This window comes from Pseudosporangium ferrugineum, assembly GCF_003002065.1.
Classification (GTDB): domain Bacteria; phylum Actinomycetota; class Actinomycetes; order Mycobacteriales; family Micromonosporaceae; genus Actinoplanes; species Actinoplanes ferrugineus_A.
The window spans coordinates 1-55,525 of the sequence record NZ_PVZG01000023.1 but is presented as its reverse complement, the minus strand read 5'-3'; the positions used below and the strand labels follow the sequence as shown (position 1 = coordinate 55,525).

Below are 55,525 nucleotides of genomic sequence, written 5' to 3'. Positions count from 1 at the left end.
GACCGGGTACTTCTCGTCCATCCCCATCGAACTGGAGGAGGCGGCGCTGGTCGACGGCTGCACCCGGGTCCAGGCGTTCGGCCGGGTGGTGCTGCCACTCGCCAAGCCGGGACTGCTGGCGGTGGCGCTGTTCACCCTGACGAACGCCTGGAACGAGTTCCTCTTCGCCTTCGTGTTCATCACCAAGGACGAGTACAAGACGCTCCCGGTCGGCATGCAGTCGATGATCGCCGGGGACGTCGTGCCGCAGGGTCAGCTGGCGGCGGCGTCACTGCTGGTCAGCATCCCCGTGGTGATCATGTACGCCTTCGGCCAGCGCTTCCTGACCGAGGGGCTCACCGCAGGCGCGGTGAAAGGCTGAGCCGCAGGTCGCGGCGCGGCATGGTGAACGCGGCCGTACCGGCCCGGTGGCAGCCGGTACGGCGCGTGCGGACGAGGTCCCGCACGGGAGTGGTCTCCCGGTGCGGGGCGCGGTCAGGATGCGGAGCAGGCGGCGTTCAGGGCCTTGACGGCGTCGTTCAACTTCTTTCTGCTCGGCTTGGCGCCGGCCGATTCGTTGTACTTGTCGCCGAGACTCCTCATCTCCTTCCGCACCTTCTCGGCGGCGGTGCCGACCGCCTCGTCGGCGCCGATGGAGTGGGCGGTGACCGCGGCCGCGCCGGCGGCCCACTGGGCGCTCACCGCGATGTGCCCGGCCGGCGGACCGATCTTCTCCGCCTTGGCGATCTTGTCGGCGTTGTCGTCGATGTCCTTGCGGAGATCCTTGCAGGCCTTCACGGTGGCCGCATCGTCGGCGGGACCGCTGTCCGCGCCGGCGGTCGGTGCGGCGCCGGCGGGCGCGGAGGCCGGCGGGGTGGTGGACGCCGTCGTCTTCGGCGCCGGGTCACAGGCGGCCAGCGCCATCGCCGCCGCGACGGCCGGAAGGGTGAGCACGAGCCGGATCGAACGCATTGATGTTTCCCCCATGATCGTCATATCGCGGCCGGACGTTACCAGCCGGGCTCAAGGACTTCGATCCCATAAAAGCCGGGGGTGGGAAGATCGGCACCATGGTGGTCTTCGCCGGCGACGGCCGGCATCGCGTGGCCGTCCTGGCCCGGGACGGGGTGCTGCTGTTCGAGCTCAGCATCGTCCACCGGCTGTTCGGCCAGGCCCGCACGCCGGACGGCGACGCGCTCTACACGGTGGTGACCTGCGCGCTCGTTCCCGGCGACGTCCGCACGGACGCCGATTTCACGATCACCGTCGAGCACGGTCCCGAGGCGCTCGCCGAGGCCGACACCGTCCTCGTCCCCGGCTCGGCTGCCGACCACGAACCCCGCGCCGGCTATCTCGACCCGGCGCTCGCCGCCGCACTGGCGGGCCTGCGGCCGCGGACCAGGATCGCCGCCATCTGTACGGGCTCCTTCGTGCTGGCCGCGGCGGGACTGCTCACGGGCCGGCGCGCCGCCACGCACTGGCGCTCGTCCGCCGCGGCCCGGGAGCGTTTCCCGGACGTCGACTTCGACCTCGGGGTCCTCTACGCCGAGGACGGCGGCGTGCTCACCTCGGCGGGCGCGGCGGCGGGCATCGACCTGTGCCTGCACATGATCCGGAGCGACCACGGCGCCGCGGTGGCGAACGAGGTGGCCCGCGGCACCGTCGTCCCGCCGCACCGGGAGGGCGGGCAGGCGCAGTATCTCGACCGGCCCCTGCCGGACCCCCGGATCTCCTCGACCGGGCGGGCGCGGGAGTGGGCGCTCGCGAACCTGCACCGGCCCGTCGCGCTCCGCGAGATGGCCGCGCAGGAGTCGACGAGCACGCGGACGTTCACCAGGCGGTTCCGGGAGGAGATCGGCACGTCGCCGGGGCGATGGCTGGTGCAGCAGCGCGTACAGCGGGCCCGCGCCCTGCTGGAACGCACCGACCTGCCCATCGACGAGGTCGCCGTGTCCGCGGGGTTCGGCACCGCCGGATCGATGCGGCTGCATCTCCAGGCCGAGCTCGGGGTCTCACCGAGTGCCTATCGCAGCACGTTCCGTGGACGCGAGCGGGCGTCCCGCTGACCGCATCGCCGCTGGCCGTGACGGTGCGACTACGTCGCAGGTGCGCACTGGAGATGTGGCGCCGCGGTGAGCAGAGTGCTGAGGATGCTGACCAGACATGCCGGCCCGAGCACGGTCGGCGAGACCCAGCGGCCACCCATGGAGATCATGCTGCGGAGCCTTCCGGCGGAGCACCGGGAGGTCATCGTCGCGACGTACTTCCGAGGGCGGACGACCCGCGAGGCGGCGCAGGTGCTCGGGCTCGCCCCGGCCACCGTGAACGCCCTGCTCTACCAGGCCATGCGGGGACTGAACCGGATGGTCGCCACCTACCGCCGGCCGGTGTGAGACCGGCTCACGCGCGCTGAGGGATCAGGGCTCGCGCAGGAAGGCGAGCACCGCCAGGACGCGCCGGTGGCCCTCCTCGGTGGGTGGCAGGTCCAGCTTGAGGAACACGTTGCCGATGTGCTTGGCGACCGCGGCGTCGGTGATCGTCAGCCGCCGGGTGATCTCGGTGTTGGAGCGGCCCTCCGCCATGAGGGCGAGCACCTCCCGCTCCCGGGTGGTGAGGCGGTGCAGCGGGTTGCGGCGGCGGTCGAGCATCTGGCGGACGACCTCGGGGTCCACCACCGTGCCGCCGGCGGCCACCCGGGCCACCGCGTCGGTGAACTCGGCGATCCTGCCCACCCGGTCCTTCAGCAGGTATCCGAGGCCCTCGGCGTCCGAGCCGAAGAGCTCCGCCGCGTACGTCTGCTGCACGTACTGGCTGAGCACCAGGACCGGCAGACCGGGCCGGAGCCGCCGCAGGGCGATCGCGGCCCGCAGGCCCTCGTCGCTGAAGGCCGGCGGCATCCGTACGTCGCTGATCACCAGATCGGGGTCGCTGTCCTCGACGCCGCGCAGGAGTTGCTCCGCGTCCCCGGCGGTGACCACGACGGAGTGGCCGAAGCGTTGCAGCAGTGCCACCAGACCCTCGCGCAGCAGCACGGAGTCCTCGGCGAGGGCTATGCGGAGCGGACGGTCTGCGTGCACGGTATCTCCACTCGGACGACGGTCGGCCCGCCCGGAGGGCTGGACAGCAGGAGCCTCCCGTCGAGCACGGCGACCCGGTCGAGGAGCCCGGACAGACCCGACCCGCGGCCGGGATCGGCGCCGCCGTGCCCGTCATCGGACACCTCGACGACGAGAAGGTCGTTCTCCAGGCCGATCCGCACCGCCGCCGACGTCGCGCCCGCGTGCCGGGACGCGTTGGCCAGCGTCTCGCAGACGACGAAGTAGGCGGTGGCCTCGACCGAGGCGGTGAGCCGGCGGGGCAGCCGCACGTCGATCTCGACCGGCAGCGCGGAGCGCCCGGCGACGTCCTCGACCGCGGCCGGCAACCCGCGGCCGGTGAGCACCTCGGGGTGCACCCCGCGGATGAGCTCCTGCAACTCGGTCAGGGCCTCGGTGGCCTGGCGGTGAGCCGTGTCGAGCTGGGCGGCGAGCGGTGAGTCGTCGGCGACGTCGAGGCGGGCGAGCCCGAGCGTCATGGTCAGCGCGACGAGCCGCTGCTGGGCGCCGTCGTGCAGGTCGCGCTCGATGCGGCGGCGCTCCACCTCGAAGGCGTCGACGAGCCGTACCCGCGACTGCGACAGGGCGATGAGCTGCTCGCCCAGCTCGGCGTCGCGCGGGGCGAGCACCGCGCGGGTGATGGCGGCGCGGACGCCGGCCCATCCGGTGACCACGTACGCATAGACCGGCAGGAGCAGGACGATCACCAGCGCGCCGGCGGCGGCGAGGGCGAGGACCGGCAGGACGATCAGGTACGCGCCGAGCGCGATCAGCGCGCCGTCCACCAGGCACAGGGCGAGCGAGCACACCGCCGCGAAGCCGACCTCCCGCCAGGTCGCCGGCTCCCGCAGGAGGGCACGCAGGCGCGCGGCCGGGTTGGCGGCGGGCGCCGGCCGGTGCGGGGCAGGGAGGGGTTCTCGGTCGACAAGCCGCAGCCGCCGGCGTTCGGCGCGGGCCACGGCCGGCCCGGCGAGCCCCAGCAGCAGCACGCCGGCCGTGACCGAGGCCGCCGGGTGGACGCCGTTGAGGTTGCCCAGCAGGACGGGCGCGAGGATGACCGCGAGCACGCCGGCCTCGAGCACGATCGCGGAGAGCAGGTAGGCCAGCGAGCGCCACGGCCAGGAGGAGCGCAGGAACGTCAGCGGGCGCTGGGCGAGCGCCTCCTGGGCGGTCCTGACCTTCACGCCTCGACGGTATCGCCCCGGGCGGGCCGCGTCGGTAGAGCGCGGTCTACCACGAAGACTCGACCGCGCTCGACTGTGCCCGGACCGGGTTGCCGATTGCATGGACGCATGACAGTTACCGAACGACCGGCCCACGCAACCGAGGCCGTCCAGCTGCGGCAGGTCAGCCGCGTCTACGGGACGGGCGACCGGGCGGTCACCGCGCTCGACGCCGTGACGCTGGGGTTCCGCAGCGGCACCGGCACCGCGGTGATGGGTCCCTCCGGCTCCGGAAAGTCCACCCTGCTGCACTGCGCCGCGGGCCTGGACCGGCCGACCGGGGGCAAGGTCGTGGTGGCCGGCACCGACCTCGGCCCGCTGACCGAGACCGCGCGGACGAGGCTGCGCCGCGCCGCCATCGGCTTCGTCTTCCAGTCGTTCAACCTGATGCCCGCGCTGACGGCCGAGCAGAACGTCGCGTTGCCGCTGCTGCTGGCCGGCGCGAAGCCGCCCCGGGACGCGGTGCGCGCCGCCCTCGCCGAGGTGGGCCTCGCCGACCGGGCCCGGCACCGCCCGAGCGAGCTCTCCGGGGGCCAGCAGCAGCGCGTCGCCATCGCCCGCGCCCTGATCACCCGGCCGGCGGTGGTCTTCGCCGACGAACCCACCGGAGCCCTGGACACCGGCTCCTCCCGGGAGGTGCTCGGCCTGCTGCGGCGCCTCATCGACCAGCACGGCCTCACCGTGGTGATGGTGACCCACGACCCGGTCGCCGCGGCGTACGCGGACCGGGTCGTCTTCCTCGCCGACGGCCGGGTCGCCGACGAACTGACCGCGGCCGGCGGGCCGCCCGCCGCCGCCGAGATCGCCACCCGGATGGCGCGGCTGGAGTCGGCATGCTGAGCCTCGCGACGCTGCGCAGCCGGTGGCACGCGTTCCTCGGCACCTTCGCCGCCCTGGCCGCCGGGGTCGCCCTGCTCGGCGCCACCGGCCTCGTGCTGCTCGCGACCGAACCCCGGGTGCCGGCCCGCCTGGCGCGCGCGGACCTCCTCGTGCAGGCGCCGGCGAACCCGGCCGTCGCCGGCGCGTGGCAGCTGCGGCGGCCCTGGTCGCAGGCGGAGGCGGCGGAGCTCGCGGGGCGCCTCGGCGCGCTCGACGGCGTGTCCGCGGCCGTACCGGACGTGGCCTTCTACGCCCAGGCGCTCGTCGGCGGAGCGGCCGCGGGCGACGCCGAGGACGAGCCGCAGGGCCACGGCTGGTCGTCCGCCGGGCTCGCCTCGTTCGGGCTGACCGCCGGCCGGGCGCCCGCCGCGGCCGGTGAGGTGGTGCTGGACGAGACGATCGGTGCGGCGCCCGGCGACCGGGTCACGCTGCTGACGGCGGCGGGGCCGCGCCCGTACACGGTCAGCGGAACGGTCGACGGGCCCGGGGAATACCCGGCCGGCTACTACGTCACCGACGCGGAGGCCGCCCGGCTGGGGGCCGGCGTCACGCAGATCGGCGTCCGCGCCGACGCTCAGGCCGCCGACCGGGTGCGGGCCCTGCTCGGCGACACGGCCGAGGTCCTGGTGGGCGACGCCATGACCGCCGCGGAGCCGGTACGCGAGATCCGCCTGCGCGAGCTGGCCGGGCTCGCCCTCGGCATGATCACCGGGCTCGGCACGTTCACGTCGATCTTCGTCGTCGCCTCGACGTTCGCGTTCGGCACCCATCAGCGCCGGCGCGAGTTCGCCCTGCTCCGCCTCGTGGGGGCGGTGCCCCGCCAGGTACGGCACACCGTGTACGCGGAAGCCGTCATGGTCTCGCTGGCCGCGGGGGCCGCCGGCAGCGTCCTGGCCGCGGCCTCGGCGCAGTGGTTCGCCGACGTCCTCGCCGGGGCGAAGATCGTCCGGCCGGACCTGGACGTGACCCTCACGTGGTGGCCCCTGGCGGCGGCCGCGGCCGCGGGAACGGCCGTCGCCGTGCTGGGCGTCGGATCGGCGTGCCGCCGGGCGGCGAAGGTGGCACCGCTGGAGGCGCTGCGGACCGCCGCGGTCGAGACCCGGCCGATGACCCGGGCCCGCTGGGCCGGCGGGCTGCTGTCCGCCCTGCTCGCCGCCGTCATGGCGGCCACCCTCACCGGCGCCGGCGCGGAGTCGGCCGTGCGGAACGCGACGGTGGGGGCCGCCGCGGCGGTCCTGTCCATGGCGTTGCTCGGGCCCGCCCTGCTGCCGCCCCTGCTCCGGGTGGCGTGCCGGCCCCTGACCCGCCTGCCGGGCGCCGCGGGCCTGATCGTCCGGGAGAGCTCCCTGACCGGTGTACGCCGCATCGCGTCGGCGACCGCACCGGTGATGCTCACCGTCAGCTTCGCGGTCCTCCTCGTCGGCAGCCTCACCACCTCGCAGGAGGCCACCGCGAACGAGGAGGCGACGCGGGTCGGAGCGGGGGTGGCGGTCACGGCGGTGCCGCACGGCGCCGGGCTGTCCCGGGAGGTGGCCGCGGCCGTACCGGGCGACGCCGTGTACGCGGTGCAGTCGACCGTGTACTACCGCGACGAGAAGGGTCACTGGTCGCAGCGCAGCATCAGCGGTGTGTCACCGAAGGCGCTGGCCGCCGTGACCCGCGGCCACCTGAAGCTGGTGGCGGGCGACCTGACCCGCCTCACCGGCGGCGCCTTCGCCACCCGGCCCGACCTGGCCGAGGCGAACGGCTGGCGGCTCGGCGACGCGGTCACCGTACGGGCCGCGAACGGTGCCGACTGGCGCATGCGGCTGGTGGCGCTGGTGGACGGCGACAACCTTCCGGGCGGCGGCGAGGCCCTGGTCGCCGAGGACGCCGTCTACGCCCACGACCCGACGGCACTGATCCCGGTCGTGTTCACCGACGCCCCCCGCGCCGAGGTCACCGCCGCGCTGGCCGCCCCCGGCGCGACCGTGCGGGACATGGTCACCTGGGCCCGCGACGACGGCGGCTTCTCCACCCTGATCTGGACGTTCGTGATGATCCTGGTGACCATCTCGGCCGGCTTCGGCGCCCTGTCCATCGCCAACACCCTCCTCATGGCCGTCCGCGACCGCCACCCGGAATTCCGCCTCCTGCGCCTGGCCGGAGCGACCCCCCGCCAGGTGGCCGGCGTGATCGCCACCGAATCCACCCTGATCGTCGCCCTGGGCACGGCCCTCGGCGGCGTGGTCTCGGGCGGCGCCCTCCTGGTGATGCGCTCGGCCCTGGCCGACATGATCGGCCACCCCGTGCCTCTGACCCTCCCGTGGGGCGTCATCACCGGCATCGTGGCGACCTGCCTGGCGATAGCCCTCGCCGCCTCGGTGATCCCCGCCTACCGCGCGTCCCGGCACTCCCTGGCCACATCCTGACAGCCCATGGTTCTCCACAGTGGACGGCTGGTCAATGACCGGGACACGGAGTCCTGCGGGCAAGCCTGCCGGGCGGATCACCGACGATGACCGCGTGTGCTCCTGCCCGGGACGCCACCACGGCGGAGCCGAGTTCCGGCGGCGAAGTCCCGAGGTGGGAGAAACCCGGGGTCGCGCCCCTGAGACAGCGGCGGGGGATCGGGAGTCACGATCGCGCGGCCCCCGGAGGCCGGGCAGCGGGCCGCGGTGGTGACCGGCATGCTCGCCCGGGTCCGGACGCCGCCTCGGGCCGTCGGGGAGCGCTGATCCGGGCCGGGTGACAGGGGGATCTAGGATCGGCCGATCATGCGGGTTCTGGTGGTCGAGGACGATCGTGAGCTCGGCCCCGCCATCACGGCGGGGCTGCGTACCGTCGGGTTCGCGGTTGATTACGCATGGTGCCGGGCCGATGCGGATCTCAAGGTTTCCGTGAACAGTTACGACTGTGTGGTCGCGGACCGGGGGTTGCCCGACGGCGATGTGCTCGGGCTGATCAAGGTGTGGCGCGGGGCCGGGCGGAGCGTGCCGGTGCTGGTGCTGACGGCGTTGGGCGCGGTGGACGACCGGGTGTCCGGGTTCGAGCACGGCGCCGATGACTATCTGGTCAAGCCGTTCGCCATGGCCGAGTTGGTGGCTCGGGTGCGGGCGCTGTGCCGGCGGGGCCAGCCTCCGCGGCTGCCGGTGCTGACGGCCGGCGACCTGACGCTCGACGTGCCGACCCATCGGGTGCGGCGGGCCGGAGTGCTGCTCACGGTCACCGCCAAGGAGTTCGCCGTGCTGGAGGCGCTGATGGTGCGGGCCGGCGAGGCTGTCACGCGTACGGAACTGCTCGAGAGCTGTTGGGACGAGATGAGCGACCCGGCGTCGAACGTGGTCGATGCGGTGATTGTGAATCTGCGCCGCAAGCTGGGGCCGCCCGACCTCATCGAGTCGCTCCGGGGTGTCGGCTACCGGCTCCGCGGACCGGCCTGATGGCGGCCCACCGGGCGGGCGCGACCAGGGCGGCGGGGCCGGGAGCCGGCCGTCGTGCCGGCGCCGCGAGGACGGTGGGGACGAGGGGTCGCCGGCCCGCCGCCGCGCGGCTGCGGCGGATGCGCTGGGCGCTGACCCTGCTGTACGCGGCCACCAGCGCCGTGTCCCTCGTCGCGCTGGTCGTCATCGCCGCCTCCATCGACGCGAAGTCGGGTTCGCGGGACCTCGACTCGGAGATCAGGGGGCGGGCGCAGGCACTGTCGCGGGCCATCTGGATGGACAAGGGCACCCTGCATCTCGAGCCGCTCTCCGAGGACGAGCTGGCGACGGCGTCCGACGTGACCGCGGTCCTGCAACGGCCGGAGGGGGCCGGCGCGCAGGCCCGGTGGTTGCGGCCGAAGGGGGACGGCGTGCTGCCCGCCGGCAGCCGGCTGGACGAGCTGTGGGAGACCACCGTCCGGGACCAGGGGCCGGTGCTGGCGACGATCGGGGCGCCCGACGGGCGGAGGCTGCGGTGGGCCACCGCGCCGGTGTGGGACACCGACGAGATCGGGGCCGTCGTGCTCATCGCCGTCGATCTGGCGCCGCAGGAACGCGGTCACACCGAGCTGGTCCTGTGGCTCGCCGCCGGGTGTGTCGTCCTGGTGCTGGTCTCGGCCGTCGCCGGTCACGTGCTGTCGGGCAAGAGCATCGGGCCGTCCATCCGTACGCTGGACCAGCAGGAGCAGTTCCTCGCCGAGGCGGCCCACGAGTTGCGTACGCCGCTCGCCACGCTCCGCCTGGCCGTGGCGGGCGGGGACGCGGTGCGGCTCGTCGATCACCTGGACCGGCTGGTGACCGGGCTGCTCAGCAGGGCCCGCATCGACACCGGCAGCCGGCCGCTGGAGCTGACGCCGCTGCGCCTGGATCTGCTGGTCGAGCAGGTGGTGGAGGAGTTGCCGCGGCGCGGGGCGCACGTGTCGGTGCTGACCGAGCCGACCGTCGTGCGCGGCGACCCGGACCTGCTGGCCCAGGCGGTGCGCAACCTGGTCGAGAACGCCCTGCGGCACGGCGTACCGGCGGGGGAGCCCACGTTCGTGGAGGTGTCCGTCGCCGCGGGCAAGGTGTCCGTGCGCGACCACGGCCCGGGGATCGCCGAGCGGGACCGGGAGCGGATCTTCGGTGACCGGGTCACCGGCGGGCGCGGCGGGATCGGCGTGGGCCTGGCCATCGTGCGGTGGGTCGCCGAACTGCACGGCGGAAGGGCGTACGTCGCTTCCGCGCCGGGCGAAGGGGCAATGGTGGAGCTCGCGCTGCCGCGCTTCATCGTCCGCTCATGATGCGGTTGCCACCCTTCCCGCATGACCATTGACAAGGAACACCGACCCGCCAGGTCCCGTCGCGCCGTACGGGGCGTCGCGGTGGGAATGTTCCTGGCCGCGGCTGCCGCGGTCACGGTGACTCAGACCAACGCGTTCGCCTCCAGCGACGAGCGGGCCCGCAAGGCCCCGCCCGCGAAGGCGGCGCCGGCCCCCGCGGCGAAGGCCCGGGCGCCGCGCGCGGTGCCCCTGGTGCCTGCCCAGGGCGCGCTGCTCGGGCACTACTACGGCAACGGTACGGTCGCGCAGACCGACCAGCGGATCGGGCGCAAGCCCACCGTCCACCTGACGTACTACGACTTCAAGAACGACGACTGGATCAAGTCGTCGGTCAACACCAGGGACTTCGCCGAGGGGCGGATCCCGCTGGTGAACGTTGAGCCCAACAACGTCAACTTCACCGACATCATCAACGGCCGGTACGACTCGATGCTCAAGCGGCGGGCCGACGACGCCAAGGCGCTCGGCAAGCAGTTCTTCATCGACTTCGCCGCGGAGATGAACGGCGACGAGGGCTGGGGCAACCACAACCCGGCCAACTACATCGCCGCGTGGCGCCACATCCACGACATCTTCGTCGCGCGCGGGGCCACCAACGTGGTGTGGGCGTGGTGCCCGAACAACGAGGACTCCGAGGATTCCCCGCCGGCCATGAACTACTACCCCGGCGACCAGTACGTCGACTGGACCGGCATCGACGGCTACAACTGGGGCACCTCGGACCCGGACTTCGAGTGGCAGACGTTCCGGCAGGTCTTCGCGCGGCTCTACCCCCAGCTCGCCGCGAAGAACAAGCCGATCATCATCGCCGAGATGGCCTCGGACGAGGCGGGCGGCAGCAAGGCGACCTGGATCAACGAGATCATCCCGACGCTGAAGAACACCTATCCGCTGATCAAGGCGGTCGTGTGGTTCGACGTCGACAAGGAACGCCACTGGCAGATCAACTCGTCCTCGTCGGCGCTGTCGGCGTACCAGAAGATGGCGAAGGACCCGTTCATGAACCCGTGACGCGCCCCCGGTGCTGCCCGGAGGGGATGCCGGGCAGCACCGGTTCCGGTCAGCCGCGCCATTCCGGCGCGGCCATCGTCACGACGGTCCTCCCGTCGTGGCGGGGCGGGCGCACGGTGACGAGGAACCGGCGGCGGTGGCCGTCCTGCTCGCGGAAGACGAACATCCACCGGCCGTTGGTGGTGTGGTATTCGCACGACATCGCGGCGAAGTCCGGCACGGGAACCTCGATCTCCGCGCAGTGATCGTGGATCGCCACGCAGGCGGCGTCGAAGGCCTCCCGCGCGGTGTGCCGCCCGGCCGAGGGCTCGGGGGCCGGGGCGTCGTGCGCGGCTTCGCCCCGGGCGGCGACGCGCTGCCACAGTCCGGAGACGGCCGCGCTCAGCGCGGAGTAGGCGGCGTTGCCGAGAACCCCGGACCCGATCGCCAGCGCTACCCAGGTCAGGGCCTCCTCCGGTACGCCGGTGAGCGCGCCGTACCGCATCTTCCACAGGTGGCGGTAGAGCTCCCGGGCGTCGGTGAGCTCCGCCAGCCGGCGCTGGTCGTTGCCGAAGGCGTACTGCGGCACGGTGGCGCGCAGCACCGGCAGGGCCTCCTCGTCCAGGCCGTGGCGCAGCAGGGCCTCCGCGAGCGCCCAGTCCTCGTGCACGTCCGACGCGTGCGGGTCGCGATCGTCGGTGGCGTGCGCGAGCGCGGTGAGCAGGCTCCTGTCGCCGAGCCGGTCCAGCAGCGGGATCAGGGCGCCGCGGGCGGTGCGGCTGCCGAGATACACGAGGTCCAGCAGGGTCCGGTGGTCGGCAGCCTCGGCGGCGGGCCGCACGAGCAGTTCGCGGGCCGCGCTCACCCGGCGCATCGCCAGCCGGCGGACGGCCTCCCGGTCGCCGCGTTCCCACAGCAGCCGGGCCAGCACGTTGCCGGCCGCCGACGAGCGGTGCTTCTCGTACGCCTCCCGCAGCGCGTCCAGGTCGCCCCGGTCGCCGTGGAGGTCCGCGAGCAGTTCCTCCCCGCGCAGGGTGAGCCGCAGGTCGCCGGCCGCGGTCGTCTCCCGCGCGATCGCCAGCGCCCGCTCGACGTGGCCCGTACGGGCGAGCGCCCGCGCGAAGCTGATCCGCGGCGGGCTCCGCCACTCGTGCACCGGCAGCGCCTCGATCTCCGCCTCGGCGGCCTCGACGCCCCGCGCGGCGATGAGCAGCTCGGCCAGCCGGACCACCGCGAGGTCGCTGCGGGCCGCCAGGCGCCGCAGCATCTCCTCGTCCCGCAGCAGGAACGCGAGCTCGGGAGCGCGGTCGTCCCAGCCGGCCCGGTGGTCGACATGTGAGCGCAGCATGGCCGCCGCCTCGTCGTGCTCGCCGACCCGAGCCAGCACCAGCGCCTCGTCGAGGTAGTCCCGCCGCCACGAATCCATGGTGCAGATTGTCGCCGAGCCGGCGACGGCGGGTGAGCCTAGAGGGTGGAGATCTCCTCGCCCGCCGGTGCGGGCTCGGTCATCCGGTGCAGCCAGGCGTTGACCACGGCGAGTTCCTCGGCGGTGAAGCCCGCGGACAGCCGGGCCTCGACCGCCTGCACGGACGGCAGCGCCTCGGTCAGGCGTTGCCGGCCGGCGTCGGTGAGGAAGACCTGCTGGGAGCGGCGGTCCGAGGGGTGCGGCCGGCGTTCGACCAGGCCGGCGGTCTCCAGCCCGGCGAGCATCTCGTTGGCGGACTGCCGGGCGGTGGAGACCTCGCGCGCCACGTCCGCGACGGTCAGGCCGGGCTTCTCCTCGAGCATGAGCAGGGAGGCGAACTGCGCGACCGACAGGTCGTGGCGGGTGAGCTCCTCGGACACGGCCCCGCGCAGCGACAGCCAGGCGTGCCGGACGAGGAAGGTCGAGCAGGGGCCGAGGTTGGTCACTTCACCATTGTGCACGCGGCCACGATTGACAGGAACCTGTCATTTGACGGATAGTGGGCCGCATGACCGTCAGGGACCTGTCAACCAGGGTACGGCAGCGCCGCGTGCTGTCCGTGCTCGTCTTCGCCGCCGTCCTCATCTGGATCGACACGACGATCCTGGGCATCGCCCTCGAACGCCTCGCCGATCCGGTCGGCGGCCTCAACGCCACCCCGGGCGAACTCCAGTGGGCCGTGGGCGCCTACTCGCTGCTGTTCGCCACCGCGCTCTTCGCCGCGGGCGCCCTCGGCGACCGGTACGGCCACCGCACGATCCTCGTGATCGGCATCCTCTGCTTCGGCGCCGCCTCGATCTGGGCCGCCTGGGCCGGCAACGCCACCAGCCTGATCTTCGCCCGGGGCCTCATGGGCCTGGGCGGCGCGCTGATGATGCCGACCTCGATGGCGATCATCGGCGTCACCTTCACGCCCGAGCGCCGGGCCGGGGCGATCGCCGCCTGGTCCGCCTCCAGCGGCGTCGGGGTCGCCCTCGGCCCGCTGATCGGCGGGGTCCTGGTCGACCACTTCTGGTGGGGCTCGGTGTTCCTCGTCAACCTGCCGGTGGTCGCCCTCGCGCTGATCGGGATCGCCCTGTTCGTACCGAATCCGCGGCAGGAGCAGCGCCGCCGGCCCGACCCCGCCGGGCTGGTGCTCTCCACCGCCGGGCTGGCCGCGCTCACGTACGGGCTGATCGAGGCCGGCCAGGACAACGGCTGGGGCACCCCGCGCGTCTGGGGACCCGTGCTCGCCGGCCTGGCGCTGCTGGCCGGGTTCATCGTCATGGAGTGGCGTTCGCGCAACCCGTCGTTCGACCCGCGGCTGTTCCGTAACCGCCGGTTCAGCGCCGGGAACGCCGCCATGGCCGCGCTCTTCTTCGGCATGACCGGCCAGATGTTCTTCGGCAACTTCTATCTGCAGGGCGCCCGCGGCATGACCGCGCTCGAGACCGGCCTGACCTTCCTGCCCGGCGCGGTGGGGGTGGCGTTCGGCTCGGGGCTCGGCGCCGGCCTGGCCCGGCGCTACGGCGTGGGGCCGGTCAGCGGGATCGGCCTGCTCGTGGTGGCGGCGACGTTCCTCAGCAACCTCACCTTCGGTCTGCACACCTCGCTGCTGATCTTCTGCGCGATCGGCCTGGTCAACGGCGTGGCGATGGGCTGCTCCATCGCGCCGGCCGTGACCGCCGTCATCGCCGTGCTGCCGCCGGACCGGATGGGCGCGGGCTCGGCCATCAACAACACCGTCCGCCAGGTCGGCAGTGTGCTCGGCATCGCCCTGCTCGGCACGGTGCTCACCTCGGCGTACCGGGACGGGATCGCGCCGGCGCTCGCCTCGTTCCCGGAGGCCGCGCGCGACGCCGCGTCCCCGTCGGCCGAGCACACCCGGGCGGTGGCGGACGCCCTGCGCCGCCCGGACCTCGCGGACGCCGCCAACGACGCCTTCATCTCGGCGATGCACGAGACGGCGTTCTGGGCCGCCGTCGCGGTCCTCCTCGGCGGCATCCTGATCCTGGTGGCCTTCCGCAAGCCGCGGGCCGCCGTACCGGAGCCGGAGTCCGCCCTCGTCGGAAGCTGACGCCCGGCCGCGGCCCGGTGCCCACCCCACCGATCGGCGGAGTGGGCACCGGGGTTTCCCATGTCGTCCCTTGTGGACATTCAAGGTCGGCCCACTGCACAGAAATCATTGAACTTCAATGGGTTCTCCTACTGCCGCGCGGCGATCGTCGCCGATACGCTTGCTCCCCGTGACGATCTGGTACGCCTCCGCACGGGCCCGATGGACGCTGATCGGTGCCGCCCTCGGCAGCGTCGTGCTGCTCGCCGCCACCGCGATGGCGTTGCAGCCGGACGAGCCTGAGCAGGTGCTGGCCTATCCCGTGCCCTGGGAGCCGCCGTCGGCCGCCGCACCGCCGATCTTCCCGTCGGTGCCGGGCGGGCCGGGCATCGTGCCGATCCTGCCGACGAGCACGCCCCCGGCCGGCGACGCCCCCACGGGCAGCGCCCCGGGCGGCGCCGGGCCGACGGGACCCGCCAGCACGAGCGTGGCTGTCACCCGGCTGCCCGCGACGCACCGGCCCACCACGCCCCCGCCGTACGTGCCTCCGCCTTACGTGCCCCCGACGTACACGCCCCCGCCGCCGTCCGGGCCCAACCTCAGCCTGCGCTACGACGGGGGAGCGGACGGGTCGAGCAAGGCGTACGGCCGCAGCTTCAAGGACGTGCGGGACGGGAACATGGGCACCTTCTGGTCCCCGATCGGCACGACCGGCGAGATCTCGGTCAAGTGGACCTCGCCGGTGACCCTGTCGCGGATCCGCATCCGCGAGGCCCCCGGCGGCGGCCGCATCGGCTCCTGGCGGCTCCGGAACCACGACAACGGCGCGATCCTCGCCTCCGGCAACGGCGCGGGAACCATCACGTTCGGGCGGGTCACCCTCCGGAAGATCACCTTCATCGTCCTGGACGCGGCCGGCACGCCCCGGGTCGGCGAGTACGAGACGTACGCCCACTGACGGTTCAGCGGGTCCGCCAGCTCTTCGTGGCGCTGATCCACTGCAGGATCGGGCCGTCGCCCTGGCGGAAGTTCGCCTCGTAGAACCAGAACGGCGCGCCCGCGTCGGTGACGACCAGGTGCCGGGCCCGCCCGTTGACGGTGAGGTCGACCTCCACCTGGAAGCCGGTCCGGAAGGTGGGGCCACCCGCCGACAGCACGTAGACGGGGATGGTGGCGGTCGTGCCGGCCCGCAGGTCGAACGTTCCCTCGCCGACCGGCTTGTCCATCACGATCGGCGCCACCGACGGCGCCGACTGGTCGGCGAGCCGCACCACCGGCGTGCTGTAGGTCAGCTCGCCGGTCCCGAACGGGAAGGGCTCGTTGAAGGTGGGCTCCCAGGGAGCCGGGCCGTCCGGCGTGGCGCAGGAGGCCACGGCCGAGAGGGGGGTGTGCTCCCGGCGTACGGTGACGATCGAGACCTTGTCGACGCTCAGCTGGACGGTCCGGGCGGCCCGGAACGCCACGGCCAGCCGGCCGACGATCGCGGGAACGCCGCCGAGGCCGCGCATCGCGGCCATGGCGGACCGGCAGGAGTCGGCGGGCGGCGCCGCCGACGGATCCAGCTTCCCCGGAAAGACCACGATCTGGTACGGCTCGAGCGCGGCGGTCAGCGTCACGGGCTCCTCGGGGCGGGATGCGGACGGCTGCGGCGCGGTCCCGGCGGGCGCCGAGCGCCGGGCCGCCACGACGCCGACCACCACCGACGGCACGAGAAGAATCGCGGCGGCCAGCGCCACCCGCCGCAGGACCGCCGGGCTCATCGCGGCGTCTCGGCGAACGGCTGACGCCGGCAGTCGGTGGGGCAGACCTTCTTGAGCGGCTCCCGGGTCAGTCCTGCCGCATCCCAGATGAACGCCTCCCGATACGAGGCGCTGGCGCCCGTGACGCGCATGGGCCGGCGCTTCGGATCCAGGTCGAGGGTGCGGGCCTTGCCGTTGACCACGTAACCGACCTTCACCAGCCACTCGACGGAGTCCTTCGCCGCGTGACCCACCAGGTTGAACCGCAGCTTCTCGCCGGCGGCCAGCTCCACGCCGTGCGCGTCGAGGAATTTCCCGGCCGGCTTGCCCCGCTTGTCGAGCGTACGGGCGTCGAGGTCCACGCCGTCGAGGTCGAAGTGCAGCTCGATCGGGCCCTCGGCGAGACCGCCGGACGGTCCCATGACGACCAGGGCCGCCGAGGGCGCCGGCGTACGCTTGCGCACCTCGGCCCGGATCGAGGTGATCAGCGCGGTCTCCTTGCGGGCGTTCTCGATCGTGATCGCGGTCGCGCCGCGCGCCACCCGGACGGCGCCCTCGCGGATCAGCCGGCCGGACACGGCGCCCGAGCCGGAGGGCCCGCTGAGCACGGCCGCCGGCAGCACGTGATCGAACGCGAACGCGGTGCCGTCCAACGTCTCCGGGTCGCCGGCGTCGTCGTACACGACCAGTGGGCTCGCCCCGACCACGTCCTTGGCCTGGTCGGCGATCGGATCGAACCCTCGGGTGACCACCAGCCCGGTGACGGTGGCCAGCAACCCGCTCGCCCCGACCAGCGCGGCCACCCCGGGCAGGAAGCGACGGCGCTGTCCGGCCGCGGGCTCGACCGCCGCACGCTGCTTCTTCCGGAGTCTGGGCATGCGCCATTATGGACGGAAAGGCTCCTCCGCGCTGCCCCGCTCCGGCTGTTCACGGACGTAGCGGGGGTAGGTGGTCTTGGCCGTCCGGGCCACGGTCAGGTCCGCGTCCACCGTGACGAACGGCTCGTCCGGCCCCGTCGTCGCCAGCACCGTGCCGTCGGGGTCGATCACCCAGCCGAGCCCGCCGCAGTCGAGCCCCGAACCGCCCGGCGACCACTGGTTGGACGAGACCGAATACGCCCCCGAGCAGACGGCCGCCGTGCGCCCGCCGGCCAGCCACTTGTCGAGCGACTCGTAGGGGGTGGCACGGGGCAGGCACAGCACCTCCGCTCCTTCGCGCCCGTAGTGCCGGGCCCATTCCAGGAACCAGAGCTCGGTGCACAGCTGTACGCCGGCCCGCGCCTCCCCGGCGTGGCAGAGGTCGAAGGACAGGTCGCCGGGGTCGTACCAGGTCGCCTCCCAGAAGCCGGGTTCGTCGGGCAGATAGTGCTTCTCGCGGATGCCGGTCGCGCCCGCCGCCGGAGTCCACACGAAGGCCTGGTTCCGGCGGCTGCCGGTGCTCCCGACGATCGGCCGGGACGCGATCACCGCGGCGGCGCCCAGGCGGCCCAGGCGCTCGACCGCGGCGTCGTGCTCCTCGACGCTGCTCTGCCAGCGCGCCGGGTCGACGGCGGCGTCGGCGGCCAGCCAGTCGGAGAAGGGCAGCTCGGGCAGGACGACGAGCTCGGAGCCGGCGCCGGCGACGTGATCGGCGAGCGCCGCCAGGGCGTCGTCGCGGTGCCCGGGGCGGTTGTCGAGCTGGCAGACGGTGATTCTCATGGGATGAGCCTGGCGGCGGTCGCGGCCGGGAAGAATGTCCGTACGGACGGAAAACCCTCGGATCGGGACATCGGGAGGTGGCGCCGGTGCACCGGGTGGGGCTGCTGGCGTACGACGGGATGACGCTGCTCGACGCGGCCGGCCCGGTCGAGGTGCTGCACGAGGCCGACGCCGGCCGGGGGCGGTACGCGATCACGGTCGTGGGGCCGGAACGGGGCTGGGTGCGTACGTCCAGCGGGGTGAGAATGGCCGTCGACGAGGCCGCCGCCGGGCAACGCTTCGACACCCTCCTCGTGCCCGGCGCCGACGGACCTCCCCTCCTCGACCCGGCCCTGATCGCCACCGTGGCCCGGCTCGGCGCGGCGGCGGGACGGACGGCCGCCATCTGCACCGGAAGCTTCCTGCTGGCCGGGGCGGGCCTGCTCGACGGCCGCGCGGCGACGACCCACTGGCGCTACGCCGAGGTGCTGCGGCGCCGGCATCCGGCGGTCTCGGTCACCCCGGACGCCCTCTTCGTCCGGGCCGGCACGGTGTTCACCTCGGCCGGCGTCAGCGCCGGCATCGACCTCGCGCTCGCCCTGGTGGAACTCGACCACGGCCCGCACCTCGCCCGCGACGTGGCCCGCACCCTCGTCGTCTTCATGCAGCGCCCCGGCGGTCAATCACAGTTCTCCACCCGCCTCGACGTACCGCCGGCGCGGGCCGGCACCCTGCGCACCGTCCTCGACGCCGTCACCCGCGACCCGGCGGGCGACCACACGCTGACCTCGATGGCCCGCGCGGCCGGGGTGTCGCCGCGCCACCTCACCCGGCTGTTCCGCACCGAACTCGGCATGACCGCCACCGGCTTCGTGGAACTCACCCGCATCGAGGCCGCCCAACGCCTCCTGGTCGACGGCGCCTCCGTCACGGCCGCGGCCCGGGCCAGCGGCTTCGGCAGCGACGAAACCCTGCGCCGGGCATTCTTCCGCCGGCTCGGCGTGCCCCCGACCACCTACCGCAAACGCTTCGGCACGACCGGCCCCTGATCGTTCGCGAGCATACGGCCGACCATTCCGGTCGCCTGCCCGATGGCGTCACCATCGGAGTTGACGAGCGCCTCGTGGTGATTCCACGGCGGCTGCTGATCGCCGCTAAGCCCGATATCCCGAGTTCCTGCGGTTCTTCGTTCGGCGGGGAATGCACGCTTCCGTTCGTCAGTGGCCGGGGGCTTCCTCGAATTCGACGCGGAAGGCCGGGTAGCGGTCCGCGATCGCCGCGAAGGCGGTGACCGGGGCGTGCCGGTCGACGGGGACGTGGGGGCGGGCGCCCGGGACCTGCGTCACGAATTCTTTCAGGATGGGGGCGCGGTCGGGCTCGGGGATCTCGATGAGGCGGCAGGGGCGGGCGCGGCGGTGGCGGATGACGGCTTTTCCGTTGGCGGCGCGTACGTTGCGGACCCAGTTGCATGAGCCGCCGAGCATCGGTACCAGGTACCAGTTTCCCTGCCAGGCGGTCATGCCGAGGGGGAAGCGGGTGGTGTTGCCGGTGGTGCGGCCGGGGACCTCGAGGGTGATCCAGCGCCGGGAGGTCAGTCCGGCGCCGAAGACCGCTGCCCACAGGCGGGCGAAGCGGCGGGCGGTGGCGTCGGCCTTGCCGCCGGCGTACATGGCTCGCAGTCTGTCGTCGCTGATGAACACACCTTGGACGGTAGGGGGCCGGGGCGGCGGTCCGTAGGTGCGAAAGGCCCGTATCTATCCCGCGGTCAGCCGCTCCGAGACCGTCCACAGGCGCCGGGCGACCGTCTCGTCGCGGGCGGCCCGGGAGCGTCCGACGAGTTTCGGCGCGCCGCGGCCCTGGAGGAATCCGCCCGGCCCCGCGTAGCCGCCGCCCGGCATGTCCGCCACCGCCGCGTACAGGATCGGCAGGGCGCCGTCGTCCTCGCTCTGGGCGAAGCGGGTGAGCAGGGACGGTTCCCGGTGTCCGAGCAGGTTCGTGGCGGCCATCCCGGGATGCGCGGCGGTGGCGAGCACCGGCGACCCGGCCGCGGTCAGGCGTCGCTGCAGTTCGGCGGTGAAGAGCAGATTCGCCAACTTCGACTGCGCGTACGCCGGGAACGCGCGATAGGGCTTCCGCTCCCAGCTCAGGTCGTCGAAGTCGATGGTGCCGGCCCGGTGCCCGGACGACGACACGGTCACCACCCGGCCCCGGATCCGCGGCAGCAGCAGGTTGGTGAGCGCGAAATGCCCGAGGTGGTTGGTGCCGAACTGCATTTCGAACCCGTCCACCGTACGCCCGAACGGCGGCACCATCAGGCCGGCGTTGTTGATGAGCAGGTCGACCGGTTCGGTGAGGTCGCGCGCGAATCGGCGTACCGACGAAAGGTCGGCGAGGTCGAGCCGCCGCACCTCGGTCTCGCCGGTCATGGTCGCGGCCGCGGCCCGGCCCTTGTCGAGGCTGCGGACGGCGAGCACGACGCGGGCGCCTCTGGCGGCGAGCTCGCGCGCGGTGACCCGGCCGAGGCCGCTGTTCGCCCCGGTGACGACCGCGGTGCGTCCGGTCAGGTCGGGAATCTGCGCGGCGCTGAATGTTGTCATGGTCAACAATGTATGCGGTGACAACAATGGTGTCAACGGCAACATGGTCGACTAGGATCGGCGGGTGCCCTCGTACCATCACGGAAACCTCCGGGCGGCCCTGCTCGCCGCCGCCGAACGCGGCCTCCGCGAACACGGCGCCGACCAGCTGTCGCTGCGCGAACTCGCCCGCGAGGCCGGCGTCAGCCACGCCGCCCCGCGCCGCCACTTCGCGGATCGCCAGGCCCTCCTCGACGCCCTCGGCGAAGCCGGCTTCGCCCGCCTGGACGACGAACTCCGCGCGGCCCTCACCGGCGCGGGCCCCGGCTTCGTCCCCCGCCTGCACGCGGTGGCGGCGGCCTACCTCCGCTTCGCGACCGAGGACGCGGCCCTGCTCGAGCTGATGTACGCCCGCAAGCACACCGAGGGCGCCGACCGCCTGGTCGCGGCGGCCGCCGCCCCCTTCGGCCTGATGAACGACCTGATCATCCAGGGCCAGACGGAGAACATCCTCGAACCGGGCGACCCCCAACGCGTCGGCATCGTCTTCTTCGCGACCCTCCAGGGCATCGCCACCCTGATCAACGGCAACCTGGTCGCCCCCGACCTCCTGACCGGCATCACCGAAACCGCCGTCGACCAATTCCTCCGCGGCTCCCGCCGCCGCTGACCCGGCCCGTCGACTCCCGCAACCGTTGTCCGGCACGATGGTGGAACGGCGGCGAAGCCGGGCACTTGGATCGCAATGACCGATGTGGACGGCGAGCCGACCTCCGTCCCGGTGGATCTGTTGGTCCCGGAGAACCTCGCTGCCGGCCGTGGCCGGCGGTCCGCCAACCTTCCCGAGGACGGCAAGAACGCGGCGCGCTGGACGCCGGCACTTGAGGCCACCATCTTCGATCACACCGTCATGCCGATCGCCAGCTTCGAGCCGGAGGTCGATCCTCGCGGGATGAGCATCCGGATCAAACCGGAGGACAGGCCCTGGCCGGGGCGCTGTCCGATGCCGAGATCCGAGCACTGGCTCCCGCCTACATCGAGGCGCTGCTGGCCGCCTACTCAGTTGGATCGTGAAACGCTCGCTGTTCAGCTGACACCCACCTCCACAACGACCGCGACTACAGCGGCCCCGATGCGGTGATCGCCGTGTGCCGGTCGGCGAGGTCGAGTGCCGTGCATCGGTGGCCTTGGCTGTTACCGTCACGACGATGGACAGCGGCGACGCCCGGACAACGCGGTGACCGCTCGCCCCCGGCCGCCACACGACGCAGGCGCCGCCAACGCCGATGCGTCGCCGTCGAGCCGTCGCGGGCGAGACGGCAGGGGCACGCCGTCGGCCGCGAGTGCCGCCCAGGCGCAGGAAGCGATCGCCGGATTCGCCCGCGCCGGGCGCGCTGGGGCAGGGCGTAGGTCACCGGGTCCCGATTCCGCCGCCGACAGACTGCGCACGGTCATGGACCGGTACGACCGGCTCGGGGACGAACCGCCGCGGTTCACCATCGCCGGCAACGATCGGGCTCATGGGGACATCGGCGCTCACACGATCGACCGGCACAGCCCCGACATTCCGCTGCCCAGGGACCCCGGCGCCAAGACCGTCGAGGGCCGGATCTACGGCGACACCGGGTGGGATCGGCCGGAGAGCTGGTCGTACCGGTGGACGGACCCGTCGGTCATGAATCGCACGGTCCGCGACTACGTACGCGACAACTGGGAAGCCATCCGCAGCGACCTTGCGATGTTCGATACGCACGAGGGCCGGTTCGATGCCAGGCACCGGGTGGGGGAGGGCTACTACAACAGCGGGATGTACGGCGCCGGTCCGCGGGCTGCGCGGTACGCGGAGACCAGCTTCGTCGTCGTCCGCATCAAGGTGGTGCCGGGCTCGGACCCACCGCAACCGTTCATCGTCACCGCGTTTCCCTCGGGGCTACTGTAGGCCGATGGACACCTCCGGCCTCCCCGAGCCGCTGCGCGCGCGGATGGCGCAGGTCGATGCGATGCCCGCGCTGGAGACGGCCCGGGATTTCCTCAGTGGCTTCCTCAGCGACGCGGGCAGCCTCCCGGAGGTGCGCGCCGAGCTGACTGAATTGGCGCAGTCCAACACCCGCGCGCACCACCGCTATCTCCGGGCTCTGGAAACGCTGCTGTCGGAGCCGCAGCCGCCCGGCACGTTGCTGCAGCTTGTCGAGGGTTACGGCAATTGGAGCCTCGACCACGACCCGACCGATGCCGGCGCCGCCGCGTTCCTCGCGGACCTGGTGAGCATGCTCCGTGAGGTTGTCAAGCAGGCGGAACGACAGCCCTGAGCGGTTGCTGTCAGGCGGTGCGGGCGTGGGCGGTGAGGAGGCGGGCGAAGGCTGCCGGCTGGTCGATCGGGGTGATGTGGCCGCAGTCCTCGAGGATGTGGGCGGTCAGGCGGGTGGCGAGGGGTTCGAGTTGGCCGGCGGTGGCCGGGCCGAGGACGCCGCCGCCGAGGGTGAGGGCCGGTGGGGTCAGCTTTCCGGTGCGGGCCCAGGTGGCGGCCCAGTGGGCGGTGGCCGGCATCGCGCGGTAGTGGTCGAAGGCGTTGCGGAGGGCCTCCTTTCCCCGGTACGCCTCGACGATCGTGCGGGTGAGGTCGTCGGGCAGGCCGTGGCGGCTGCCGGCGGAGAGGAAGTGGCGGATGTAGCGGTCCGCCGAGTTTGCCAGGACGTCCTCGGCGAGGCCGCCGGGGGCCTGGTGGAAGCCGAACCACCACGGCGGTCCCTGCCGCAGGAAGTCCTCGGCGCCGGGTAGCAGGCCGATCAGTCCCTCGGAGAGGGTGAGGCTGGCGACCCGCTCGGGGTACGCCGCGGCGAGGGCGAAGGCCGGGGCGACGGCCAGGTCGATGCCGGCGACGTGCGCCCGCCGCTCGCCGAGGGCGTCGAGCAGCGCGGCGAGGTCCGCGGCGATCGCGTCGGCCCGGTAGCCGTGGGTGGAGGGGGTGCTGTCGCCGAGGCCGGGCAGGTCGGGGGCGATGACCGAGAAGCCCGCCGCGGCCAGCCGGGGTGCGACGTACCGCCAGATCGCGCGGGTGTGCGGGAAGCCGTGCAGCAGCAGGACGGCCGGCCCTCGCCCCAGGGTGTCCACGGCGAGTTCGACTCCGTCGAGCGGGATCCGGCGGGTGGCCGGGGTCGTCTGGTGCACGGTCGACTCCTTGGTTACGATTCGGAACGTGGTAACCGTAAGAGACTTCCGTTGAGCGGTGAAGAGGGCACTTTGCCGGCACCAGGTAACCCCGGGGTGACCCGAGGGGACCTGTTCGATCCGGCGTGCCCGACCAGGCTTCTGCTGGACCGGGTGGGGTCGCGCTGGACGACCATGGCGGTGCTGTCGCTGGCCGCGGCCGACGGCGAGCTCCGGTTCACCGAGTTGCGGCGGGCGATGGCCGGCGTCTCGCAGAAGATGCTGTCGCAGACCCTGAAGGCGCTGGAGCGGGACGGGCTTGTCTCGCGCCGGGTCGAGGCGAGCAACCCGCCGCGGGTCCACTACCGCCTCACCGAGCTGGGCGCGACGCTCGTCCCGCCGTTGCGGGGCCTGCGGGAGTGGGCCGAGCGATACATGCCCCTGGTCCAGGAGCACGCCGCCGGCTGAGGCCAGGCCGGGCGGCATGCCCCTGGTGCGGGAGCACGCCGCCGGCTGAGGTCAGGCGGGGCGGGTGTCGCCGGGGAGCTCGGCGCCCACGACGAGTCCGGCCGCCACCGCCGCGGCGGACGCCTCGGCGAGCAGCTGGCGTTCGGGGCGGCCGAGCCGGTGGGCCAGCGCGGCGACGTCGGCGAATTCCGGCATCACCTGGACGATGCGACCGCCGTGGTGGCCCAGCTTGACCGCCACGGTGCCGCCCGCCACGGCGAGGTCGGCGAACACGCGCGGGAGGGCGTACCGATGCATGGTGGTCCGGCGGACGCCGAGCGTGCTGGTGTCCCGGAAGATCCGGTCCCGGAGGGTCTCGGTCTTCCCGGGGTGGCACAGCACGCTGAGGGTGTGCGCGGGGCGGCCCTTCTTCATGACGATCGGCGTGAGCCAGGCGTCGGCGGCGCCGCACCGGAGCAGCCCGGCCAGGACCTCCGGCCACAGGCGAGGGTCGAGGTCGTCGACGTTGGCCTCGAGGAGGACGAGCGGTTCGGCGGCGGGAGCCGCGCCCGTGCCCAGGATCACGCGCACCACGTTGGCGCGTCCGGGGGTGTCCCGGCCGCCGGCGCCCACCCCGACCGCGCCCACCTCCAGCGACGGCAGGTCCTCGCAGGTCGTGGCGAGCGCGCGGAGCACCGCCATCCCGGTCGGGGTGGCGAGTTCGCCGGTGCCGCCCGACCGTACGCGCCAGCCCCGGGCGAGTTGCGCGACCGCCGGCACCGGGACGGGCAGCTCGCCGTGCGCGGTGCGGATCCGGCCGGAGCCGACCGCCACCTCTCCCGCGCTGAGCGTGGCGACGCCGAGGTCCTCCAGCGCGGCGCAGACGCCGACCACGTCGGCGAGCGAGTCCAGGGCGCCCACCTCGTGGAAGTGCACGTCGTGCGCGGGGATGCCGTGCACGTGCGCCTCCGCGTCGGCGAGGCGGGCGAAGACGGTGACGGCACGGTCGCGGATCCGCTCCGGCAGGCCGGCGCCGGCCAGGAGTCCGGCGATGGACGCCCACGTACGCCGCGGCGCGTCGTCGACCAGAACCTCCACCCGCACGTGTACGGCGTGCAGCCCGCCCCGGGTGACGGCGGCGGGGCGGAGGCGTACGGAGGCCGGAACGACCCGGTCCACGGCGTGCTGGACGGCCTTCAGGTCGGCGCCCGCGTCGAGCAGCGCCCCGAGCAGCATGTCGCCGGCGACCCCCGCGGACGCGTCGACCCACGCGTGCCGGTCGCCCGTCACGCCTCGGGTCCCGGGGCGGGGGCGGCGATCTGGGCGGCGAGGTGGCCGGCGCCGTACCCGTTGTCGATGTTGACCACGGCGACCCCCGGCGCGCAAGCGTTGAGCATGGTGAGCAGGGGGGCGAGCCCGCCGAAGGCGGCGCCGTAGCCGACCGAGGTGGGCAGCGCGACGACCGGGACCGCGACGAGGCCGGCGACGACGCTGGGCAGCGCGCCGTCCATGCCCGCCGCGACCACGATCGCCCGGGCACGGCGCAGGACGTCGAGCCTGCCCAGGATCCGGTGCAGGCCGGCGACGCCCACGTCGACCACCAGCTCGGTCCGCCGGCCGAGGTAGCGCGCGGTCAGCAGGGCCTCCCGCGCGACCGGTAGGTCGGAGGTGCCGGCCGCCACCACGACCACCGTCCCGCCGGCCGGTCCGGGCGGTTCGGGCGGCCAGGCCAGCAGGGCGGCGTCCGGGTCGTGGAAGGCGTCGGGCAGCTCGTCCCGTACGGCCGCGGCGTGCGCCGGCTCCGCCCGGGTGAACAGCGTGACGATGTCCGGCCGGTCGCGGACGGCGGCGGCGATCGCGGCGACCTGTCCGGGGGTCTTGCCCGCGCAGTACACCGCCTCCGGGTAGCCCCGCCGGGCGGTCCGGCCCAGGTCCAGGTCGGCGAGGCCGGCCAGCTCGTCAGGCACGGGCGATCCGCACGAGCGGAAGGGTGAAGGCGCCGGACTGCACGCCGGTCAGGTCCACGGTGGCGAAGCGGAAGCCCGCCGCCACCACGGCGTCGCGGATGGCCGTGCGCAGCGGGTCGGCGACCGCCCGGGGCAGGTCCTCGGCCGGCAGCTCGATCCGGGCGACGTCGCCGTGGTGGCGTACGCGCAGCTCCGTGAAGCCGAGCCGGTGCAGGGCCGCCTCCGCCCGCTCGATCTGGTGCAGCTTCTCGGGGGTGACGTCGGTGAAGTGCGGGATGCGCGACGCCAGGCAGGGCGCGGCCGGCTTGTCGGCGCACGGCAGGCCGAGGTCGCGCGCGATGCCGCGGACGGCGGCCTTGTCGAGTCCCGCGTCGGCGAGCGGCCGCAGCACCCGGTGGCCGGCGGCGGCGCGCGAGCCGGGCCGGTCGGGGCGGCGGGCGTCGTCGGCGTTCTCCCCGTACGCGACCGCGTCCAGCCCGTGCGCGGCCACGACCTCGTCGGCGATGCGGGTGAACAGCTCGTCCTTGCAGTGGAAGCACCGGTCCGGCCCGTTCGCCCGGTACGCCTCCCGGTCGCCCTCGTGGGTGACGACCTCCACGACCGCGGCGCCGATGTGCGCGGCGACCCGGTGCGCGGCGGCCCGTTCGCCGGCGGCCAGGCTGGGGGAGACGCCGAGGATCGCGACGACCCGGTCCGCCCCGAGCGCCCGTACGGCGAGCGCGAGCAGCACCGAGGAGTCGACCCCGCCGGAGAAGGCGACGCCCAGCCGGCCGAGGCCCGCGAGCCGGTCCGTGACGCCTGCCGTGTCGATCATGATGGTCCCCTCGCTGCCGAAGCCGGTTGCCGTCAGTGGCGCAGGTCACTAACGTCGGTGACGATCCCCCTGCCGTGGAGGTGGCGCGTGGACCAGCCGCCCAGGCCGCCGACGATCGACGACGTGGCGAAGGCCGCCGGGGTGGCATCCTCGACCGTATCCCGCGCCTTCTCCCGCCCGGGCCGGGTCAGCTTCGAGACCAGCGAGCGCATCCACCGAGTCGCCGCGGAGCTGGGATACCGCACCACGTCGCTGGCGCGGGCGCTGCCCGGCGGCACCACCTCGATGATCGCGCTGGCCATCTCGGACATCACCAACCCGTTCTACTACGAAATCATCCGGGGCGCCCAGAGCGCCGCGTCCGAGGCCGGCTACACGATCCTGCTGGCCGACACCCAGGAATCCGGCACGCACGAGCGCGCCACCCTGGACCGGGCGGTGGCGACGGTCGACGGCATCGTGCTGGCCACCACCCGCATGTCCGACTCGGCGATCCGGATGACCGCCAAGCAGCGGCCGGTGATCGTGCTCAACCGGGCGGTCAGCGACGTGCCGTGCGTGATCACGGACAACCCTCGGGGCGTACGCCGGGCCGTCGAGCACCTGGCCGAGCTCGGCCACCAGCGCCTCACCTACCTCGCCGGGCCCGAGGCGTCCTGGGCCGACGGCATGCGCTGGCGCTCGCTGCGGGAGACGGCCATGGAGCTGGAGCTGCACGTACGCCGGCTGGGCCCGTTCCCGCCCACCGTGGCCGGCGGCGCCCGCGCGGCGGCGGAGTTCGCGGCGCATCCGACGTCGGCGGTGGTCGCCTACAACGACCTGGTGGCCATCGGCGCGATCCGGGCGCTGACGGCGATGGGCGCGCGCATCCCGCGGGACGTCAGCGTCATCGGCTTCGACAACATCTTCACCGCCGAGCTGGTCACGCCGCCGCTGACCACCGTCGCCGCGCCGCTGGCCGCGATGGGGCGTACGGCGGTGGGCAACCTGCTCGCGATCGTCCGCGGCGCCCGCCCCCGGGCCCAGGCGCCGGTGACCCTGCCGTGCCGGCTTATCGTGCGCCGGTCGACGGCTCACCGCAGGCGGTACAGGACCTCCCCGGCCTGGGCGACGACCAGCGTGTCCGGGTCGGCGGACAGCGCGGGCAGGTCGACCGACGCCGGGTCGAGGTAGTCCAGGTTCGCGCCGCGGACCACCTCCTCGGGGATCCCGGTCGCCAGCGTCACCGTGACCCGCCCCCGCTCACCGTGCTCGGGGTCGTACGTGCCGGCGCCGCGAAGATGCGTCGAATGCGCGAGCACCCCCCAGTGGTGGTGCGAGAACCGGTCCCATTGCTTGAGGAAGTAGTCGCGGCAGTGGTAGCCGATCTCCTCGATCTCCGGGTGCATCGCCGCGATCCGGGTGATGTGCGGGGCGTACACGATGACCTGGCCGCCGTCCGCGACCACCGGCTCGACCTTGTAGAAGCCCTTCGCGCCGGTCCACATGTCGTCGTACTTGAGCGGGACCACCGAGACCACCCGGCGCACCGGGGCGTCGAGGTAGCGCACGTGGGTCCGGGCGGACACGTCGGCGCAGGCGGCCCACGCGGCCTCCGGCGTGCCGAACGACGCGGCGTGCAGGTCGCCGGTGCCGGACTTCACCACCAGGCACAGGGCCAGGCGCCGGCTGGGGATCATGGACGCGGCCCGGTCGATCAGGGCCCGGACCGGCGTGATGCCCCGGGTGCCGATGATGTCGGCGCTGGTGATGAGCGCGCCCAGCCAGTGCGAGAAGTCGATGATCTCCTGGCCGGCGACGCCCGGGAAGAAGTACTTGTTGCCGCCGGAGAAGCCGACCACCTCGTGCGGGAAGACCGGGCCGATGACCAGGCAGACGTCGTGCTCGACCACGGCCCGGTTGAGCGCCACGCGTACGGGCTCCTTCAGCCGCCCCTCGGACAGCTCGGCGACCCGGTCCGCGTCGATGTCGCCCAGCGTCACGAACGTCCCGGGCTTCCACCACTCGTGGTTGAGGACGGTGAAGCCCGGGTACGGGCCGCCGAGGTGCGCGTGCAGCTGCGCCTCGGTCATCTCGGCGTGCGTGCCGAGCGCGACCAGCACGGTGACCCGGCTCGCCCGGCCGTGGAGCGCCTCGTGCACCGTGGCGAGCAGCAGCGGCAGCGGGCAGCTGCGGGTCGCGTCGGGCACGATCAGGCAGACGCTGCGGCCGTCGAGGTCCGCCCCGGCCAGCGAGCGCAGCACGAATTCCCGCACCTGGCCGGCGTCGAGGAGCTCGTCGGGGCCGCCGATGCGGTCGGCGTCCGGCAACAAGTCGGTCATATCTGCACCCTCCGCCGGGACCGGCGCGGATGCAAGGACGCCAGGCAAGATGTGGCAAGCGATTGCCGCCGGGGACGGGCGGGACGACGCTGGGGGGATGGCGACCGAGACCGCACCCCTCTCCCCGCACCCCGACCGGCTTCTGCCCGCCGACCCGGGGGTGCGGGACATCGCGCGGCGGCTCTATGCGGGCGTACGCGACCTGCCGATCGTGTCGCCGCACGGGCACGTCGACCCGCGGATCCTGGTCCGCGACGAGCCGTTCGCCGACCCGGCGAGCCTGCTGATCCAGCCCGACCACTACGTGACGCGGCTGCTGCACGCCGGCGGGGTGTCCCTCGGCGACCTCGGCGTCGGCGAGGGCCCGCTGCCCGAGCACCGCGCGCGGGCCGCCTGGCGGCTGCTCTGCGCCAACTGGCACCTGCTGCGCGGCACCCCCGTGCGGTACTGGTTCGACAGCGAGCTGGCGGACATCTTCGGCGTGACCGAGCGCCCGGCCGCGGCCAACGCCGACGCCCTGTACGACCGGATCGCCGCCGCGCTGCGGGAACCCACCCACCGGCCGCGGGCGCTGCTCCGGCGCTTCGGCATCGACTTCCTGGCCACCACCGACGATCCCGCCGACGACCTGGCGGCGCACGCCGCCCTCGCGGCCGATCCGGACGTCACCACCCGGGTCGCGCCGACGTTCCGGCCGGACCGCTACCTGGAACCGGCGACGCCGGGCTGGGCCGACGCCGTCAAGCGCCTCGGCGCCGTCGCCGACACCGACGTGGGCCACTACTCCGGATATGTCACCGCCCTCGAACTCCGTCGCCGGCACTTCATCGCGCACGGCGCCGTCTCGGCGGACCACGGCCACGCCGACGCGGTCGCGGAGCCCCTGGAGCCGGGCGAGGCCGCGCGGATCTACTCCGCCGCGATGGCCGGGCAGGTCACCGCCGCCGAGGGGACCGCGTTCCGCCGCCACATGATGCTCGAGATGGCCCGGATGTCCTGCGAGGACGGCCTGGTCATGACCTTGCACCCGGGCGTGCACCGCAACCACCACCCGCCGACCCTCGCCCGGTACGGCCCGGACACCGGCCACGACATCCCGGTGGCGGTCGAGTACACGCGTGCCCTGCGGCCGCTGCTGGAGCGTTACGGCACCCACCCGGACCTGCACCTCGTGCTGTTCACGGTGGACGCCGACGTCTTCGGCCGCGAGATCGCCCCGCTGGCCGGCTTCTACCCGTCCGTGTACGCCGGAGCGCCGTGGTGGTTCCTCGACAATCCGGCGGCGATCCGCGGGTTCCAGGGTGCGGTCACCGAGATCGCGGGGCTCAGCCGGCTGTCCGGCTTCATCGACGACACCCGCGCGTTCTGCTCGATCCCGGCCCGGCACGACATGTCACGCCGGCTCGACGCCGGGTTCCTCGCCCGGCTCGTCGCCGAGCACCGCCTCGACGAGGACGAGGCCGCCGACAGCCTGGCCGGCCTGGTCGCCGCCCAGCCGCGCAAGGTCTTCAAGCTGTGAACCGGCTGTCGCGTACGGCCGGGGCGCCCCCGGTGCGCATCGTCCACCTCGGGCTGGGCAACTTCTTCCGGGCCCACCAGGCCTGGTACACCGCCGCCGCCCCGGACGCCGCCGAGTGGGGGATCGCCGCGTTCACCGGGCGCTCGGCGGGGCTGGCCGACGCGCTGAGCGGGCAGGGCGGGCTCTACACGCTGGTCGTCCGCGGCCCGGACGGCGACGCCTGCGAGGTCGTCGGCAGCGTCGTGGCCGCGCACCCCGGCACCGGCCTCGCACCCTGGTACGACTACCTCACCCGCCCCGAGGTCAGCATCGTCACGCTGACCGTGACCGAGGCCGCCTACCTGCGCGGGCCGGACGGCGGTCTCGACGTCTCCCACCCCGGCCTGCGCGCGGACCTGGCGGCGTTGCGGGCCGATCCGAGGGCCTCCGTGACGACCGTGCCGGCCCGCCTCGTCGCCGGTCTCGCCGCCCGCCGGGCCGCGGGCGCCGGACCGCTCACGGTCGTGTCCTGCGACAACCTGCCGGACAACGGCGCCGCCGCCGCCCGCGTGGTGACGGACCTCGCCGCCCTGCTCGGCCCCGGCCTCGCGGAGTGGATCCGCGACACGATCCCGTTCGCCACCACCATGGTCGACCGGATCACGCCGGCCACCACGGAGGACGACGCGCGTGCCGTCGAGGAGCTGACCGGTTGGTCCGACGCCGCGCCCGTGGTCACCGAGCCCTACACCGAGTGGGTCCTCAGCGGCGAGTTCCCCGGCGGGCGCCCGGCCTGGGACGCGGCGGGCGCCCTGTTCGTCCCGGACGTCACGCCCTACGAGCGGCGCAAGCTGTGGCTGCTCAACGGCGGACATTCGCTGCTCGCGTACGCCGGCAGCGCGCGCGGCCACGAGACGGTCGCGCAGGCGGTCGCGGACCCGCGGTGCCGGAGCTGGCTGGAGCAGTGGTGGGACGAGGCGTCCCGGCACCTGACCCTGCCGCCGGGGGAGATCGCGGCCTACCGGGGCGCGCTGATCGAACGCTGGTCGAACCCGCGCATCCAGCACCGGCTGGCGCAGATCGCCGCGGACGGCTCGCAGAAGCTCCCGGTGCGGATCCTGCCCACGGTGCGCGCCGAGCGCGCGGCCGGCCGGATGCCCGGCGGCGCGGTCCGGGCCGTGACGGCCTGGATCGCCCATCTGCGCGGCGCCGGCGCCCCGGTCAGGGACGCCGCCGCGGACGCGGTGCGGGACGCCGCCGCCGGACCGCCCGCCGAGGCCGCCCGCCGCGTCCTCACGCTGCTCGGCCCCGACCTCGCCGCCGACGACGCCCTCGTGGCCGCCGTGACGGACGGCCTCGTCGGATCGTGATGATCGGCGTGAGCGCCATGATCATCTCCTGCGGGCGGGCGGCCGGTCAGCGCCGGATCCGGCGCTCCTCCTGGTCGGTCCGGTCGACGAGGGCGGTGGCACCGCACGACAGGAACAGCGTCCGGGCCCGGTCCAGCTCCCGCCGCGCCCGTCCGGGTTGCCCGTCCGCCGCGAGGGCGGTCGCGGTGTGCAGGTGGGCCTGCCCGCCCAGCAACCGGTCGTCGACGCCGGCGAAGAGGCGCGCGGCCGCGGCGGCACGGGCGGCGGAGGCGGACGCCGAGACGGGCCGGAGGGCATGCGCCCGGGCCAGCTCGGCGAGCCCCGCGCGCCGGGGCGTCGGGCACACCGCGACCTCCCGCTCGGCCCGGTCGGCCCACGTCGCGGCGACCTCGGGGCGGTCCTGCGCCGACCACGCCAGGGCGAGGGTCTCGTACAGGGTGCCGCGGGTGGTGGGGGTCGACGGCAGCTCCTCCGTGCCGTCCAGCAGGGAGCTGCACATTGCCGGCTCGCCGGCCTGCAGATGGGCGGTTGCCAGCGCCTGGACGGCCACGCCCGCGGCGTAGTCCCCGCGGCGGCCGGCGAGCGCCACGGCCTCCGTACCGGCCCGGTGGGCGAGTTTCCCGTCGCCGGTCAGGGCGGCGAGGGTGCATTCCCGGCTCAGCACCATGCTCATCATCGTGTCCGTGCCGGCCAGGGCGACCGCCTCCCGGGCCTCGTCGAGGCTGCGGGACGCCGCCGGGAGATCGCCCCGCGCCATGTGCAGGCCGACGAACAGCAGATGGATGCCGGGCACCACGTACATCTGCCCGGCGGCGCGGGCCAGGCCGAGGGCCCGGTCGACGTGCCGCGTCGCGTCGTCCAGCCGCTCGTAGACGGTCTCCGCGGTGGCCAGCCACACGACCATGTGCAGGAGCTCGAGCAACTCGCCGTCCGGCCGGGCGTCCACCAGGGCCGCCGCCTCGTCGAGCCGTTCCCGGGTGGAAGCGTCCCAGGTGCCCGCGGCCTGATCGGCGTACACGCACTGCAGCAGCGCCTCCGCGACCATCCACGGGGTGCCGGCACGCCGGGCGGCGGCGAGGGCCCGGCGCGGCCAGTCGGGTTCGCCGGGCGGCACCGGCTGGATGTACCGGGCCCCGAGCGCGAGGAGCAGGGTCGCCGCCACCGGCCCGTCGGCGTCGGCCACCCGCGCCAGCTCGGCGCGCAGCAGGGCGTTCGCCTCCCGGTGCCGGCCGAGCATCCGTTCGACCCCGGCGCACCAGCTGGCCAGCCGCGCCCGCTCCGGCGTCACCTCGGCCGGGATGGCCTGCCGCAGCCGGTGCAAAACCTCGCGGCTCTCGGCGAGCTGGCCGCTGGTCGCCAGGCTCTGCGCCCGCAGGCCGAGCAGCTGCTGCGCGACCTCCGGCGGATGGTCGTCGGTCACGAGCCGCAACGCCGCGCCGAGCCAGTGCGCCGCGGTACCCGGGCTGCTGTGCAGGACCTCCGCCGCCGCGCGCCGCAGGATGTCGATCGCGGCCGGGTCCCCGCGCCGGGCCGACGACTCGATGTGGTGGGCCTGCTCGGGCGCCGAGGCGCCCTGGCGGGCCAGCGCCGCCGCCGCCCGGCCGTGCGCCGCCACCCGCCAGCCGGGACCCGCCATGTCGTAGGCGATCCGCCGGATCAACGGGTGCCGGAACTGGAACCGGCCGGTGCGCGGGACCGGCCGGAGCAGGTCGTGGCCGACGAGCGCGTCCAGGGCCCGCGACACCTCGGCTTCGGGCAGGCCGGCCGTCGCGGCGATCAGGGGCACCTCGGCGAGATTGCCCACCACCGCGGCGGCCCGGGCCACGACCGTCTCGGCCGCGCTCAGGGCGTCGAGCTCACCCCGCAGGGCTTCCCGTACGGCGGCGGGCACCGGGTCCTGCTCGCCGAGGCTCCGGTCGTCCTCTCCCGGGCCCGCGGCGCCCTCGCGCGCCAGGGCCAGGAGGTAGAGCGGGTTCCCGCCGCTGAGCGCGTACAGGTGCTGACGGCGGTCGGCGGCCAGCTCCGCCGGCAGCAGCGTGTCGGCCTCGGCGGGGGAGAGCGGATCCAGGTCGACGAGGTCCGCCGAACCGTCCTGGATCGCCCGGCCGAGGGCCTGCCGGAGCGGCCCCCGCATCTGCCGTGGCCGGTACGAGACCGCCACCACGACCGGCCCCCGAGGGGGATGGCGCAGCAGGTAGGCCAGCAGCTCGGCCGAGCCCTGGTCGGCCCAGTGCAGGTCCTCGAGGACCAGGAGCAGCCCGGGCGGGGCCGCGAGCGCCTCCAGCAGGCACCGGAAGGCGCGGTACAGCAGATACCGTTCCGCCTCCACGGCCTGCCGGGCGGCCGTCCGGTTCTCCGGCGCGGGCAGCATCGGCAGGATCTCGCGGAGCAGGGCGCGGTCGGTGCCGGCGACGGCGTCGAGCCGGCGCGGATCGGTCCCCGCCAGGTGGTCCGCGAGCGCGTCCATCACGAGGGCGAACGGCACCTGCTGCTCGAACTCGGCCGCCCGCCCCCACAGCACCGTCCGGCCCGACTGCCCGGCCCGTACGGCCAACTCGGTCAGCAGCCGGGTCTTGCCCATGCCCGGATCGCCGCTGACCACGGGCACCACCGCCCCCGAGGGACGCCGGTGGTCCAGATGCCGGAGCAGCGCGCCCAGCTCCCGGCCGCGTCCGACGAGCTCCGGGCCCGCCGGCGGCACGGGGGCGGGCTCGATCCGTTCCCGCGCCGGCGCGACGTCGTGCTGCAACACGGCCGTTTCCAGCTCGCTCAGCGCCGATCCCACGTCGATGCCGAGCTCGGTGGCCAGCAGCCGGCGCACCTCGCGGACGACGGCCAGGGCGTCGCTCTGCCGCCCGGTCCGGTACAGCGCGAGGACCAGCTGGGCCTGGATCTGCTCGTCGAACGGGTGCTGAGCGGCCAGCGCCTGCAGCTCCGGGACGAGCTCGGCGTGCTCGCCCAGGGCCAGCCGCGCCTCGGCGAGCGCCCGCCGGGCCTCGAGCTCCAGCTTCGACAGCCGCCGGGCCTGCTCGGCCAGCCAGGGCAGCTCGGTCACGCCCTGCAGCGGGCTGCCCCGCCAGAGGCCGAGCGCGGCGCGCAGGTGTTCCGCCGCCCGTGCCGGGTCGGCCGCCCGCAGGCCGGCGTGGATCAGCCGTTCCGCGGTGGCGGCGTCGGTGGCGTCCCCGGGCAGGTCCAGCAGGAAGCCGGGGGACCGCGACACGATCGCCGAGCGCGCCCCGAGGATCCGCCGCAGGTACGACACGTGGCTCTGCACGGTGTTGAGGCCGGTCGCCGGGGCCCGGTCGCCCCACACCAGCTCGAGGAGGCGGCCGGCGCTGACCGTCCTGCCGGCGTTCAGGGCCAGCACCGACAGGATCGCCTTGCGCCGCAGGCCGGGAACCTGACGGAACTCGTCGCCGGCGTGGACGTCCACCGTGCCGAGGAGGCGAACCCGCATGCCTCCTCTTCCCGGCCGGCGTCATCGGCGCGTGCGGTACGCATCCTAACGGCCGGCGATATCTTGGGTCCTCCTCCGTCGAATGTGGAGCCGATATGCATCTCGCCCTGTCCGCCGTCCTCGGTCTCGCGATGCTGGCCGCGCCGCCCTCCGCCCCGCGGGCCGCGGCCGAGCCGGTCGTCCTGGTGCACGGCTGGGAGGGGTCCCCGGCGAACATGTCCGCGATGAGGGACGCCTTCGTCGCCGCCGGTCATCCCACCTACGTGATCGACCTGCCCGGCGAGGAGAACGTGGCCAACGCGACCGCCATCGCCGGCCTGGTCGGCAGGGTCCGCGCGGAGACCGGCGCGCCGGCCGTGCACCTGGTCGGGCACAGCATGGGCGGGTTGTCCGCGCGCTACTTCATCAAGCGGCTGGGCGGTGCCGAGGTGGTGCTGACCTACGTCTCCATGGGTACGGCCCAGAACGGCTACCTGCCGGCGTGCCTGCTGCCCCTCGACGCGGGCGGCCAGATGTGCCCGTCGAGCGAGTTCCTGCGCGACCTGAACGAGGGTGACGACACCCCCGGACCGACCGCCTACTCCACCTTCCGCAGCTCGCAGGAGAGCGCCCGCAACGTCCACCTCGACGGCGGCGCCTGCTTCCTGGTGGTGCCCGGCGTCGTGCACTCCGATCAGCCGAAGTCGCCGCCGTTCATCGAGGCCGCGCTCGCCGCGGTGGCGGGCACCTGCCCCGGGACGTACGTGGACGACCCGGTCCGGTAGGTCCGCCGCCCCGGTCTCCGCCGGATTTCAACGCGGCTTCAGAGCGGCATCAAGGTCCGCCGCCAAGCTGGTGCCGAGTCGACACACCGACCGAGACAGAGGAGCAGATACATGAAGGTTCGTCACGCGCTGATCGCGTCCGCGCTGGTCACCGGAAGCCTGGTCGCCGGGAGCCTGGTCGCGGGCGTCGGGCCGGCCGCCGCGGCGCCGGCCGGCCCGGCGGCGTTCGCCGGCATCCGCACGTACACCATGACGGTCAAGACCGGCGACCTCGACAACGCGGACACCGACGACGCCGTGCGCTTCGCGGCCCAGGGCACCGAGTCGTGGGCGCCTTCGTTCCGGGTCGACCGGGACTTCAAGCGGGGCGAGACCGTCACGTTCAGCTCGAAGCAGTGGGAGTCCCTCGGCACCGTCACCTCCGTCACGGTGCAGAAGAGCAAGCAGGAGAAGGACGCCTGGTACCTCGAGTACGTCCAGGTCCATGACGAGTCCATGGGCCGGGTCTACGTCTGCCCGGCGAACATCTGGTTCGAGCAGAACGACGACACCCAGCACCGCTTCGCCTGCGCCTGACACTCGCTGGCCGGGCCGGGACACCCTCGTGTCCCGGCCACCGGCGGGCTCAGCGCGCGGCCCGGCGGGCCTGGGTCTCGGCGACCATGGTGGCGAAGGTCTGCTCGGTCAGCGGGTAGCGGAAGAAGATCAGCATGCCGATCAGGATGAAGGCGACCGGGATGAAGCCCGAGGCGTAGCGGATCGCGTCGAGCGCCTGCTGATCCTGGACGGCCGCGCCGCCGACGTAGCCGCCGAGGGCGATCGCGTACGCCGCGACCGCGCCGCCGACCGCCTGGCCGAGCTTGCGGGTGAAGGAGAACAGGGCGTAGGTGATGCCCTCGGTGCGGACGCCGGTCTGCCATTCGCCGTACTCGACGGTGTCGGCCTCGAGGGCCCACATGAGGGTGTTGATGCCCGCGGTGGAGACGCCCATGATGCCGAAGAACGTCATCGACACCCACGGCGTCGACGGCGGTGACACCGAGATGCCGATGCCGGCGAGCAGCCCGACGGCCCCGAACGACAGGAACGCGCGCTTCTTGCCGACCGCCCGGACCAGCCGGGGCATCAGCGGGGCGACGAGGAAGATCGCGCCGACGCTCAGCACGGTCAGGGCGGTGAGGAGTTCCGCGTTGCCGAGCACGTCACGGGCGTAGTAGACCTGCACGGTCTGCAGCGAGAACAGGGCCGTGAGGAACGCCAGCGACGACAGGCAGAGCATGATCAGCGGCTTGTTGCGCCGGAGCGTGGTGAAGCTCTGGCCGGCGCTCACGTGCGCGACGTCGCGCTGGACCGACTCGCGGGCGGTCAGGAACAGGAACAGGTAGAGCGCGACGCCGACCACCGCGAAGATCAGCGTGGTGATCAGCAGCGAACGCTGGAAGCCGTCCGGGTCGCCGCGGTACTGCTGGATCTGCGGCGAGACCACGAAGGCCAGCATGATCGTGGTGACGGCGGTGCCGATCATCCGGAAACTGGCCAGCTTGGCGCGCTCGCCCGGCCGCTGCGTCATCGCCGCGGCCAGCGAACCGTACGGGATGTTCACCAGGCTGTACGCCAGCCCGAGCAGGCCGTACGTGACGTACGCGGCGGCCAGCTGGGCGCCGCCGCCGTCGAACTGCCGCGGGACGGTGAACGTGACGACGCTGAGCAGCAGCACCGGCGGGCCGGCGAAGACGAAGAACGGCCGGAACTTGCCCCACCGCGTCATCGTCCGGTCGACGACCCGGCCGGCGAAGATGTCCGCGAAGGCGTCCCAGATCCGGATCAGCAGGAACAGCGTGCCGGCCGCCGCCGCGCTGATCCCCACCACGTCGGTGTAGTAGATCAGCAGGAAGAACGAGGTCATCGAGAACGCGAGGTTGTTGGCGGCGTCGCCGGCCGCGTACCCGGCGAACTGGAGCGTGCCCAGCCTCGGAGCGGCGGTGGCGGACGGCGCGGCGGTGACGGTGTCCATGGTGGTCAGGCGTCCTTGCGCCAGCGGCGCCGCAGCGCGTGCGCGGCGGCCTTGGGCTGCCGGTCGCGGGTGAAGACGCCCTTCTTGTTGCCGCCGACCCGCATGACGCCGGAGGTGGTGGCGAAGTCCGCGAAGTTCCACACGTGCTCGCCGACGACCGCGTCGCACCGGTCGAAGACCCGGTGGTTCATGTCCAGGTACGCCACCTGGTACTCCTCGCTCCACGGCTGCGCGTCGACGGAGTGCAGGCCGGGGTAGGTGTCGGCGCCGTACTCGGTGATGATGATCGGCTTGTTCTCGCCGGCCCAGCCGCGCAGTTCCTCCTCCCAGGCCCGCTCGGCGGCGGGCAGGTCGCCGGTGTTCACGTACCAGCCGTAGTAGCGGTTGAGCATGAGCACGTCGGCGAACTGCGAGACCCGGCATTTTCCGTACGGCGAGAGCATCACGTTCACGAAGCCCACGGGCCGGCTGGGGTCGAGTTCGCGGGTCAGCTCGAACAGCGGCCGGAAGTAGTCCTCCGCGCCCTCGGTGTCGCTCTCGGGCTCGTTGGCGATGGACCACAGCACCACGCTGGGATGGTTCCGGTCGCGTTCCACCAGCTCCCGGATCGCCTGCGCGTGCACCTCGCGGGAGGCGTCGTTGACGGTGTCCGGGCTGAACGTCTCGTAGCCCTGCGCGCCGAAGATGCCGCCGCCGAGGCCCATGTTCAGCCCCACCGCCGCGGTCTCGTCGATGAGTACGATGCCCTGCCGGTCCGCGTAGTCGAGCACCTCCTCCGAGTACGGGTAGTGCGACGTCCGGAACGAGTTCGCGCCGATCCACCGGAGCAGCTCGAAGTCGTGCACCATGAACGCGTCGTTGTGGCCCTTGCCGATGACCGCCAGGTCCTCGTGCTTGCCGAAGCCGGTGAAGTAGAACGGCTCGCCGTTGATGAGGAACCGGTTGCCGCTGACGGTGACCGTACGGATGCCGACGCTCTGGTGATAGCTGTCGACCACCGTGCCGTCGTCGCCGAGCAACTGCGCCTCGAGGTCGTAGAGGTAGCCGTCGCCGGGCGCCCACCGGTGCGCGTCGGGCACCCGCAGCGTCCCGCTCGCGCCGCTGCCCTCGGCCACCGTCCGGCCGGTGGCGTCGCGCAGCACGACGCGGGTGGTCGCGGGGGCGCTCGCCGCGGTCGTGTAGTCGACGGTGCCGTCGCCGCCGTCGAGCCCGGTGACCACGGTGATGTCCGTGAGGTGCACGGGGTCCGTCTGGTAGAGCCACACCGGCCGGTGCAGGCCGGCGTAGTTGAAGAAGTCGTGCCAGTAGCGCTGCCGCGGGCCGGCCGGGGTGTCCTCGATGACGCCCGGCGGGATCGACTGGAAGGTCAGCGTGTTGTTGACGACGACGGTGATCCGGACCGGCTCGCCGGCCCGGACGTGCGCGGTGATGTCCGCTGCGAAGGGCGTGTAGCCGCCCTCGTGCGAGACGACCTCGGTGTCGCCGGCCCAGACGGTGGCCCGGTGGGTGGCGGACTCGAAGTGCAGCACGATCCGGCGCCCGTCCCAGCCGCGCGGCACCCGCACCTCGGTCTGGTACCAGACGTCGCCGACGTATTCGCGGACCGCGCTGTCGGCGGCGATGTCGTTGAAGCTCGCCGGCACCGCCATCTCCCGGGCGCCCGCCAGGGGCCCGCCGAACCACCGGGCGGTACGCCCCTCGCCTGCCGGGTCGAGGGCGAAGCGCCACAGGCCGTCCAGGCGCTTGCGCTCGCGGGTGGCGGTGTCCTGGGGTCGTAGCACGGTGGGCCTCCTCGGCGGTCGTTGCGGCGGTGTCCTCTCCATTGGGCGCGTCGCGCGAGATCGAGGTCAACGGATTGCCATCTCTTGCCGGGGCGGCGCACGATGAGACCGGACCCACCGGGGTAGGAGGTGCCATGGCGACGCCGGCCCCGCCCGTCGTGACGATCTTCGAGGCGTACGGCTCGGGCGCGGAGGAGATCGGTCCCCGCGTGGCCGAGGAGCTCGGGGTGCCCTTCCACGCGCAGGCGTTCTCCTCCGAGCAGCTCGAGGACCCCTCCACCGGCGACGGCCTGCTCGCCCGGGTGTTCGCGGCGATGGGCGGCTCGTACGCCGCGCTGGAGGGCCCGGCCGTGGCGATGGCCCAGCGCGACGATCACGAGCTGGTGCTGCGCAACACCGAGTGGGTCCTGGACGCCGCCCGCGGGGGAGGCGTCATCGTCGGCCGCAACGGCGCCCTCATCCTGTCCTCGTGGCCGGGGGCCCTGCACGTACGGCTGGACGCCCCGGTGACGCGGCGCGTCGAGCGGGCGGCGCGGGTCGCGGGGATCAGCCCCGAGCGGGCCGCCCGGCGCCAGCGCCGCGAGGACCTGATGCGGGCCGACATGTCGTTGCGGCTGTACGGCTGGGACCCGCGCGAGCCCACCCGCTACGACCTGGTCCTGAACACCGGCACCCTGGACCCCGTCGCGTGCGCCGCCGTCATCGTGCACGCCGTACGGGCGAAGGCCCGGTGATGAGTTTTCCGCTCCGCGCCCGTCATACCTGCGACGGAACACGACGAGGCGGAGGATGACGTGATGAGGGTGACAAGCCTGGCCGAGGCCGACGAGCCGCGGTTCACCGGGCTGGCGGAGCCGCACCGGCGGGAACTGCACGTGCACTGCTACCGGATGCTCGGGTCGTTCGAGGACGCCGAGGACGCCGTGCAGGAGACGTTCCTGCGGGCCTGGCGGCGCCGGGAGACCTTCGAGGGGCGGTCGACGTTCCGGGCCTGGCTCTACCGGATCGCCACCAACGCCTGCCTGGACCTGCTGGCCGGAAGCCGCCCGGAGCCCGCGACCGGCGGCGAGGTGCGGTGGCTGCAACCGTACCCGGACCGGCTGCTCGACGAGCTGCCCGCGGGCGGCGCCGACGAGCCGGAGACCGCCGCCGTCGCGCGGGAGACGATCGAGCTGGCGTACGTCGTCGCGGTCCAGCACCTCGCGCCGCGCCCGCGAGCCGTGCTGATCCTGCGGGACGTGCTCGGCTGGCCGGCGAAGGAGGTTGCGGAGCTGCTCGGCGACTCGGTCAACTCCGTGAACAGCGCGCTGCAGCGGGCCCGCGCCGGCATGCGCGAGCACCTGCCGGCCGGGCGGCAGGACTGGACCGCGGGCGAGCCGGACGCCGCGACCCGCGAACTCGTCCGCCGCTTCACCGACGCCAGCGTGGCGACCGACATACCGGCCCTCTCCGCCATGCTCCGCGACGACGTCCGGTTCTCGATGCCGCCCACCCCGGGCGTGTACGCCGGCCGCGACGCGGTGGTGAACAACTGGGTCGAGGACGGCTTCGAGGGCATGAAGGGGCTGTCCGGCATCCCCACCTCGGTCAACCGCCAGCCCGCCGTCGCCTTCTACCTGTGGCGGGAGGACGAGGGCGCGTACCTGCCGCTGACGATCGACGTCCTGCGCGTCACCGGCGGGGAGATCACCGAGATCCTCACCTTCCACGCCGACCGGTTCCCGGCCCTGGGGCTCCCGGACCGCCTGCCGGCGGATCAGGGCATTCCTACCGTTTCCGGGGAGCACGATGGTCTCGAACATCCATAACATCACCTTCGACACGACCGGTGATCCGTACGAGCTGGCGACGTTCTGGTCGGCGGTGACCGGCCGCCCGATGCACGACGACGACGTGCCGGGCGACCCCGAGGCGGTCCTGATCGCCGAGGGACAGCCGGCGCTGCTGTTCGTCCGGGTGCCCGAGGGCAGGGTGGTGAAGAACCGGGTCCACCTCGATCTCCAGCCCGGGGACCGGACCCGCGACGAGGAGGTCGACCGGCTGATCGGGGCCGGCGCGACGCTCGTCGAGGACCACCGCCGGCCGGACGGCACCGGCTGGGTCACGCTCGCGGACCCGGAAGGCAACGAGTTCTGCGTGGAGCGCAGCGCCGCCGAACGGGCCGCCGGATAGCACCGTCCCGGGAGCGGTCCGCACCGGATCGCTCCCGGGATCTCCGGAGAAGGAGTGCCCGGGGGGTACGCACCGAGGTGCTCGGCCTGATCGACGTCGACAACTTCAGCTCGTTCTGACGTCCCGTGAATGTCCAGTTTGGACTCTGGTGCCAATTCGGCGTGATTGTCCGGCGCCTCTCGAGATCCATTCCGGTGGCGATACCATTCCTTTCGATTTGATGCATCGGAACGAGTCGGCATCCGGACATCGATCATTCAAATGAATCTATAGCATCGGCGGATCGAATGTCGTCAACCACGAAAGGAAACGGCATGAGATCCATTCTCAGATCGGTGACCGTGGCCGGCGCCGGCCTGGTGCTGACGCTCACCGGCGGGCTGGTGGCGCAGGCCGCGCCGCCCGCCGCGGGTACGGGCAACGTCAGCACGGTCGCGCGGACGCACGACGGGAGGGCGGTCACCGACCAGGCGGCGGTGGCCGCGGTGGAGGCGTACTGGACGCCGGCCCGGATGGCTTCCGCGGTGAACCTGGACATCAAGGGCTCCGAATCCACCGCGGACGCGCCCGCCGCGCCGCAGGGCAAGCCCGGCAGTGTGGCTCCCGCTCTGCCGAAGCGGGGCCTGGCCGCGCTGAACGAGTCCGTCGTCGTCGGCAAGGTCTACGTGTCCACCCCCAGCGGGCCCGGCGAGTGTTCCGCCAGCGCCCTGAACAGCGGAAAGAAGCGCCTGGTGCTCACCGCCGGGCACTGCGTGCACTCCGGTTCCGGCGGCGCCTGGTTCTCGAACTTCATCTTCGTGCCCGGGTTCCGGCAGGGCAACGAGCCGGTCGGGCGCTTCGTCGCGTACAACCTCACCAGCCGTACGGCGTGGACGAGCAGCAGCAACCGCGACGAGGACATGGCGATCGCGATCATGAACAACGGCGGGATCTACGGCGCCAAGGTGGTCGACACCGTCGGCGGCATGGGCCTGCGCTGGAACTGGGGCTACTCCGTCGCGGTGACCATCCTGGGCTACCCGGCGGCCGGCGGATTCCCGGGCGACGTGCAGTACTTCTGCCAGGGCACGACGTGGAACGGGCACAATCAGCAGGTGCGTGCCTGGTGCAACATGACCCAGGGTTCCAGCGGTGGTCCCTGGCTCCAGGAATACAACGATTCGACCGGGCTGGGATACAGCAACAGCGTGGTCAGTCACCGGCACAGCGACCCCGCCCAGATGGATGGGCCGTATTTCGACAATGACATCAAGAGCCTTTTCGATTACGCCGAGGGCCTGTCCCCGGCGTAAGGAGAAGTGATCCGCGGGGCCCCGGCAGCGCGCGCCGGGGCCTTCCGGGCGCAGGCGAGGGAACGGGGCATGCGGGCATGGCGTCGGAGTCGGCATGACGATCGGACGATGGGGCTTTCTGGCGGCGATGACGATCATGGCGGCGGGCTGCGGCGGCACGGCGGCACCCCCTGGTGGCGGGGAGGGGGCGCCGCTCTTCGACCGGACGTTCGTGTCCGCGGCGGACGACCCGGGACGGCAGCTCGCCGGCGGCACCCGCGTACGCCTGACCTTCCGGTCCGGCACCGTGAGCGCCGAGGCGGGCTGCAACCATCTCTCCGGCACGCTCGCCGTCGAGGGCGACCGGCTCGTCGTGTCGGACCTGGGCGGCACGATGATGGCCTGCTCGCCGGAGCTGATGGCGCAGGACACCTGGCTGACCGAGTTTCTGCGGGACGGCCCGCGCTGGACCCTCGACGCCGCCACCCTCGTGCTGACCACGGCGGACGCCCGGCTCCGGCTGGTCGACCTGCGGTCTGCCGAACCGGACCGAGCCCTGACCGGACCGCGCTGGTCCGTGGAGTCGCTGCTCGACGGTGCGACCGCGGCCTCGGTCCCGGCCGGTACGGCGGCCCACCTCACCTTCGCCGCCGGCCGGGTGACCGGCTCGACGGGCTGCGCCGCCCTCGACGCCGAAGCGACCGCCGGCGCCACCACGATCACCTTCTCCGGCCTGCCCGCCCGCGCGCCGGAGTGCCCGCCGCGGCTCAGGGCGCTGGACGCGGCGGTCCGTGCCGTCCTCCTCGGGGAGGTGCCGTACCGGATCACCGGCGACCGGCTGACGCTCACCCACCCCGGCGGCAAGGGCCTGCAACTGCGCGCCGGCGCGTGAGCGGAAGCCCTCAAGGCTTCGCTCGCCCGCCCTCGCCCGGATCTGAGCGTGCCGGTGGCGCCGTCCCGGGCAGGGGCGGCGCCATCGGCGTACGGGCGTCAGGGCCTCACCAGAGGATGCCGGGCTGCGGGATCTCCGAGCCGACGGCGAAGTAGTTGTGCCACTTCCAGCCGGTGCCGAGGAAGGTGCCGCCGGTCGAGCGGGCCACGTAGACGTCGGCCGCCGAGCCACGGGTGAAGGTGGCGATGTCCGCGCGGCCGTCGCCGGTGAAGTCGCCCGTGCCGGGGATCTCCGAGCCGACGGCGAACCAGTCGTGCCACTTCCAGCCGGTGCCGGAGAACGAGGATCCGGTGGACAGCGCGACGTAGACGTCGGCGCTGGAGCCGCGGGTGAAGGTCACGATGTCGTCGCGTCCGTCGTTGTTGAAGTCGCCCACCGACGGCAGCTCGGTGCCGACCGCGAAGTAGTTGTGCCACTTCCAGCCGGTGCCCGAGAAGGACGAGCCGGTGGACAGGGCGACGTAGACGTCGGCGCTGGAGCCGCGGGTGAACGTGGCGATGTCGTCGCGTCCGTCGCCGTTGAAGTCGCCCACTGCCGGGATCTCGGAGCCGGCGGCGAAGTAGTTGTGCCACTTCCAGCCGGTGCCGGAGAACGAGTGGCCGGTGGAGAGGGCGACGTAGACGTCGGCGCTGGAGCCGCGGGTGAAGGTGGCGATGTCGTCGCGTCCGTCGCCGTTGAAGTCGCCCACGGCGGGGGTCTCGGTGCCGGCGGCGAAGTAGTTGTGCCACTTCACGCCGGTGCCGACGAACCGCGATCCGGTGGACAGGGCGACGTAGACGTCCGCGGCGGCACCGCGGGTGAAGGTGGCGATGTCGTCGCGTCCGTCGCCGTTGAAGTCGCCCACCAACGGTGTTTCCGTTCCGGCGGCGAAATAGTCATGCCATTTCCAGCCGGTGCCGGAAAAGCCCGATCCGGTGGACAGGGCGACGTACACGTCAGCGCTGGAACCGCGGGTGAAGGTCACGATGTCGTCGCGGCCGTCGCCGTTGAAGTCGCCGGCGACCCCGCTGAATCCGCCACCGGCCGGCGGCGCCGCGTGTGCCGCGGTCGCCGGGATCTGGACGATCATCGCGACCGTCGCGGCCGCCGCCAGACTGACAAGACGCGTTACCGAAAACATGATGCTCCCCGTTTCTGTCCGACCATTTGCCGGACAGTCGACTGTGAATTCAGGAATCAAACTAGCGTCGATCGGGGCAATTCAGGCTTTTCAGTCCGGTTGCTGTCTGGATCCAGTAAAAGCCACATCACAGTCGGATCGGGCCTATGCTGGCGGGTTCCCCGGACACGGAACGGCGCCACCGCCCACGGGGGCGATGGCGCCGGAGAATCGGTACGTCAGTCGACCGCGACGTTGTCGAACGTGGCCGCGGTGTGGAAGACGCGGACGCCCGTCGTGCCGGTGGTGAAGGTCGGGTCCGTCACGGTCAGGCGGGGGGTGGTGGAGCTGCCGACGTACACCTTGATGGTCGATCCTGTCGCCTGCACGCGCAGGTGGTAGCGGGTCCCGCGGGTGACCGTCATCGGGGTCGAGGCGAGCAGGCGCCAGTTGTTGTCGGCCCGGCCCAGGATCACCCGGCCCGCGGTGGTCAGGCCGGCGTAGTAGCCGCGGTAGCTGTCCGTGCCCACCGCCGGCTGGGAGGCCCGGAAGACCACGCCCGCGTCGCCGGTGCCGGAGTCGATGGTCACGTCCGCGTCGTACGTGAGATCCCCGAAGTTGGTGTCCTGCAACGCCTTGCCGCCCGCGGAGGCGGTCGCCCGGTACGCGCCGCCCGCCGCCGACCAGGTCGAGCCGTACGTGCGCCAGCCCACCGCGTCCCCGTCGGCGAAGTTGTCCCGGACCTTCATCGACACCGGCTGGATGGTGCCGTCCGGGTTGAAGTACATGCGGTCGTACGCGATCTGCCGGTGGTTCGCGTCGGTCTCGCTCAGCGGCCGGCGGTGGTACACGATGTACCAGATGTCGGTGCCCGGCACGTTGATCACCGAGTTGTGGCCGGAGCCCTTCGCCACCTCGGGGTCCTGGGTGAGGATCTTCGCGCGCTCGGTGAACGGGCCGGTGGGCGAGTCCGCCGTCGCGTACGCGACCGAGTAGTCCGGGCCGCCCCAGCCGCCCTCCGACCACATCAGGTAGTACGTGCCGTCGCGCTTGAACATCTGGGAGCCCTCGGTGTAGCCGGCCGGGGTGATCTCCTTGAACGTGCTGCCGTCGGCGAAGCGGCCGAGGCTGATCATGTCGCTGTTGAGCTTCGCCACGTTGGCGTGCCCCCAGCCGCCGTAGTACAGGTACGCCTGCCCGTCGTCGTCGACGAAGACGTCCTGGTCGATCGGCTGGGCGCCGTTGACGAAGCGGTCGACCAGGGGCGCGCCGATGGCGTCCGTGTACGGACCCTCCGGCCGGTCGGCGACCGCGACGCCGATGCCGCCGCGCTCGCTGTCGTTCTGGATGTCGTTGGCGCCGAAGTACAGGTAGTAGCGCCCGTCGCGGTGCACCGGCGCGGGCGCCCACACCGCCCGGCGGGCCCAGCTGACGTTCGCCGTGGTGAGCACGTTCGGGTGCTTGGTCCAGTGGACGAGGTCGGCCGAGCTGAAGGCGTCCAGGTACGTCTGCTCGTCGTACGGGCGGGACGAGGTGGGGTAGACCCAGTAGCGCCCCTCGTAGACGGCGGCGTCGGGGTCGGCGTACCACCCGGCGACGAACGGGTTGCCCGCCTCCGCCGTCGGATAGTCGGGCACCGCGGCCGGCGCGGGGGCGGTGGCGGTGAGGACGGCGGCCAGAACCGCGGGAAGAAGGCCCATGATCCCGATTCATCCATCCATGAATGTCGATGTCAAGGGAGATGCGGACGTGAAGTGCATTTCGGGTGCGGAACGGGTAGGAGGTGATCAACCTAGTTCCGACGACAAGGAGACCCGATGAGTGTCGCGGCAGAACCAGCCACCGTCGACCAGTGCCTGCGCGCGGGAGCCGGCTTCTCCCAGGGCGACCGCGAATGGATCGCCGAGCAGTTCGCCACCCTGGACGCGCGGCTGGCCACGTTCCCGGCGGAGACCACCGAACTGGAGATCTCCGTCAAGGACCGCGAGGCCCGGGGCCAGAAGGTCACCCTGGAGTGCTGGATCGCCGGACGCGAGAAGATCGTCACCACCTCCGGCGAGGAGGACCTGCACGCCGCCCTCAACGACGTGCGTGACGACCTGCGCCGGCGCCTGAACGACGCGAAGACCAAGCAGGAGCCGCGGCACAACCGGCACCTGCGGGCCGGGCTCGCCGACCTACCGCAGGACCCGGAACCACAGATCTGAGGCGTGCGGCACCTCCGCTGCGGCTCGCCCACCGGCGCCGCGCGGAGGTGCCGTAACCTCGGTCGGCGTGCCCAGGACGTTGAGGATCACCAGCCGGAACGCCGCCTTCCAGCAGTGGCAGGCCCTGCTCGGCAACCGTACGAAGCGGCAGCGGGCCGGCGAGTTCCTGGTCCAGGGCGTACGCCCGATCTCGCTGGCCGTCGAGCACGGCTGGGAGATCCGCACGCTGCTCACCGCCGACGGGCCCGGCCTGTCCCGGTGGGGGCGGGACGTGCTCGAGACGGCCGGGGCCCCGCGGGCGCTGCTCTCCGCCGAGCTGATGCGCGAACTCGGCGGCAAGGACGAGGAGGCGCCCGAACTGCTGGCCGTGGTCGGGCTGCCCGCGGACGACCTGGGCCGGCTGCCCGTACGCGCGAACCCGCTGGTGGTGGTGTTCGACCGGCCCACCACCCCGGGCAACCTCGGCACGCTGGTGCGCTCGGCGGACGCGTTCGGGGCGGCCGGGGTGATCGTCACCGGGCACGCCGCCGACCCGTACGACCCCAAGGCGGTCCGCGCGTCCACCGGCTCGCTCTTCGCCCTGCCGGTCGTGCGGGTGCCGAGCCATCGGGAGGTGCTGGACTGGGCGGGGGCGCTGGACGTACCCGTGCAGATCGTCGGCACCGACGAGCGCGGGCCGGTCGACATCGCCGAGCACGACCTGACCGGCCCGACCGTGCTGGCGATCGGCAACGAGACGCACGGCCTGAGCGCCGCCTGGCGTGACGTGTGCGACCACATGGTGCGGATCCCGATCACCGGCGCCGCGAGCTCGCTGAACGCCGCCGCGGCCGGCACGGTGGCCCTCTACGAGGCGGCCCGGCAGCGGCGCTCCGCCTGACCGGCGGGGAGCGACGACGTACGGTCGCAGCATGGTGGCGACCCTGCGCTCGATCGTGGACCCGGCCTGGCTGGCGGCGACGGTGGCGCGGGAGTACGCGCTGGAGGTCTCCGGCTGCGTGCTCCTGCGTTCGCTGGTCAACGACGTCTACCGGGTCGACACCCCGGCCGGCCGGTACGTGCTCAAGCTCTACCGGGCCGGGTACGAGCGGGCCGCCTGGGAGGTCGGGCTGGCCGCCCACGTCGGTGCCGGGGTGGCACAGGGCGTTCCCTTGCGCGGCGGCGCACTGTCCGGCACCGTCGCGGCGGCCGAGGGGGCGCGGGAGTTCTCGCTGTGGCGGTGGGTGCCCGGCGCGCGGCCGGCGAAACCGCGCGACGACGCGCTCTACCACCGGTTCGGGGCGGCCACGGCCGCGTTCCACGAGGCGGCCGGCGGCTTTCCCGCGCCGCCCGCGTACGACGTCTTCGCCCTGCTGGACGACGTGCTCGCCCGGCTGCCGGACGCCGCGGACCGGAATCTGACGGCCGCCCTCGCCGCGGAGGCGCGCTCCCGGCTCGCCGACGCCGGCCTGGAACGCGGCGTCTGCCACGGCGACGTCACCCTCGACAACGTGCACGCCGACGGCGACCGCCTGATCTTCTACGACCTGGACCGGGCCGCCGCCGGCGCCCTGGCCACGGACCTGAGCCCGGTCGCGGCCACCCCGCACTGGCCCGCCTTCCTGGCCGGCTACCGGACCGTCCGCCCGTTCCCGGACCCGGCGGTGGCCATGCTGCCCTGGCTGGACGTCGGCCTGCGCCTCGACTACCTGCACTTCCACCTGTACGCCAAGCCCGCCATGCGCGGCACCGAATCCCTGACCGACGGCTGGGTGGCCCAGAACATCGCCCAACTACGCGCCGCGGCGGTCAATCTGCTGCCGGCAGACCTCTGGTGACCCCGCCAACTAGGCTGGGCGGGCATGGAGCTGCTCGAACGCGACGGCGCGCTGGCCGAGCTGGACCGGCTGCTGGCCGACACGGCCGGCGGCGGGCGGGTCGCGCTCGTCGCGGGTGAGGCGGGGGCCGGGAAGTCGAGTCTCGCCGCCGCCTTCGCCGCCCGGGTGGGCCGGCGGGCGCGCATTCTGAGCGGTGCCTGCGATCCGTTGCTGACGCCGCGGGCGCTCGGGCCGGTGCACGACATCGCCCGGCAGACCGGTGGTGTCCTGCGGGAGCGGGTCGCCGGGGGTGAGCGGGGCGCGGTCTTCGACGCCCTGCTCGACGAGCTGGACGGCCCGCTGCCCGGGCGCCGGGCGGTGGTGGTGCTGGAGGACCTGCACTGGGCCGACGAGGCGACCCTGGACCTGGTGGCGTTCCTCGGGCGGCGGCTGGCCGTGTGCCGGGCGCTGCTGCTGCTCACGTACCGCGACGACGAGCTCGGGCCCGGCCATCAGCTGCGGGCCGTCCTCGCCGGGCTGCCGCGCGGGCCGGTGCGGCGGATCGCGTTGCCGCCGCTGTCCGCCGGGGCGGTCGCCGAGCTGGCCCGGCGGGCGGGCCGGCCGCCGGCCGCCGTGCACAGCGTGACCGGTGGCAACCCGCTGCTGGTCACGGAGGTGCTGGCCGGCGCGGAGACCGGGGTGCCGGCGACCGTCCGCGACCTGGTCCTGTCCCGGCTGGCCGCGCTGTCCCCGGCCGCGCGGGCCGCGGCCGGGCTGGTCGCCGTCGTGCCGTCGCACGCCGAGTCCGCGCTGCTGGAGGGGCACGCCGAGGGCGTCGAGGAGGGCCTGGCCGGTGGCGTGCTCACCGGCTCGGCCGACGCCGTCGGGTTCCGCCACGAGCTGTTGCGCCGGGCGGTCGAGGAGTCGCTGTCGCCGGTGCGCCGGGCGGCCCTGCACGCGGAGGTGCTCGACCGGCTCGCCGGCCGGCCCGGGGTGGATCCCGCCCGGCTCGTGCACCACGCCCACCACGCCGGGGACGCCGCGAGCGTGCTGCGCTGGGCGCCCGTCGCCGCCCGGCGGGCCGCCGAGGTGGGCGCCCACCGGCAGGCCGCGGCGCACTACGAGACGGCGTTGCGGCACGCCGCCGGGGTCACCGGGCCGGCGCGGGCCGGCCTGCTGGAGGCGTACGCGACGGTCGCGCACCTGGCCGGCCTCAACGGGGAGGGGCTCGGCGCCCGGCAGGAGGCGCTGGCGCTGCGCGAGGCGGCCGGGGACACCGTCCGGATCGGCGAGAACCTGCGGTGGGTGTCGCGGCTGGCGTGGTGGTCCGGGCGTACGGCGCAGGCCCGCGAGGCCGGCACCCGCGCCGTCGAAGTGCTCGAGGCCGCCGGGCCGGGCCCGCAGCTCGCGATGGCCTACAGCAACATGGCGCAGCTCGACATGCTCGCCGACGCGGACACCGCCCTCGGCTGGGGCGAGCGGGCGGTGGCGCTGGCCCGTGAGCTCGGCGACCTCGACACCGAGGCGCACGCGCGGGTCACGATCGGCTCGTTCCGGCTCCAGCGCGGCGACCCGGCGGGTGGGGAGGAGCTCGACCGGGTGCACCGTACGGCCGCCGCCGCGGGCCTGACCGACCACGCCGCCCGCGCCCTCGTGAACCGCGCCTGCCAGGCCGTCGAGTGGCACCAGCCCGGGCTCGCCGAGGACGTGCTGGAGCGGGCCCTGGCCTACACCGACGCGCGCGACCTCGGCGGGTACGTGCGCCACCTGCTCGGCTACCGCGCGGTGCTGCGTCTGGCCCGCGGCGACTGGCCGGGCGCCGCCGAGGACGCCGGGCAGGCGATCGCCGGGCCCGACCAGCCCGGCCCGTTCCGCTGCCCGGCGCAGGTGACGCTCGGCCGGCTGCGGTCGCGGCGGGGGCTGCCCGGCGCGGAGGAGGTGCTGGGGGAGGCCGCGGCGGCCGCGTACGAGGCGGACGAGCTGCAGTTCGTCGGCCCGGTCGCGGCGGCGCTGGCCGAGCACCATTGGATCGCCGGGGATCCGGGGCGGTCGGCGGCCGAGGCGCAGCGCGGTTACCGGATGGCGGTGGCGTCGGGGCATCCGTGGCTCGCCGGGGAGCTGGCCTTCCGGCTGTGGCGCTCGGGTGCGGCGGCGAGCAGCGACGGGATCGCGGCGCCCTACCGGCTGCTGCTCGAGGGCGACGTGCGCGGCGCGGCGGAGCAGTGGGCGTGGCTCGGCTACGACTACGCCCGCGCCGAGGCGCTGGCCTGCGGTGACGACGAGGACGCGGCGGAGGCCGTACGCATCATGGATGGTCTCGGCGCGGTCGCCGCCGCCCGCCGCGTCCGGGCCGAGCTGCGCGACCGGGGTGCGAAGGTGCCGCGGGGGCCGCGCGCGGCGACCGCGGCCGACCCGACCGGGCTCACCGCGCGGCAGCGGGAGGTGCTGGAGCTGCTCGCCGAGGGGCTGAGCAACGCGCAGATCGCGGCGGCCCTGTCGCTGTCGGCGAAGACGGTCGACCACCACGTGTCGGCCGTGCTCGGCAAGCTCGGCGTCACGTCGCGGGGCCAGGCCGCGGCGGCCGCCCGGCGCGCGGCCGGGCCAAGATAGGGAGTTCTCCCCACGCGCCGCCCCCGGTGCCGTTTCTACCGTCACGTCATGACGAATTCAGAGGTCAAGGCGCGCCAGCAGAAGACGTGGGCGAGCGGCGATTACGGCGCCGTCGCCGCCCTCATCCAGCCCATCTCCGAGTCGCTCGTGCAGGCGGCGGACCTGTCCGCCGGGTCGCGGGTGCTCGACGTCGCCACCGGTACGGGCAACGCCGCGATCGCCGCCGCCCGCTGCCTGTGCGAGGTCGTCGGCGTGGACTACGTACCCGGGCTGTTGGAGCGTGCCCGTGCCCGCGCCGCCGCCGAGCACCTGCCGGTCCGTTTCGTGGAGGCCGACGCGGAGAACCTGCCGTGCGACGACGGCGAATGGGACGCGGTGGTGTCGGTGGTCGGCGTGATGTTCGCCCCCGATCAGGAGCGCGCCGCCGCCGAACTGCTGCGGGTGTGCCGGCCGGGCGGGACGCTCGCGCTGGCCGGCTGGACCCCGGACGGCTTCATCGGCGACCTTTTCCGTACGGTGGGCCGCCGCGTGCCGCCCCCGCCGGGCCTGCGCGCGCCGGTGGAGTGGGGCAGCGAGCCGCGGCTGCGGGAGCTGCTCGGCGACTCCGTCACGCAGGTGCGCGTGGCCCGCCGCGAGTTCGTGTTCCGCTTCGCCACCGCCGAGGCGTTCGTCGACTACTTCCGGGACCACTACGGACCCACGCTGAAGGCGTTCGAGGCCCTCGCCGAGGACGACCGCAAGCTCCTGTACGCCGACCTCGTCGACCTCGTGGCCCGCTACGACGTCGCGACGGACGGGACCGTGAAGATCCCGTCGGCGTACCTCGAGGCGGTCGCGGTGCGTGCCGGCGGGTGAGGCCCGGGCCGGGCGGGCCGGTGCGGGTCGCCGGCTCCGGCCAGCCCGGCGAGGCGGCGCAGGGCCTCTTCGGACGGGCTGCCCGGCCGGGCGGAGTAGACCACGATCTGCTGGCCCGGCGCGGACGGCGCGATCAGCCCCTCGAAGTCGAGCACCAGCACGCCCACCCGCGGGTGGGCGATCGTCATCCGCCCATTGGTGCGGCCGCGGACCTCGTGTTCCGCCCACATCCGGCGGAAGGGCTCGCTGCGGGCCGACAGCTCGCCGACCAGCTCGGTCAGCTCCGGGTCGTCGACGTCCGCGCCGGCCAGTCCGCGCAGGCAGGCCACGAGATCGGGCCGCAGGTCGGGTTCGCCCATCGGGCCGTCGTTGTCCAGGAACGCGGCCCGCACCAGGTTGGTGCCCGGGACGTGCAGCGGCGACAGCGCCCGCGCCAGGGGGTTCACCGCCAGGATCTCGAAGAGGTGGGTCTGCACGAAGGCGGGCGTCATCGGCCAGGAGTCGATGAGCTGCCGCAGGCCGGGGGAGACCTGCGGCCGCCGGGCCGGCCGGCGCGACGGCCAGGACAGTCCGGCGAGCGCGAACAGGTGCCGGGTCGCGGCGTCGTCCAGGCGCAGGGCCCGGGCGAGCGCCGCGAGGACCTCCGCCGACGGCCGGCGGTCCCGCCCCTGCTCCAGGCCCAGGTAGTAGTCGGCGCTGATCCCGGCGAGCATCGCGATCTCCTCGCGGCGCAGGCCCGGGACCCGCCGCCGGGCGGTCTCGGGCAGGCCGACATCGGCGGGGCGCAGCCGCTCCCGGCGCGCCCGCAGATAGGCGCCGAGCACCTTCGGGTCCGGCCTGACCATGATCCGAGGATAGCGGCGCGGCGACCCGGGAGCCTGGGGCCGGTAGTACCAGGACATTCCGCCCTCTCCACCGGCGGACCGTCCCGGCCTAGCGTCGTCGCAATGACGAGGGAGAGTCTGCTCGGCACGACCGCGGTGGTGACCGGTGCGAGTTCTGGGGTGGGTGCGGCCGCGGCCCGGCGTCTGGCCGGGCTCGGCGCGAAGGTGGTCGTGGTGGGCCGGGCGGTGGACCGGACCGGGGCTGTCGCGGACGAGATCGGCGGTACGGCCTTCTGCGCCGACTTCTCGAGCTTCGCCGAGGTGCGCAAGCTGGCGGACGACCTGTTGGAGCACGCCCCACGCATCGACATCCTGGCCAACAACGCCGGTTTCACGTCGGCGCGGCGGCAGCTGACCCCGGACGGCCACGAGATGACGATGCAGGTCAACTACCTGTCCCCGTTCCTCCTGACGGCGCTGCTCAGAGATGCCCTGCTCGAGTCGCCCGCGGCCCGCATCATCACCACCAGCTCCAGCCTCTACCGGCACGGGCGGCTCGACCTGGACGATCTCGGCGGCACCCGGGGGCGATACCGGCAGCTGCGGGCGTACAACAACTCGAAGCTCGCCGATCTGGCGCATGCCGCCGAGCTCAACCGCCGGCTGCCCGCGACGGCGACCGCCACCGCGTTCCACCCCGGGACCGTCCGGTCCGGCCTCGACCGCGGCTCGCGGCTCGTCACCGTGGTGAAGAGGTACACGCCCGTCCGCCTGCTCACCAACTCTCCCGAGGAGGGCGCCGAGCCGCTCGTGGCGATCGCCACCGCGGATCAGGCCGATCTCCGGGACGTCTTCTACAACAGACTGGAGCGTCAGCACCCGCAACACCCCGCCGTCACGGACGCGGCCTTCGGCGCGCGGCTGTGGCAGCGCACCACGGAGATCACCGGGGCGCCGGCCTGGCCCCGGCCCGCGAACCGGTAACCGCCCGCCGCCCGGGGCCGGCTGCCGGAAGGGGCGAGCCGGCTCAGGACCGCGGCGAGGCGGGCTGCGGCCGAGCTGCCGGCGGGGCAGGACTGCGGCGAGGCCGGCCGGGGCGCAGGCGGGGCGCAGGGCTGCGGTGCGGCGGGCTGCCGGTGGGTGTGGCTCAGGCCGGGGCGAGCCGGCCCAGGACCGCGGCGAGGCGGGCCGCGGTCCGGGTGCCGAGCTTCTCGAACTCCGCCCGCAGGATCGGGGTGGCCAGCTTCGCGAGGCCGTGCAGCTCCAGCTCGACGTGGAAGCTGACCTCGCTGCCGCCCGCGGCCGGGCGCACCCGCAGCGCCTCGGTCGACGTGGCGCCCTCGTTGCGGCCGGCGAAGACCAGCGTCTCCGCGTCCGCCGCGACGAGCGTGTACGTCAGCTCGGTGGTGACGCCGAGGATGCGCGACTCCTTGTGCCAGGTCGCGCCGACGGCGAGCGGTCCGGCGCCGGTGCGCACCGTGCGCCGCGCGGCGGGGTCCCACTCGTCGGCGTTGGCCAGGTCCCGCAGGTAGGCCAGCACCGGATCGGGGGCGGCCGCGGCGGTGAAGGTGCGCGAGATCGTGATCATCGTCTTCCCCTCGAGGAGCCGGCGGGACCGCCACCAAGCCTAGACGAGTAGTTCCGATGTCAGGGGTCGATGTCTTGGGTACGAAGGGAGGGTGTCCAAGATCGTGTTGTGACGCAAGACCTGGACACCCTCTT

General features: G+C 73.7%; 54 protein-coding genes (1 of these 54 cut by a window edge). 32 read left to right on the top strand and 22 right to left on the bottom strand.

What is annotated here, in order from left to right; genetic code table 11:
* Positions 1-361, top strand: partial view of an ABC transporter permease gene (locus tag CLV70_RS32990; protein ID WP_106130545.1) — the 3' portion only. It extends 1,649 nt beyond the left edge of the window; only the last 361 of its 2,010 coding nucleotides appear in the window; its start codon lies off the left edge, out of view; its stop codon occupies positions 359-361.
* Positions 362-474: 113 nt separating this feature from the next.
* Here the strand turns inward: CLV70_RS32990 and CLV70_RS39340 are convergent, their stop codons facing one another.
* Positions 475-951 (bottom strand): hypothetical protein, encoded by a 477-nt coding sequence (locus tag CLV70_RS39340; protein WP_146164247.1) that lies wholly within the window; start codon positions 949-951, stop codon positions 475-477.
* Positions 952-1,049: 98 nt separating this feature from the next.
* On the opposite strand from CLV70_RS39340, the gene CLV70_RS32980 reads away from it, so the two are divergent.
* Complete coding sequence (locus CLV70_RS32980; RefSeq protein WP_106130543.1) at positions 1,050-2,045, top strand: GlxA family transcriptional regulator; 996 nt, start codon at positions 1,050-1,052, stop codon at positions 2,043-2,045.
* A gap of 84 nt (positions 2,046-2,129) precedes the next feature.
* Positions 2,130-2,372: a sigma factor-like helix-turn-helix DNA-binding protein gene (locus tag CLV70_RS32975; protein ID WP_245908617.1), complete on the top strand. Its 243-nt coding sequence runs from the start codon at positions 2,130-2,132 to the stop codon at positions 2,370-2,372.
* 24 nt (positions 2,373-2,396) lie between these two features.
* On the opposite strand, the gene CLV70_RS32970 is transcribed toward CLV70_RS32975, so the two are convergent.
* Both CLV70_RS32970 and CLV70_RS32965 read right to left on the bottom strand, forming a co-directional pair.
* Positions 2,397-3,032 (bottom strand): response regulator transcription factor, encoded by a 636-nt coding sequence (locus CLV70_RS32970; RefSeq protein WP_211303993.1) that lies wholly within the window; start codon positions 3,030-3,032, stop codon positions 2,397-2,399.
* The gene (locus CLV70_RS32965) at positions 3,029-4,258 is read right to left on the bottom strand and encodes a sensor histidine kinase (protein ID WP_106130541.1); all 1,230 of its coding nucleotides are present in this window, start codon (positions 4,256-4,258) and stop codon (positions 3,029-3,031) included. Before CLV70_RS32965 ends, CLV70_RS32970 begins: the two co-directional genes overlap by 4 nt.
* Before the next feature lie 108 nt (positions 4,259-4,366).
* Between CLV70_RS32965 and CLV70_RS32960 the strand changes: the two genes are divergently transcribed.
* From CLV70_RS32960 to CLV70_RS32940, 5 genes are all read left to right on the top strand, one after another.
* On the top strand, positions 4,367-5,137 hold the full coding sequence (locus CLV70_RS32960; RefSeq protein ID WP_106130540.1) for an ABC transporter ATP-binding protein: 771 nt from the start codon (positions 4,367-4,369) through the stop codon (positions 5,135-5,137).
* A complete protein-coding gene (locus tag CLV70_RS32955) occupies positions 5,131-7,587 on the top strand; it encodes an ABC transporter permease (RefSeq protein WP_106130539.1) in 2,457 nt (818 codons plus the stop codon). Before CLV70_RS32960 ends, CLV70_RS32955 begins: the two co-directional genes overlap by 7 nt.
* Before the next feature lie 345 nt (positions 7,588-7,932).
* A complete protein-coding gene (locus CLV70_RS32950; protein ID WP_106130538.1) occupies positions 7,933-8,598 on the top strand; it encodes a winged helix-turn-helix domain-containing protein in 666 nt (221 codons plus the stop codon).
* A gap of 74 nt (positions 8,599-8,672) precedes the next feature.
* Positions 8,673-9,917: a sensor histidine kinase gene (locus tag CLV70_RS32945; RefSeq protein WP_211303987.1), complete on the top strand. Its 1,245-nt coding sequence runs from the start codon at positions 8,673-8,675 to the stop codon at positions 9,915-9,917.
* 21 nt (positions 9,918-9,938) lie between these two features.
* Positions 9,939-10,967: a glycoside hydrolase family 26 protein gene (locus CLV70_RS32940; RefSeq protein WP_211303986.1), complete on the top strand. Its 1,029-nt coding sequence runs from the start codon at positions 9,939-9,941 to the stop codon at positions 10,965-10,967.
* Between the two features lie 49 nt (positions 10,968-11,016).
* Here CLV70_RS32940 and CLV70_RS32935 read toward each other — a convergent pair whose 3' ends face one another.
* Both CLV70_RS32935 and CLV70_RS32930 read right to left on the bottom strand, forming a co-directional pair.
* On the bottom strand, positions 11,017-12,372 hold the full coding sequence (locus CLV70_RS32935) for a hypothetical protein (protein WP_106130536.1): 1,356 nt from the start codon (positions 12,370-12,372) through the stop codon (positions 11,017-11,019).
* A gap of 38 nt (positions 12,373-12,410) precedes the next feature.
* Entirely contained in the window at positions 12,411-12,857 is a 447-nt protein-coding gene (locus tag CLV70_RS32930; protein WP_106130535.1) for a MarR family winged helix-turn-helix transcriptional regulator, read from the bottom strand.
* A 62-nt stretch (positions 12,858-12,919) separates the two neighbouring features.
* Between CLV70_RS32930 and CLV70_RS32925 the strand changes: the two genes are divergently transcribed.
* Complete coding sequence (locus CLV70_RS32925; RefSeq protein WP_245908616.1) at positions 12,920-14,467, top strand: MFS transporter; 1,548 nt, start codon at positions 12,920-12,922, stop codon at positions 14,465-14,467.
* Between the two features lie 169 nt (positions 14,468-14,636).
* A complete protein-coding gene (locus CLV70_RS32920) occupies positions 14,637-15,404 on the top strand; it encodes a hypothetical protein (RefSeq protein ID WP_106130534.1) in 768 nt (255 codons plus the stop codon).
* A 4-nt stretch (positions 15,405-15,408) separates the two neighbouring features.
* Here CLV70_RS32920 and CLV70_RS32915 read toward each other — a convergent pair whose 3' ends face one another.
* The 3 genes from CLV70_RS32915 to CLV70_RS32905 are packed head-to-tail and all read right to left on the bottom strand — an operon-like array spanning position 15,409 to position 17,882.
* A complete protein-coding gene (locus tag CLV70_RS32915; RefSeq protein WP_106130533.1) occupies positions 15,409-16,206 on the bottom strand; it encodes a hypothetical protein in 798 nt (265 codons plus the stop codon).
* Positions 16,203-17,063 (bottom strand): hypothetical protein, encoded by an 861-nt coding sequence (locus CLV70_RS32910; RefSeq protein WP_106130532.1) that lies wholly within the window; start codon positions 17,061-17,063, stop codon positions 16,203-16,205. The genes CLV70_RS32915 and CLV70_RS32910 overlap by 4 nt, the downstream gene beginning before the upstream one ends.
* Positions 17,064-17,069: 6 nt before the next feature.
* Entirely contained in the window at positions 17,070-17,882 is an 813-nt protein-coding gene (locus tag CLV70_RS32905; RefSeq protein WP_106130531.1) for a carbon-nitrogen hydrolase family protein, read from the bottom strand.
* Positions 17,883-17,968: 86 nt separating this feature from the next.
* On the opposite strand from CLV70_RS32905, the gene CLV70_RS32900 reads away from it, so the two are divergent.
* Entirely contained in the window at positions 17,969-18,910 is a 942-nt protein-coding gene (locus CLV70_RS32900) for a GlxA family transcriptional regulator (protein ID WP_245908615.1), read from the top strand.
* Between the two features lie 168 nt (positions 18,911-19,078).
* Here CLV70_RS32900 and CLV70_RS32895 read toward each other — a convergent pair whose 3' ends face one another.
* Positions 19,079-19,561: a nitroreductase/quinone reductase family protein gene (locus tag CLV70_RS32895; RefSeq protein WP_245908613.1), complete on the bottom strand. Its 483-nt coding sequence runs from the start codon at positions 19,559-19,561 to the stop codon at positions 19,079-19,081.
* Positions 19,562-19,615: 54 nt separating this feature from the next.
* Positions 19,616-20,458: an oxidoreductase gene (locus tag CLV70_RS32890; RefSeq protein ID WP_106130528.1), complete on the bottom strand. Its 843-nt coding sequence runs from the start codon at positions 20,456-20,458 to the stop codon at positions 19,616-19,618.
* 64 nt (positions 20,459-20,522) lie between these two features.
* Here CLV70_RS32890 and CLV70_RS32885 point away from each other — a divergent pair, with 64 nt between their 5' ends.
* From CLV70_RS32885 to CLV70_RS32870, 4 genes are all read left to right on the top strand, one after another.
* On the top strand, positions 20,523-21,107 hold the full coding sequence (locus CLV70_RS32885) for a TetR/AcrR family transcriptional regulator (protein WP_106130527.1): 585 nt from the start codon (positions 20,523-20,525) through the stop codon (positions 21,105-21,107).
* Between the two features lie 75 nt (positions 21,108-21,182).
* Complete coding sequence (locus tag CLV70_RS32880; RefSeq protein ID WP_106130526.1) at positions 21,183-21,578, top strand: hypothetical protein; 396 nt, start codon at positions 21,183-21,185, stop codon at positions 21,576-21,578.
* 312 nt (positions 21,579-21,890) lie between these two features.
* Positions 21,891-22,376 carry a hypothetical protein gene (locus CLV70_RS32875; RefSeq protein ID WP_106130525.1) on the top strand — a complete coding sequence of 162 codons (486 nt, stop codon included), beginning with the start codon at positions 21,891-21,893 and terminating at the stop codon, positions 22,374-22,376.
* Between the two features lie 4 nt (positions 22,377-22,380).
* The gene (locus CLV70_RS32870; RefSeq protein ID WP_245908611.1) at positions 22,381-22,746 is read left to right on the top strand and encodes a hypothetical protein; all 366 of its coding nucleotides are present in this window, start codon (positions 22,381-22,383) and stop codon (positions 22,744-22,746) included.
* A gap of 10 nt (positions 22,747-22,756) precedes the next feature.
* On the opposite strand, the gene CLV70_RS32865 is transcribed toward CLV70_RS32870, so the two are convergent.
* Positions 22,757-23,605 carry an alpha/beta fold hydrolase gene (locus CLV70_RS32865; protein ID WP_106130524.1) on the bottom strand — a complete coding sequence of 283 codons (849 nt, stop codon included), beginning with the start codon at positions 23,603-23,605 and terminating at the stop codon, positions 22,757-22,759.
* A gap of 96 nt (positions 23,606-23,701) precedes the next feature.
* On the opposite strand from CLV70_RS32865, the gene CLV70_RS32860 reads away from it, so the two are divergent.
* On the top strand, positions 23,702-24,052 hold the full coding sequence (locus CLV70_RS32860; protein ID WP_245908609.1) for a winged helix-turn-helix transcriptional regulator: 351 nt from the start codon (positions 23,702-23,704) through the stop codon (positions 24,050-24,052).
* A gap of 51 nt (positions 24,053-24,103) precedes the next feature.
* Here the strand turns inward: CLV70_RS32860 and larC are convergent, their stop codons facing one another.
* The 3 genes from larC to larE are packed head-to-tail and all read right to left on the bottom strand — an operon-like array spanning position 24,104 to position 26,812.
* Positions 24,104-25,321: a nickel pincer cofactor biosynthesis protein LarC gene (gene larC, locus CLV70_RS32855; RefSeq protein ID WP_106130523.1), complete on the bottom strand. Its 1,218-nt coding sequence runs from the start codon at positions 25,319-25,321 to the stop codon at positions 24,104-24,106.
* Positions 25,318-25,998 carry a nickel pincer cofactor biosynthesis protein LarB gene (larB, locus tag CLV70_RS32850; RefSeq protein ID WP_106130522.1) on the bottom strand — a complete coding sequence of 227 codons (681 nt, stop codon included), beginning with the start codon at positions 25,996-25,998 and terminating at the stop codon, positions 25,318-25,320. Before larB ends, larC begins: the two co-directional genes overlap by 4 nt.
* Positions 25,991-26,812: an ATP-dependent sacrificial sulfur transferase LarE gene (gene larE, locus CLV70_RS32845; protein ID WP_106130521.1), complete on the bottom strand. Its 822-nt coding sequence runs from the start codon at positions 26,810-26,812 to the stop codon at positions 25,991-25,993. The genes larB and larE overlap by 8 nt, the downstream gene beginning before the upstream one ends.
* A gap of 87 nt (positions 26,813-26,899) precedes the next feature.
* Between larE and CLV70_RS32840 the strand changes: the two genes are divergently transcribed.
* A complete protein-coding gene (locus tag CLV70_RS32840; protein ID WP_106130520.1) occupies positions 26,900-27,985 on the top strand; it encodes a LacI family DNA-binding transcriptional regulator in 1,086 nt (361 codons plus the stop codon).
* Here the strand turns inward: CLV70_RS32840 and CLV70_RS32835 are convergent.
* Complete coding sequence (locus tag CLV70_RS32835) at positions 27,886-29,133, bottom strand: lactate racemase domain-containing protein (protein ID WP_106130519.1); 1,248 nt, start codon at positions 29,131-29,133, stop codon at positions 27,886-27,888. The genes CLV70_RS32840 and CLV70_RS32835 overlap by 100 nt on opposite strands.
* Before the next feature lie 97 nt (positions 29,134-29,230).
* On the opposite strand from CLV70_RS32835, the gene uxaC reads away from it, so the two are divergent.
* A complete protein-coding gene (uxaC, locus tag CLV70_RS32830; protein ID WP_106130518.1) occupies positions 29,231-30,652 on the top strand; it encodes a glucuronate isomerase in 1,422 nt (473 codons plus the stop codon).
* Positions 30,649-32,001 carry a mannitol dehydrogenase family protein gene (locus CLV70_RS32825; protein WP_245908606.1) on the top strand — a complete coding sequence of 451 codons (1,353 nt, stop codon included), beginning with the start codon at positions 30,649-30,651 and terminating at the stop codon, positions 31,999-32,001. The genes uxaC and CLV70_RS32825 overlap by 4 nt, the downstream gene beginning before the upstream one ends.
* Positions 32,002-32,047: 46 nt before the next feature.
* Here CLV70_RS32825 and CLV70_RS32820 read toward each other — a convergent pair whose 3' ends face one another.
* The gene (locus CLV70_RS32820; protein ID WP_106130517.1) at positions 32,048-35,458 is read right to left on the bottom strand and encodes an ATP-binding protein; all 3,411 of its coding nucleotides are present in this window, start codon (positions 35,456-35,458) and stop codon (positions 32,048-32,050) included.
* Positions 35,459-35,553: 95 nt separating this feature from the next.
* Here CLV70_RS32820 and CLV70_RS32815 point away from each other — a divergent pair, with 95 nt between their 5' ends.
* Positions 35,554-36,222 (top strand): esterase/lipase family protein, encoded by a 669-nt coding sequence (locus CLV70_RS32815; RefSeq protein WP_106130516.1) that lies wholly within the window; start codon positions 35,554-35,556, stop codon positions 36,220-36,222.
* Positions 36,223-36,333: 111 nt separating this feature from the next.
* A complete protein-coding gene (locus CLV70_RS32810) occupies positions 36,334-36,798 on the top strand; it encodes a PLAT/LH2 domain-containing protein (RefSeq protein ID WP_106130515.1) in 465 nt (154 codons plus the stop codon).
* Between the two features lie 49 nt (positions 36,799-36,847).
* On the opposite strand, the gene CLV70_RS32805 is transcribed toward CLV70_RS32810, so the two are convergent.
* Positions 36,848-38,236 (bottom strand): glycoside-pentoside-hexuronide (GPH):cation symporter, encoded by a 1,389-nt coding sequence (locus tag CLV70_RS32805; protein ID WP_106130514.1) that lies wholly within the window; start codon positions 38,234-38,236, stop codon positions 36,848-36,850.
* Positions 38,237-38,241: 5 nt separating this feature from the next.
* Entirely contained in the window at positions 38,242-40,017 is a 1,776-nt protein-coding gene (gene uidA, locus CLV70_RS32800) for a beta-glucuronidase (RefSeq protein WP_211303984.1), read from the bottom strand.
* Positions 40,018-40,151: 134 nt separating this feature from the next.
* Here uidA and CLV70_RS32795 point away from each other — a divergent pair, with 134 nt between their 5' ends.
* From CLV70_RS32795 to CLV70_RS32775, 5 genes are all read left to right on the top strand, one after another.
* Positions 40,152-40,751 (top strand): cytidylate kinase-like family protein, encoded by a 600-nt coding sequence (locus CLV70_RS32795; protein ID WP_106130512.1) that lies wholly within the window; start codon positions 40,152-40,154, stop codon positions 40,749-40,751.
* 63 nt (positions 40,752-40,814) lie between these two features.
* The gene (locus tag CLV70_RS32790; protein WP_106130511.1) at positions 40,815-41,825 is read left to right on the top strand and encodes an RNA polymerase subunit sigma-70; all 1,011 of its coding nucleotides are present in this window, start codon (positions 40,815-40,817) and stop codon (positions 41,823-41,825) included.
* Positions 41,806-42,189 (top strand): VOC family protein, encoded by a 384-nt coding sequence (locus CLV70_RS32785; RefSeq protein WP_106130510.1) that lies wholly within the window; start codon positions 41,806-41,808, stop codon positions 42,187-42,189. The genes CLV70_RS32790 and CLV70_RS32785 overlap by 20 nt, the downstream gene beginning before the upstream one ends.
* 314 nt (positions 42,190-42,503) lie before the next feature.
* Positions 42,504-43,481, top strand: coding sequence for a trypsin-like serine peptidase (locus tag CLV70_RS32780; protein WP_245908604.1), 978 nt, complete (start codon positions 42,504-42,506; stop codon positions 43,479-43,481).
* A 94-nt stretch (positions 43,482-43,575) separates the two neighbouring features.
* The gene (locus CLV70_RS32775) at positions 43,576-44,352 is read left to right on the top strand and encodes an META domain-containing protein (protein WP_106130508.1); all 777 of its coding nucleotides are present in this window, start codon (positions 43,576-43,578) and stop codon (positions 44,350-44,352) included.
* A 106-nt stretch (positions 44,353-44,458) separates the two neighbouring features.
* On the opposite strand, the gene CLV70_RS32770 is transcribed toward CLV70_RS32775, so the two are convergent.
* On the bottom strand, positions 44,459-45,532 hold the full coding sequence (locus CLV70_RS32770; RefSeq protein WP_106130507.1) for an FG-GAP repeat domain-containing protein: 1,074 nt from the start codon (positions 45,530-45,532) through the stop codon (positions 44,459-44,461).
* A 218-nt stretch (positions 45,533-45,750) separates the two neighbouring features.
* On the bottom strand, positions 45,751-47,211 hold the full coding sequence (locus CLV70_RS32765) for a glycoside hydrolase family 43 protein (RefSeq protein ID WP_106130506.1): 1,461 nt from the start codon (positions 47,209-47,211) through the stop codon (positions 45,751-45,753).
* A gap of 117 nt (positions 47,212-47,328) precedes the next feature.
* Here CLV70_RS32765 and CLV70_RS32760 point away from each other — a divergent pair, with 117 nt between their 5' ends.
* The 5 genes from CLV70_RS32760 (at position 47,329) to CLV70_RS32740 (ending at position 52,979) form a co-directional block, all read left to right on the top strand.
* The gene (locus CLV70_RS32760; protein WP_106130505.1) at positions 47,329-47,718 is read left to right on the top strand and encodes an HPF/RaiA family ribosome-associated protein; all 390 of its coding nucleotides are present in this window, start codon (positions 47,329-47,331) and stop codon (positions 47,716-47,718) included.
* A 67-nt stretch (positions 47,719-47,785) separates the two neighbouring features.
* Positions 47,786-48,598, top strand: a complete 813-nt coding sequence (locus tag CLV70_RS32755; RefSeq protein ID WP_106130504.1) for a TrmH family RNA methyltransferase — start codon at positions 47,786-47,788, stop codon at positions 48,596-48,598.
* A 31-nt stretch (positions 48,599-48,629) separates the two neighbouring features.
* A complete protein-coding gene (locus CLV70_RS32750; protein WP_106130503.1) occupies positions 48,630-49,535 on the top strand; it encodes a phosphotransferase enzyme family protein in 906 nt (301 codons plus the stop codon).
* 24 nt (positions 49,536-49,559) lie between these two features.
* Positions 49,560-52,124 carry an ATP-binding protein gene (locus CLV70_RS32745; protein ID WP_106130502.1) on the top strand — a complete coding sequence of 855 codons (2,565 nt, stop codon included), beginning with the start codon at positions 49,560-49,562 and terminating at the stop codon, positions 52,122-52,124.
* A gap of 48 nt (positions 52,125-52,172) precedes the next feature.
* Entirely contained in the window at positions 52,173-52,979 is an 807-nt protein-coding gene (locus tag CLV70_RS32740; protein ID WP_106130501.1) for a class I SAM-dependent methyltransferase, read from the top strand.
* Here CLV70_RS32740 and CLV70_RS32735 read toward each other — a convergent pair.
* Positions 52,901-53,824, bottom strand: coding sequence for a helix-turn-helix transcriptional regulator (locus CLV70_RS32735; RefSeq protein WP_106130500.1), 924 nt, complete (start codon positions 53,822-53,824; stop codon positions 52,901-52,903). The two genes, CLV70_RS32740 and CLV70_RS32735, sit on opposite strands and share 79 nt — an antisense overlap.
* 102 nt (positions 53,825-53,926) lie before the next feature.
* Here CLV70_RS32735 and CLV70_RS32730 point away from each other — a divergent pair, with 102 nt between their 5' ends.
* Positions 53,927-54,787 (top strand): SDR family NAD(P)-dependent oxidoreductase, encoded by an 861-nt coding sequence (locus CLV70_RS32730; protein ID WP_106130499.1) that lies wholly within the window; start codon positions 53,927-53,929, stop codon positions 54,785-54,787.
* 163 nt (positions 54,788-54,950) lie between these two features.
* Here CLV70_RS32730 and CLV70_RS32725 read toward each other — a convergent pair whose 3' ends face one another.
* Positions 54,951-55,391, bottom strand: coding sequence for an SRPBCC family protein (locus CLV70_RS32725; protein ID WP_106130498.1), 441 nt, complete (start codon positions 55,389-55,391; stop codon positions 54,951-54,953).
* Positions 55,392-55,525: the final 134 nt, after the last annotated feature.

Bases quoted from the DNA above. Each gene is read 5' to 3' on its own strand.
- CLV70_RS32725 (WP_106130498.1), bottom strand. From the start codon at position 55,391: ATGATCACGATCTCGCGCACCTTCACCGCCGCGGCCGCCCCCGATCCG.
- CLV70_RS32880 (WP_106130526.1), top strand. From the start codon at position 21,183: ATGACCGATGTGGACGGCGAGCCGACCTCCGTCCCGGTGGATCTGTTG.
- CLV70_RS32905 (WP_106130531.1), bottom strand. From the start codon at position 17,882: ATGAGAATCACCGTCTGCCAGCTCGACAACCGCCCCGGGCACCGCGAC.
- CLV70_RS39340 (WP_146164247.1), bottom strand. From the start codon at position 951: ATGCGTTCGATCCGGCTCGTGCTCACCCTTCCGGCCGTCGCGGCGGCG.
- CLV70_RS32795 (WP_106130512.1), top strand. From the start codon at position 40,152: ATGGCGACGCCGGCCCCGCCCGTCGTGACGATCTTCGAGGCGTACGGC.
- CLV70_RS32940 (WP_211303986.1), top strand. From the start codon at position 9,939: ATGACCATTGACAAGGAACACCGACCCGCCAGGTCCCGTCGCGCCGTA.
- CLV70_RS32770 (WP_106130507.1), bottom strand. From the start codon at position 45,532: ATGTTTTCGGTAACGCGTCTTGTCAGTCTGGCGGCGGCCGCGACGGTC.
- CLV70_RS32875 (WP_106130525.1), top strand. From the start codon at position 21,891: ATGGACCGGTACGACCGGCTCGGGGACGAACCGCCGCGGTTCACCATC.
- CLV70_RS32870 (WP_245908611.1), top strand. From the start codon at position 22,381: ATGGACACCTCCGGCCTCCCCGAGCCGCTGCGCGCGCGGATGGCGCAG.
- CLV70_RS32730 (WP_106130499.1), top strand. From the start codon at position 53,927: ATGACGAGGGAGAGTCTGCTCGGCACGACCGCGGTGGTGACCGGTGCG.
- CLV70_RS32760 (WP_106130505.1), top strand. From the start codon at position 47,329: ATGAGTGTCGCGGCAGAACCAGCCACCGTCGACCAGTGCCTGCGCGCG.
- CLV70_RS32890 (WP_106130528.1), bottom strand. From the start codon at position 20,458: ATGACAACATTCAGCGCCGCGCAGATTCCCGACCTGACCGGACGCACC.
- CLV70_RS32750 (WP_106130503.1), top strand. From the start codon at position 48,630: ATGGTGGCGACCCTGCGCTCGATCGTGGACCCGGCCTGGCTGGCGGCG.
- CLV70_RS32735 (WP_106130500.1), bottom strand. From the start codon at position 53,824: ATGGTCAGGCCGGACCCGAAGGTGCTCGGCGCCTATCTGCGGGCGCGC.
- CLV70_RS32785 (WP_106130510.1), top strand. From the start codon at position 41,806: ATGGTCTCGAACATCCATAACATCACCTTCGACACGACCGGTGATCCG.
- CLV70_RS32915 (WP_106130533.1), bottom strand. From the start codon at position 16,206: ATGAGCCCGGCGGTCCTGCGGCGGGTGGCGCTGGCCGCCGCGATTCTT.
- CLV70_RS32805 (WP_106130514.1), bottom strand. From the start codon at position 38,236: ATGGACACCGTCACCGCCGCGCCGTCCGCCACCGCCGCTCCGAGGCTG.
- CLV70_RS32950 (WP_106130538.1), top strand. From the start codon at position 7,933: ATGCGGGTTCTGGTGGTCGAGGACGATCGTGAGCTCGGCCCCGCCATC.
- CLV70_RS32910 (WP_106130532.1), bottom strand. From the start codon at position 17,063: ATGCCCAGACTCCGGAAGAAGCAGCGTGCGGCGGTCGAGCCCGCGGCC.
- CLV70_RS32955 (WP_106130539.1), top strand. From the start codon at position 5,131: ATGCTGAGCCTCGCGACGCTGCGCAGCCGGTGGCACGCGTTCCTCGGC.
- CLV70_RS32980 (WP_106130543.1), top strand. From the start codon at position 1,050: ATGGTGGTCTTCGCCGGCGACGGCCGGCATCGCGTGGCCGTCCTGGCC.
- CLV70_RS32960 (WP_106130540.1), top strand. From the start codon at position 4,367: ATGACAGTTACCGAACGACCGGCCCACGCAACCGAGGCCGTCCAGCTG.
- CLV70_RS32935 (WP_106130536.1), bottom strand. From the start codon at position 12,372: ATGGATTCGTGGCGGCGGGACTACCTCGACGAGGCGCTGGTGCTGGCT.
- CLV70_RS32820 (WP_106130517.1), bottom strand. From the start codon at position 35,458: ATGCGGGTTCGCCTCCTCGGCACGGTGGACGTCCACGCCGGCGACGAG.
- CLV70_RS32810 (WP_106130515.1), top strand. From the start codon at position 36,334: ATGAAGGTTCGTCACGCGCTGATCGCGTCCGCGCTGGTCACCGGAAGC.
- CLV70_RS32740 (WP_106130501.1), top strand. From the start codon at position 52,173: ATGACGAATTCAGAGGTCAAGGCGCGCCAGCAGAAGACGTGGGCGAGC.
- CLV70_RS32765 (WP_106130506.1), bottom strand. From the start codon at position 47,211: ATGGGCCTTCTTCCCGCGGTTCTGGCCGCCGTCCTCACCGCCACCGCC.
- CLV70_RS32790 (WP_106130511.1), top strand. From the start codon at position 40,815: ATGAGGGTGACAAGCCTGGCCGAGGCCGACGAGCCGCGGTTCACCGGG.
- uxaC (WP_106130518.1), top strand. From the start codon at position 29,231: ATGGCGACCGAGACCGCACCCCTCTCCCCGCACCCCGACCGGCTTCTG.
- CLV70_RS32780 (WP_245908604.1), top strand. From the start codon at position 42,504: ATGAGATCCATTCTCAGATCGGTGACCGTGGCCGGCGCCGGCCTGGTG.
- CLV70_RS32835 (WP_106130519.1), bottom strand. From the start codon at position 29,133: ATGACCGACTTGTTGCCGGACGCCGACCGCATCGGCGGCCCCGACGAG.
- CLV70_RS32815 (WP_106130516.1), top strand. From the start codon at position 35,554: ATGCATCTCGCCCTGTCCGCCGTCCTCGGTCTCGCGATGCTGGCCGCG.
- CLV70_RS32925 (WP_245908616.1), top strand. From the start codon at position 12,920: ATGACCGTCAGGGACCTGTCAACCAGGGTACGGCAGCGCCGCGTGCTG.
- CLV70_RS32775 (WP_106130508.1), top strand. From the start codon at position 43,576: ATGACGATCGGACGATGGGGCTTTCTGGCGGCGATGACGATCATGGCG.
- CLV70_RS32745 (WP_106130502.1), top strand. From the start codon at position 49,560: ATGGAGCTGCTCGAACGCGACGGCGCGCTGGCCGAGCTGGACCGGCTG.
- CLV70_RS32975 (WP_245908617.1), top strand. From the start codon at position 2,130: ATGCTGACCAGACATGCCGGCCCGAGCACGGTCGGCGAGACCCAGCGG.
- larE (WP_106130521.1), bottom strand. From the start codon at position 26,812: ATGATCGACACGGCAGGCGTCACGGACCGGCTCGCGGGCCTCGGCCGG.